The 56608-nt window shown below is 72.3% G+C and carries 49 protein-coding genes and 2 pseudogenes (1 of these 51 running past the window's edge); 26 read left to right on the top strand and 25 right to left on the bottom strand.

The features are described from left to right. Together ABT245_RS05260 and ABT245_RS05255 are read right to left on the bottom strand one after the other, a co-directional pair. Positions 1-651: the 5' portion of a hypothetical protein gene (locus tag ABT245_RS05260; RefSeq protein ID WP_351728777.1), read on the bottom strand. The gene continues 162 nt to the left of window position 1, outside the view; 651 of the gene's 813 nt are visible here — the first part of the coding sequence; it begins with the start codon at positions 649-651; its stop codon lies beyond the left edge, outside the window. Next, entirely contained in the window at positions 648-1001 is a 354-nt protein-coding gene (locus tag ABT245_RS05255; protein ID WP_351728774.1) for a hypothetical protein, read from the bottom strand. The genes ABT245_RS05260 and ABT245_RS05255 overlap by 4 nt, the downstream gene beginning before the upstream one ends. Before the next feature lie 141 nt (positions 1002-1142). Between ABT245_RS05255 and ABT245_RS05250 the strand changes: the two genes are divergently transcribed. After that, positions 1143-1508, top strand: coding sequence for a hypothetical protein (locus ABT245_RS05250; protein ID WP_351729006.1), 366 nt, complete (start codon positions 1143-1145; stop codon positions 1506-1508). 83 nt (positions 1509-1591) lie between these two features. Here ABT245_RS05250 and ABT245_RS05245 read toward each other — a convergent pair. Beyond that, a pseudogene (locus ABT245_RS05245) lies at positions 1592-1861 on the bottom strand (MFS transporter); the annotation flags it as partial. A 457-nt stretch (positions 1862-2318) separates the two neighbouring features. Between ABT245_RS05245 and ABT245_RS05240 the strand changes: the two are divergent. After that, positions 2319-4373: a bifunctional glycosyltransferase 87/phosphatase PAP2 family protein gene (locus tag ABT245_RS05240; RefSeq protein ID WP_351728772.1), complete on the top strand. Its 2055-nt coding sequence runs from the start codon at positions 2319-2321 to the stop codon at positions 4371-4373. A gap of 2 nt (positions 4374-4375) precedes the next feature. After that, positions 4376-6007 (top strand): glycosyltransferase family 39 protein, encoded by a 1632-nt coding sequence (locus tag ABT245_RS05235; protein WP_351728770.1) that lies wholly within the window; start codon positions 4376-4378, stop codon positions 6005-6007. 18 nt (positions 6008-6025) lie between these two features. Here the strand turns inward: ABT245_RS05235 and ABT245_RS05230 are convergent, their stop codons facing one another. Continuing rightward, positions 6026-6418 carry an ATP-binding protein gene (locus ABT245_RS05230; RefSeq protein WP_351728767.1) on the bottom strand — a complete coding sequence of 131 codons (393 nt, stop codon included), beginning with the start codon at positions 6416-6418 and terminating at the stop codon, positions 6026-6028. Positions 6419-6511: 93 nt separating this feature from the next. On the opposite strand from ABT245_RS05230, the gene ABT245_RS05225 reads away from it, so the two are divergent. The 4 genes from ABT245_RS05225 (at position 6512) to ABT245_RS05210 (ending at position 9180) form a co-directional block, all read left to right on the top strand. Continuing rightward, a complete protein-coding gene (locus ABT245_RS05225; protein ID WP_351728765.1) occupies positions 6512-7339 on the top strand; it encodes a helix-turn-helix domain-containing protein in 828 nt (275 codons plus the stop codon). Next, positions 7320-7577 (top strand): DUF397 domain-containing protein, encoded by a 258-nt coding sequence (locus ABT245_RS05220; protein ID WP_351728762.1) that lies wholly within the window; start codon positions 7320-7322, stop codon positions 7575-7577. The genes ABT245_RS05225 and ABT245_RS05220 overlap by 20 nt, the downstream gene beginning before the upstream one ends. Positions 7578-7706: 129 nt before the next feature. Further along, complete coding sequence (locus ABT245_RS05215) at positions 7707-7964, top strand: DUF397 domain-containing protein (RefSeq protein ID WP_351728759.1); 258 nt, start codon at positions 7707-7709, stop codon at positions 7962-7964. Between the two features lie 373 nt (positions 7965-8337). After that, positions 8338-9180 carry a class I SAM-dependent methyltransferase gene (locus ABT245_RS05210; RefSeq protein ID WP_351728757.1) on the top strand — a complete coding sequence of 281 codons (843 nt, stop codon included), beginning with the start codon at positions 8338-8340 and terminating at the stop codon, positions 9178-9180. A gap of 125 nt (positions 9181-9305) precedes the next feature. Here the strand turns inward: ABT245_RS05210 and ABT245_RS05205 are convergent, their stop codons facing one another. Continuing rightward, the gene (locus ABT245_RS05205; RefSeq protein ID WP_351728754.1) at positions 9306-9803 is read right to left on the bottom strand and encodes a hypothetical protein; all 498 of its coding nucleotides are present in this window, start codon (positions 9801-9803) and stop codon (positions 9306-9308) included. A gap of 205 nt (positions 9804-10008) precedes the next feature. Further along, positions 10009-11178, bottom strand: coding sequence for a steroid 3-ketoacyl-CoA thiolase (locus tag ABT245_RS05200; RefSeq protein WP_351728751.1), 1170 nt, complete (start codon positions 11176-11178; stop codon positions 10009-10011). 239 nt (positions 11179-11417) lie between these two features. Here ABT245_RS05200 and ABT245_RS05195 point away from each other — a divergent pair, with 239 nt between their 5' ends. Beyond that, positions 11418-12653, top strand: coding sequence for a cytochrome P450 (locus tag ABT245_RS05195; protein ID WP_351728749.1), 1236 nt, complete (start codon positions 11418-11420; stop codon positions 12651-12653). Positions 12654-12994: 341 nt separating this feature from the next. Here ABT245_RS05195 and ABT245_RS05190 read toward each other — a convergent pair whose 3' ends face one another. Then, positions 12995-14002 (bottom strand): tetratricopeptide repeat protein, encoded by a 1008-nt coding sequence (locus tag ABT245_RS05190; protein ID WP_351728746.1) that lies wholly within the window; start codon positions 14000-14002, stop codon positions 12995-12997. Between the two features lie 388 nt (positions 14003-14390). On the opposite strand from ABT245_RS05190, the gene ABT245_RS05185 reads away from it, so the two are divergent. From ABT245_RS05185 to ABT245_RS05175, 3 genes are all read left to right on the top strand, one after another. After that, entirely contained in the window at positions 14391-15629 is a 1239-nt protein-coding gene (locus ABT245_RS05185; RefSeq protein WP_502982068.1) for a putative T7SS-secreted protein, read from the top strand. Positions 15630-15772: 143 nt separating this feature from the next. Next, a complete protein-coding gene (locus tag ABT245_RS05180; RefSeq protein ID WP_351728744.1) occupies positions 15773-16354 on the top strand; it encodes a hypothetical protein in 582 nt (193 codons plus the stop codon). A 2-nt stretch (positions 16355-16356) separates the two neighbouring features. After that, positions 16357-17259, top strand: a complete 903-nt coding sequence (locus tag ABT245_RS05175) for a hypothetical protein (protein ID WP_351728743.1) — start codon at positions 16357-16359, stop codon at positions 17257-17259. Between the two features lie 233 nt (positions 17260-17492). Here ABT245_RS05175 and ABT245_RS05170 read toward each other — a convergent pair whose 3' ends face one another. The 7 genes from ABT245_RS05170 to ABT245_RS05140 all read right to left on the bottom strand — a co-directional run bounded on the left by ABT245_RS05170 (position 17493) and on the right by ABT245_RS05140 (position 26260). Continuing rightward, positions 17493-17903, bottom strand: coding sequence for an aggregation-promoting factor C-terminal-like domain-containing protein (locus tag ABT245_RS05170; protein ID WP_351728740.1), 411 nt, complete (start codon positions 17901-17903; stop codon positions 17493-17495). A gap of 350 nt (positions 17904-18253) precedes the next feature. Continuing rightward, positions 18254-19081 (bottom strand): ECF transporter S component, encoded by an 828-nt coding sequence (locus ABT245_RS05165; RefSeq protein ID WP_351728738.1) that lies wholly within the window; start codon positions 19079-19081, stop codon positions 18254-18256. Continuing rightward, the gene (locus tag ABT245_RS05160) at positions 19078-21240 is read right to left on the bottom strand and encodes an ABC transporter ATP-binding protein (protein WP_351728735.1); all 2163 of its coding nucleotides are present in this window, start codon (positions 21238-21240) and stop codon (positions 19078-19080) included. Before ABT245_RS05160 ends, ABT245_RS05165 begins: the two co-directional genes overlap by 4 nt. Next, positions 21237-22454 (bottom strand): CbiQ family ECF transporter T component, encoded by a 1218-nt coding sequence (locus ABT245_RS05155; protein ID WP_351728732.1) that lies wholly within the window; start codon positions 22452-22454, stop codon positions 21237-21239. The genes ABT245_RS05160 and ABT245_RS05155 overlap by 4 nt, the downstream gene beginning before the upstream one ends. A gap of 301 nt (positions 22455-22755) precedes the next feature. Further along, complete coding sequence (locus ABT245_RS05150) at positions 22756-23406, bottom strand: SCO2322 family protein (RefSeq protein WP_351728730.1); 651 nt, start codon at positions 23404-23406, stop codon at positions 22756-22758. After that, positions 23403-24704 (bottom strand): SCO2321 family membrane protein, encoded by a 1302-nt coding sequence (locus tag ABT245_RS05145; RefSeq protein ID WP_351728727.1) that lies wholly within the window; start codon positions 24702-24704, stop codon positions 23403-23405. The genes ABT245_RS05150 and ABT245_RS05145 overlap by 4 nt, the downstream gene beginning before the upstream one ends. A gap of 533 nt (positions 24705-25237) precedes the next feature. Then, the gene (locus tag ABT245_RS05140; protein ID WP_351728725.1) at positions 25238-26260 is read right to left on the bottom strand and encodes a Strvi_7410 family MBL fold metallo-hydrolase; all 1023 of its coding nucleotides are present in this window, start codon (positions 26258-26260) and stop codon (positions 25238-25240) included. Positions 26261-26463: 203 nt separating this feature from the next. On the opposite strand from ABT245_RS05140, the gene ABT245_RS05135 reads away from it, so the two are divergent. Both ABT245_RS05135 and ABT245_RS05130 read left to right on the top strand, forming a co-directional pair. Beyond that, positions 26464-27921: an aldehyde dehydrogenase gene (locus ABT245_RS05135; RefSeq protein ID WP_351728723.1), complete on the top strand. Its 1458-nt coding sequence runs from the start codon at positions 26464-26466 to the stop codon at positions 27919-27921. A gap of 3 nt (positions 27922-27924) precedes the next feature. Beyond that, positions 27925-28158, top strand: coding sequence for a ferredoxin (locus ABT245_RS05130; protein ID WP_351728720.1), 234 nt, complete (start codon positions 27925-27927; stop codon positions 28156-28158). Positions 28159-28391: 233 nt separating this feature from the next. Here the strand turns inward: ABT245_RS05130 and ABT245_RS05125 are convergent, their stop codons facing one another. Further along, positions 28392-29075 (bottom strand): TetR family transcriptional regulator, encoded by a 684-nt coding sequence (locus ABT245_RS05125; RefSeq protein WP_351728718.1) that lies wholly within the window; start codon positions 29073-29075, stop codon positions 28392-28394. Positions 29076-29280: 205 nt separating this feature from the next. Here ABT245_RS05125 and ABT245_RS05120 point away from each other — a divergent pair, with 205 nt between their 5' ends. From ABT245_RS05120 to ABT245_RS05110, 3 genes are read left to right on the top strand one after another with little or no spacing between them, the layout of a single operon-like run. Next, complete coding sequence (locus tag ABT245_RS05120; RefSeq protein ID WP_351728717.1) at positions 29281-31476, top strand: glycosyltransferase family 4 protein; 2196 nt, start codon at positions 29281-29283, stop codon at positions 31474-31476. Then, complete coding sequence (locus ABT245_RS05115) at positions 31470-32237, top strand: class I SAM-dependent methyltransferase (protein ID WP_351728714.1); 768 nt, start codon at positions 31470-31472, stop codon at positions 32235-32237. Before ABT245_RS05120 ends, ABT245_RS05115 begins: the two co-directional genes overlap by 7 nt. After that, the gene (locus tag ABT245_RS05110; RefSeq protein ID WP_351728712.1) at positions 32234-33304 is read left to right on the top strand and encodes a prenyltransferase/squalene oxidase repeat-containing protein; all 1071 of its coding nucleotides are present in this window, start codon (positions 32234-32236) and stop codon (positions 33302-33304) included. Before ABT245_RS05115 ends, ABT245_RS05110 begins: the two co-directional genes overlap by 4 nt. 42 nt (positions 33305-33346) lie before the next feature. Here ABT245_RS05110 and ABT245_RS05105 read toward each other — a convergent pair whose 3' ends face one another. Continuing rightward, positions 33347-33640: a hypothetical protein gene (locus tag ABT245_RS05105; RefSeq protein WP_351728709.1), complete on the bottom strand. Its 294-nt coding sequence runs from the start codon at positions 33638-33640 to the stop codon at positions 33347-33349. A gap of 238 nt (positions 33641-33878) precedes the next feature. On the opposite strand from ABT245_RS05105, the gene ABT245_RS05100 reads away from it, so the two are divergent. Then, positions 33879-34457: a hypothetical protein gene (locus ABT245_RS05100; protein WP_351728707.1), complete on the top strand. Its 579-nt coding sequence runs from the start codon at positions 33879-33881 to the stop codon at positions 34455-34457. 71 nt (positions 34458-34528) lie between these two features. Here the strand turns inward: ABT245_RS05100 and ABT245_RS05095 are convergent, their stop codons facing one another. From ABT245_RS05095 to ABT245_RS05075, 5 genes are all read right to left on the bottom strand, one after another. Further along, the gene (locus ABT245_RS05095; RefSeq protein WP_351728704.1) at positions 34529-35539 is read right to left on the bottom strand and encodes an LLM class F420-dependent oxidoreductase; all 1011 of its coding nucleotides are present in this window, start codon (positions 35537-35539) and stop codon (positions 34529-34531) included. Between the two features lie 105 nt (positions 35540-35644). Further along, positions 35645-36484 (bottom strand): DUF5336 domain-containing protein, encoded by an 840-nt coding sequence (locus ABT245_RS05090; protein ID WP_351728703.1) that lies wholly within the window; start codon positions 36482-36484, stop codon positions 35645-35647. A gap of 158 nt (positions 36485-36642) precedes the next feature. Continuing rightward, complete coding sequence (locus ABT245_RS05085) at positions 36643-37620, bottom strand: N-acetylmuramoyl-L-alanine amidase (RefSeq protein ID WP_351728700.1); 978 nt, start codon at positions 37618-37620, stop codon at positions 36643-36645. Positions 37621-37642: 22 nt separating this feature from the next. Continuing rightward, a complete protein-coding gene (locus ABT245_RS05080) occupies positions 37643-38293 on the bottom strand; it encodes a class I SAM-dependent methyltransferase (RefSeq protein WP_351728698.1) in 651 nt (216 codons plus the stop codon). A 544-nt stretch (positions 38294-38837) separates the two neighbouring features. Continuing rightward, entirely contained in the window at positions 38838-40568 is a 1731-nt protein-coding gene (locus tag ABT245_RS05075; RefSeq protein WP_351728695.1) for an MFS transporter, read from the bottom strand. 269 nt (positions 40569-40837) lie between these two features. Between ABT245_RS05075 and ABT245_RS05070 the strand changes: the two genes are divergently transcribed. Together ABT245_RS05070 and ABT245_RS05065 are read left to right on the top strand one after the other, a co-directional pair. Then, positions 40838-42265: an MFS transporter gene (locus tag ABT245_RS05070; protein WP_351728693.1), complete on the top strand. Its 1428-nt coding sequence runs from the start codon at positions 40838-40840 to the stop codon at positions 42263-42265. A gap of 144 nt (positions 42266-42409) precedes the next feature. After that, a complete protein-coding gene (locus tag ABT245_RS05065) occupies positions 42410-42877 on the top strand; it encodes a nuclear transport factor 2 family protein (protein WP_351728690.1) in 468 nt (155 codons plus the stop codon). Positions 42878-43070: 193 nt separating this feature from the next. Here ABT245_RS05065 and ABT245_RS05060 read toward each other — a convergent pair whose 3' ends face one another. Beyond that, the gene (locus ABT245_RS05060) at positions 43071-43703 is read right to left on the bottom strand and encodes a response regulator (RefSeq protein ID WP_351729001.1); all 633 of its coding nucleotides are present in this window, start codon (positions 43701-43703) and stop codon (positions 43071-43073) included. Between the two features lie 165 nt (positions 43704-43868). Between ABT245_RS05060 and ABT245_RS45995 the strand changes: the two genes are divergently transcribed. Then, positions 43869-44060 (top strand): SbtR family transcriptional regulator, encoded by a 192-nt coding sequence (locus ABT245_RS45995; RefSeq protein WP_502982067.1) that lies wholly within the window; start codon positions 43869-43871, stop codon positions 44058-44060. Positions 44061-44095: 35 nt separating this feature from the next. Here the strand turns inward: ABT245_RS45995 and ABT245_RS05055 are convergent, their stop codons facing one another. Continuing rightward, positions 44096-45394, bottom strand: coding sequence for a sensor histidine kinase (locus tag ABT245_RS05055; RefSeq protein ID WP_351728998.1), 1299 nt, complete (start codon positions 45392-45394; stop codon positions 44096-44098). 809 nt (positions 45395-46203) lie between these two features. On the opposite strand from ABT245_RS05055, the gene chsH3 reads away from it, so the two are divergent. Genes chsH3 through ABT245_RS05040 form a run of 3 tightly spaced genes read left to right on the top strand, consistent with a single transcriptional unit; the run spans position 46204 to position 49166 of the window. Next, entirely contained in the window at positions 46204-47064 is an 861-nt protein-coding gene (chsH3, locus tag ABT245_RS05050) for an enoyl-CoA hydratase ChsH3 (protein WP_351728688.1), read from the top strand. A 29-nt stretch (positions 47065-47093) separates the two neighbouring features. Beyond that, positions 47094-48170 carry a Zn-dependent alcohol dehydrogenase gene (locus tag ABT245_RS05045; protein ID WP_351728685.1) on the top strand — a complete coding sequence of 359 codons (1077 nt, stop codon included), beginning with the start codon at positions 47094-47096 and terminating at the stop codon, positions 48168-48170. Positions 48171-48188: 18 nt separating this feature from the next. Continuing rightward, positions 48189-49166, top strand: a complete 978-nt coding sequence (locus tag ABT245_RS05040; RefSeq protein ID WP_351728683.1) for a 3-oxoacyl-ACP reductase — start codon at positions 48189-48191, stop codon at positions 49164-49166. Positions 49167-49953: 787 nt separating this feature from the next. On the opposite strand, the gene ABT245_RS05035 is transcribed toward ABT245_RS05040, so the two are convergent. Further along, complete coding sequence (locus ABT245_RS05035) at positions 49954-50097, bottom strand: hypothetical protein (RefSeq protein ID WP_351728681.1); 144 nt, start codon at positions 50095-50097, stop codon at positions 49954-49956. Between the two features lie 986 nt (positions 50098-51083). Next, a pseudogene (locus tag ABT245_RS05030) lies at positions 51084-52103 on the bottom strand (hypothetical protein); the annotation flags it as partial. 257 nt (positions 52104-52360) lie between these two features. On the opposite strand from ABT245_RS05030, the gene ABT245_RS05025 reads away from it, so the two are divergent. From ABT245_RS05025 to ABT245_RS05015, 3 genes are read left to right on the top strand one after another with little or no spacing between them, the layout of a single operon-like run. Continuing rightward, positions 52361-53290 carry a Nif3-like dinuclear metal center hexameric protein gene (locus tag ABT245_RS05025; RefSeq protein WP_351728678.1) on the top strand — a complete coding sequence of 310 codons (930 nt, stop codon included), beginning with the start codon at positions 52361-52363 and terminating at the stop codon, positions 53288-53290. Further along, positions 53287-54030: a zinc ribbon domain-containing protein gene (locus ABT245_RS05020; RefSeq protein WP_351728996.1), complete on the top strand. Its 744-nt coding sequence runs from the start codon at positions 53287-53289 to the stop codon at positions 54028-54030. Before ABT245_RS05025 ends, ABT245_RS05020 begins: the two co-directional genes overlap by 4 nt. A 12-nt stretch (positions 54031-54042) precedes the next feature. Further along, positions 54043-55494, top strand: a complete 1452-nt coding sequence (locus ABT245_RS05015) for a bifunctional RNase H/acid phosphatase (RefSeq protein ID WP_351728675.1) — start codon at positions 54043-54045, stop codon at positions 55492-55494. Positions 55495-56608 lie beyond the last annotated feature (1114 nt).

Here is a 56608-nt window from a genome sequence, read left to right as displayed (position 1 = left end):
GCGCAGGTGGGAGAGGTCGAGCATGACGGCGTACGTGCCGCGGCCCAGGGCGAAGGCGATGTCGCGGGGAGTGCGACGGCCGTTGACGGCTTCCAGGAGGGCCGTGTGTCTGGGGAGAAGACGGGCCGGGGAGGTGGTGGCCGTACGGATGCGGGTGCGGGCCAACTCCGTTGCCGATCCCCAGAGTTCGGTGATGGTGGCGAGGCGGCGGGTGGTCTCGGCGGTGACGAGGTGCGGGGCGAAGGCGCGGGCCGTGACGACAGGCAGGGACGGCCCGCGTACCTCCCACTCGGCGGCGGAGCCGAGGGCGAGGGCGAAGGCGCCGTCGAACAGCGCCGCTGTACAGACGATCTCGAACTCTTCCGGGGTCAACAGGCCGCGTCGACCAAGTTCGTCGCGCAGGGTGTTCCCGCCGGAGCCGCTTGCCGCGCAGGCCATCGCCCAGGCGCTGTCCTCGACTCGCCCTGATTTCAGGAGAGTCGACTCCGCGCTGGGGGCGCCGGGGGTGTCCACTGCCACGATCCTGCCCTGGCGCAGGTGGATGGTGCCGCCCGGGGTGCCGCCGACAGTGACCGCCGCGTCGCGCTCGTCCTCATGGAGGGCGGCGAGGAGGGCGGGGAGGTTACGCGGGGCGGCGTCCGCGGCCTTCACGCGATCACCTCGGCGGCATAGAGGCCCAAGTGGTGCAGGACCAGGGCCAGGTTGGCCTGGCCGCGCTCCAGCACCGCGGTCAGCAGCAGAGGATCGCCCTGCCGGGGCACGGTGGCGATGACGAGCAGTCGGTTGGTTCCCGTGATGACGATGCTCTCCAACTCGCCTTGCGTACCAGCCGCGTTCAGTCCATCGCCGATGAGAGCCGTGAGGCGGCTGCACTCGATGGGATCGGAGCCGTTCGTTCCAGCGTCGCCGTACGTCAGTCCCGTGACCGCGTCAATGAGCGTGACACCCGTGACGCCTGGCAGTTCCAGCAGGCAGCCCAGGGAGGCTTCGACTGATGACAACGGGGACTCACCTTCACCCATGCTTCACACGGCAACAGAAGGCACAGTACTTTAATCCGAAACGTTCAGGACAGGGCTCAAGGCGCTCATGTTCTGAACTTTCTGCCACGTCGCACCACCGCACGAGTGAAGGGCATGACCATGAACATCGAGACCGCGCTCAAGGAAGCCATGGCCATCGAGGGCGCCCTCGGCGTCGCCCTGGTCGACTACGAAAGCGGCATGTCGCTCGGGGTCCTCGGCGGTGGCCAGGGGTTGGACCTGGAGGTGGCCGCCGCGGGCAACACCGAGGTGGTCCGCGCCAAGACCCGTACGCTCGGACTGCTCGGGATGGAGGACTCGATCGAGGACGTCCTCATCACGCTCGGCGCGCAGTACCACATCATCCGCCCGTTGGGCAGCAGCGGCGGGAGCCTCTTCCTCTACCTCGCGTTGGACCGTTCACGCGGCAATCTGGCGCTGGCCCGGCACGCGCTCAAGCGCATAGAGGGCGAGCTGGAGATCTGAGCGGGGGTCTCGAGCCGAAGCCCCCACACTTCGGTGACGAGACGGACCTTCCGGGCCGAGATCCCCGGGATGCCGAGACCTGACTACGGTCTCGGCAACGGTTCTACCGCGGGTGGGGAGCCGGGCAAGGGGCGGCCTGCAGATTCCGGCATGTGCCAGGCCGCCACGGCGCCGATCACCGCCGCCGCCATCATGTAGTACGCGGGCATCATCATGTTGCCGGTCGTGCCGATCAGGGCGGTGACCACCAGCGGGGTCGTGCCGCCGAACAGGGAGACCGAGATGTTGAAGCCGATCGACAGGGAGCCGTAGCGGACCCGTGTCGGGAACAGGGCGGGCAGCGCCGACGGCAGCCCACCCGCCCGGTCAGCCGAACCCCCGGAAACCCCGGACGGCTCCGGGGGGTCGGGCGGGGTGATGGCTGGGGCGGCTGACAAGGCTGCGCTCGCCTACCTCTCGACGGGGACAGGGACGGGCCCACCGCAGCAGGCCGAAATTCGACCATAGGCAGACGTACGTCCCTTACGTGCCGTACGCACCCCACCGCACACCGCAGCCAAACACCCCCCAAGCAGGCACGCAGACCCGCCCCGCCGCGCCCCCGCGCCCCGCCCGCTGTGATCCATCTCGCTCCCCGCGAGCGCAACCCCACCCCCCGCGCACTAACGTCTTCCGGACAAAAGGCGAGCGGACGTCAGGTGAAGCAGAGATTTCCCGCGTCACACTCCAGGGGGCAGCGCATCTTCATAGGGTGCGCGAAGGGATCCCGCACGGGCGTGCGGGTCGGACGGGGCGGGAGGCCGACGAGGCGTGTCGAACGTGGAACACAGGGGGAGACCGGGGGAAGCCTTCGCGGGAGCGCAGGCCAGAGACCGTCTGAAGGCGGCCAGGCTGGCCCTGTGGGCGGTGGCCGCGATGCTCGCGGTACGCCAGTTGACCGCGGTCCTCGGCTCGCCCCGCGGGGAGCGGCTGACGGACCTGGAGACCTGGGTCGGCCCAGCAGGCGTCCTGCATGTCACCGGCTCCCTGTACGACTCGACCCGCTTCACCGGCACCCCCTTCGCCGGCCTGGTACTCAAGCCCCTCACCAGCGCCGCCGAGCAGGCACTCGGCTGGGGCTGGACCTTCGGCACCCTGCTGCTGGTCGTCGCCCTCGGCCTGGTCGCGGCCCGAGCGCTGCCCCCGCCGGTCAGCCGCCGCACCGCGCTGCTGGCCGCGCCGGTCGCGATCAGCCTGCTGATGCTGTCCCTGCCCGTCCGCAACACACTGTGGCTCGGCCAGACCAGCGTCATACCCGTGCTGCTCGTCCTGCTCGGCTGCTTCGTCGTGCGCGGGCAGCGGGCCGGCGGCCTGTGCATAGGCGTCGCCGCCGCGCTCCAGCCGACCGTGCTGCTGTTCGCCCCGCTGCTGTGGTTCACCGGCCGCGGCCGCGCCGCCGTCTCCGCCGCCGGTACGTTCGCCGCGGCCACCGCGCTCGCCTGGGCCGCGATGCCGCACGACTCCTACACCTACTGGGTGCACCACATGGCGGGCGTCGGCCTCGGCGGCAAGGCCGACGCCCTCGCCAACCAGTCCCTGCACGGCGCCCTGCTCCGCCTGGATCTGACCGGCCCGCTGGAGATAGCCGTCTTCCTGGTGCTCGGCGCGGTCGTCGCCACCCTCGCCCTGCGCCGCGCCGTCCACTACGCCCGCGACGGCCAGCTGCTGCTCGCCGTCGCGATCACCGGCTGCGCGGCCGTCGCCGTGTCGCCGACCACCTGGCAACACCAGCTGCTGTGGGTGCTGCTCGCGGTGGTCGGCCGGGTCGGCAGCCGCGCCTCGGGCCGCTACGTCTGGCCGGTCGCCGTGGTCCTGGTGACCACCCTCCCGGCCAAGATGATGTTGCCGAACATGCCGGCGGTGTACCCGCTGCGGGACAACATCGTGCTGCTCGCGGCCGTCGCCGCCGCCACCGCGGTGCCGTTCCTGTCGCGCGCCTCGCCGTACTACGCGAGCCCGGTCCCGGCGGAGTACGCGAAGCCGGTCCCCGCCCGTTTCCGGCACGTCCCCCTGCTGCCGTTCCTCCGCCGGGTCCTCACCCGCCCCAACCTGCTTCTCGAACTGCTCCTGATACGCGTCACGTACGCCGTCTACCAGCAGGTCCGGCTCGCGGCGACCGGCGGCAACAACGCCGAGGCCCGGGCCACCGCCGAACACCACGGCCGGCTGATCCTCGACGTCGAGCAGTTCCTGCGCATCGACATCGAGCACGCGGTCAACCACGCCGTCGTCACCATCGACTGGCTGCGGAACTTCTTCGACTTCTACTACGAGTCGTTCCACTTCGTCGTCCCGCTCGGCGTGCTCGCCGTCCTGTACTGGCGCCGCCCCGTCGACTACCGCTGGGCCCGTACCTCCCTCGGCTTCGCCACCCTGCTCGCGCTGCTCGGCTTCTGGCTGTTCCCGCTGGCCCCGCCCCGCCTGATGCCGGGGCTGGGCTTCATCGACACCGTGCACGGCGTCCAGGACTTCTCCAAGCCGGACTACGGCACCCTGACCGCCCTCACCAACCAGTACGCGGCGATGCCCTCGCTGCACTTCGGCTGGTCCCTGTGGTGCGGGGTGGCCATCGCGGTCATCGCCCCGAGGTGGTGGATGAAGGCGCTGGGCCTGCTGCACCCGCTGTTCACCGTGTCGGCCATCGTCGCGACGGGCAACCACTGGGTGCTGGACGCGGCGGGCGGGGCGGCGGTGGTGGGTGCCGGTTTCGCCCTGACGTATCTCCTGACGGGACCGCGCGGAGCGGACCGGGCAGCCGAACCCCCTCCCGGTGCCGGGGCGGATACGGAGCTGCTGGGGGACCGCTCGCTCAGCCGGGGTGCATGACGGTGACGGTGTACCGATCCAAGGACCTCGACGCCGTACCGGCCCCCGCCGTCGACGACCGCGCCCCGGCGACGACGACGGCGACGGCAGCCCCGGCGGCGACGGCGGCCCCGGCGGCGACCGTGCCGACAGCCGCGGCGAAGAGGGGAGCCGGCGAGCGATGCCGGGCAGCGGCCCCCCTGGCCGTACCGGCCGCGCTGGCGCTCGCCCTGGGCCTGTGGGGCATCACCCGCCAGGACAGCATGTGGCGTGACGAGTCGGTCACCTATCAGGTGGCCCATCGCTCCCTCGGTGACCTGGCGGGCCTGCTCGGTCACATCGACGCCGTGCACGGGCTGTACTACGTCCTCATGCACGCCGTCTTCTCCCTGTGGGACGGCGGCCTCGTCGCCCTGCGCCTGCCCTCCACCCTGGCCACCGCCGTCGCGGCCGCCGGAGTGGGCGCGATCGGCACCCGTCTGGCGGGGCGCCGGTCCGGAGTGTGCGCGGGGCTCGTCTTCGCCCTGCTCCCCCTCACTCAGCAGTACGCGCAGGAGGGCCGTTCGTACGCCGTCGTCACCGCAGGCGTCACCTGGGCCACCTATCTCTTCCTGCGCGGACTCCGGTCCCCGCGGGCCGGGTGGTGGGCGGCGTACGCCGTTGTCCTGGGCCTCGGCTGCTGGTTCCACGAGTTCGCCGCGCTGGCCCTGGTCGCCCATGCGCTGACCCTGTGGCGGCTGCGCGTACCGGGCCGGACATGGCGCCGCTGGGCTGCCGCGGCGGCCTGCGTGCTGGCGGGCGTCCTGCCGCTCGCGGTACTGAGCGCCGGTCAGGCCGACCGGCAGCTGGGCTGGCTGGGGCGGCCCAGCCTCGCCATGTGGCTCCAGTTCCTGGCCGTCTCGGCCCTGGGCGCGCTGCTGTGCCGGTTCCTGGTGCGCGGTGGGCCGGACCCGGAGGCCCGCACGGGTACGGCGGTGGCGACGCTCGCCCTGCCCCTGCTGATCGCCCCGCCCGCCCTGCTGATGACCGTCTCCCTGGTCAAGCCCTGGTACGTCGACCGGTATGTCCTCTACAGCATGGTGGGGTTGGCGCTGCCCGCCGGTGCCGTCCTGGACCGGCTTTTGGCGCGCCGACGGCGACTCGTACCCGTCCTGCGGGTGCCCGTCGCCTGTCTTCTGTGTCTGCTGGCGGTGGGCGTGGCCGCCGTGTGGCTGCCCGCCGCGCAGCAACTCCGTTCGCCGGACAGCCGGAAGGACGACGTGAACGCCGTCGCGCGTACCGTCGAGCGGTTCGCGCGCCCCGGTGACGGCGTCCTGTTCCTGCCGGCCAGGCGTCGTGAATGGCTGCTGTCCCATCCGTCCGTCTACCAGCGGCTCGACGACCTGGCCCTCGCCAAGTCGCCGGTCGCCTCGTCCTCCTTGGAGGGCACGGAGCTTTCCGCCGATGCGATCCGCCGCCGCATCCTGGCCGCGGACCGGATCATCGCGTTGGCCGATCCGGTGGGGCAGCCCCTAGACCCCTTCGCGGAAGAGGTGGTCAAACGGCGCACGCTGAAGACGTACTTCAAGGTCTGTGAGCGTGCTCAGGTGCGGGGCGCCCAGGTCATCGTGTACGTCAGGGCGGGCCACGGCGACTGTACGGACCCCGGCGCATAGTGCCGCACCCGTTCCGGGTCAGCCGGCACCGCACTCGAACCACACGGTCTTGCCGCCCCCGGGTGCCGGTGACACGCCCCACTTGTCGGCGACCGCGTCGACCAGGAGGAGTCCGCGTCCGCCCTCCCCGTCCAGCGGCGGGTGGAGGGTGATCAGCGGCAGGTCGGGTGACCCGTCGGTCACCTCGATCCGTACGACCGACTTGCGCCGCTGCACCAGCAGCACACAGCGGCGGTCGGGTACATGGCGTACGACGTTGCTGACCAGCTCGCTCACGCCGAGTTCCACGGCGTCCGTCAGATCGGCCAGCCCCCAGTCACGGAGCAGCGAGCGCACGATGTTGCGCATGTGCCGCACGGAGTGCTCGCCGACGGCGAGACTCATGCGGTAGTGGGGAATGTGCAAGTTCACGCCACGAGGCTGACCTGCCGCGACTACGCTCGGCTATGGAACGGATACAACAGGTCCCGACGTGGACCGAGTTGCGCGAGAGGGGAACCGTCCGTGACCCACATCAACGTACTCGACCCGGGGGCGTCGCCGCTCGACTTCTACGGCTTCGAGTTGCGCCGACATCGAGAGGCGGCGGGACTGACCCAGCGGCAACTCGGCGACATCCTCAACTACACGGGCTCGCTTGTCGGCCAGATCGAAACGGCCCGCAAGTTGCCGACGCAGGAGTTCAGCGAACGGGCGGACGCGGCACTGGAGACGGGCGGGCTGCTTTCGCGGCTCATTGCGCTGGTGATGCGCAGCCAGCTTCCGGCTTGGTTCCGGGAGGTGGCGGAGCTGGAGGCACGGGCCACGGAGATCTCCACCTTCCAAATGGGCATGGTCCATGGGCTGTTGCAGACGCCTGGGTATGTACGTGCCGTGCTCGGTGCGCTGGATCACAGCGACCTCGACGACCGCACCGCGGTACGACTGGCCCGCCAGCGCATCTTCGAAAGGGCCGAGCGGCTGGTCTTCTGGATGGTCCTCAGCGAGGCCGCTCTGCACCAGGAGATCGGCGACCCGGAGACCATGCGTGGCCAACTGGCACACCTGGCCTCGTTTGAGAAGAACCCGCGGATCAATGTCCAGGTACTGCCGTTCTCGGCCGGTGCGCATGCGGGCTCGCAAGGCTCGTTCAACGTCTACCGTTTCACGAACGACCCGTCCATCGTGTACACGGAGGGATACGGCATCGGGCATCCGACCGCCGACCCGGACACCATCAAGGACTGCTCGCTCCGTTACGATCATCTTCAGGCCGCCGCGCTGTCCCTCAAGGACTCGGCGGAGTTGATCCGGCGTGTGATGGAGGACCGCTATGGAGAGCAAGTGGCGTAAGTCCAGCTACAGCGGTGACCAGGGCGGCGATTGCGTCGAGTGCGCCACGCTCGGCGCCCTCGCCTGGCGCAAGTCGACGTACAGCGGCGACGAGGGCGGCAACTGCATAGAGGTCGCCGAAGCCCCTTGCGCCACCGTTGCCGTAAGAGACTCCAAGAACCCCGCAGGCCCGCAACTCGCTTTCGAGCCCGCGGTGTTCACGTCGTTCCTGGAGTGGGCCGGCGCGAAGCGCGTCTGAAGCCCGCTCCGGAGAGAGGCAAGTAGCCGGGCCGCCCGGGGGTGAGACGCCCTCCGGGCGACCCGACTGTGAGAACGCTGTCCCTGAAGGACTCGGCGGAGTTGATCCGGCGTGTGATGGAGGACCGCTATGGAGAGCAAGTGGCGTAAGTCCAGCTACAGCAGTGACCAGGGCGGACAGTGTGTCGAGTGCGCCACGCTCGGCGCCCTGGCCTGGCGCAAGTCGACGTACAGCGGTGACGAGGGCGGCAGCTGCGTAGAGATCGCCGAAGCCCCCTGCGCCACCGTTGCCGTAAGAGATTCCAAGAACCCCACGGGCCCGCAACTCGCGTTCGAGCCCTCGGTGTTCACGTCGTTCCTGGAGTGGGCTACCGCGAAGCGCAGCTGAACACCGCTCCGCAGACAGACAAACAGCCGGGTCGCCCGAGGGCAAGCCGCCCCCGGGCGACCCGGTCATTGTCCGGTCCGATGAGATCAGCCGTACGAGGCCGACCACCTGCCGCGCGTGAAGGTACAACCTCGATGATGTTCGCCCGGGTGCGTTCGTAGCTGCGCCTGACCAACATCGCCGCCCGCCTGCCCTCGATCCCCGACAGACCGGCCGCCGCCGAACTCGGCGACCGCATCGCCGCCCGCGCGTGAGGCGCCCACCGACCTGCCCGGCGTCGACGGCGCCTCGGCCTTCCCAGCGCGGCTGCTCTTGCGGAGCTGCCGTTAAACCGGTGGCGTTCCCGTGGACGGGCCGCATAGCTTGTGCGCTTGTGACAGATGATCCGAAGACGCGCCCGAATCGACCTGACCTCGGCCGGGTGTTCAACGAGGTGCCGGAACTCTACGACCGGGTCCGGCCGGGATACCCCGACGAACTGTTCGCGGACCTCGTCACCGTCACCGGCATCGACGAAAGATCGTCGGTGCTGGAGGTGGGCTGCGGTACCGGCCAGGCGACGCGATCGCTGGCGGCGCTCGGATGCGCGGTGACCGCCGTGGAGCCGGGTGAGGAAATGGCCGCACTCGCCCGCCGGCGGATCGCCGCCTTCGGCGACGTCGAAGTCGAGACGTCGACGTTCGAGGAGTGGGACGACCGTGGCCGACGCTTCGATGCTCTCGTGGCCGCGCAGTCGTGGCACTGGGTCGATCCGTCGATCGGCTGGCAGCGAGCGCACGACGTGCTCCATCCCGCAGGCTGGATGGCGCTGCTCGGCCACGTCGTCGTCCGCCGGCCGGGAGAGCCGGAGGTGTACGCCGAGACCGCCGATCTCCTCGAGCGGTTCTGCCCCGGCAACCCCGACTGGGGTCATCCTCCCCTGGAGGACGACGTGCGCACCACCGACGCGGGCTGGGGCCTGGCCGACGGCTCCGGAGGATTGTTCGGCCCGACGATCGTGCGCTGGTACCCGACCGTTCAGTGGTTCGACGGGGACGGCTTTGCCGATCACCTTCGCTCGTTGTCGCTGTACCGCAGGCTCGACCGCGACGTCCGTGAGCCCCTGCTCGACGCCATCGCCGAGCGCATCCGTACGCGGATGGGCGACCGAGCGGCACGCCGTTACCTGAGCGTCCTCCGCGTCGGACAGCGCGCCGAGGCGCCTCAGTCACGCTGAACCCACGGCCGACCGGCCGTTGACGAGCGGCGCATCAGGTGACAAGTGACCCGGAGCAGCTTGCAGACCGAAGAGGACCCCCTCGCCGGGACGTGGTGAGGGGGCCGAGGGGCGGGTGCTGAGGACTACACGCTGTGGGTCCCGCGTTCCTGCTCCGCGCCGGGGGCCAGCAGCCGGCGGATGCGCTCGTACTCAGCGGCCATCTCCGGTGTGGCGAGGAAGTCGTCCAGGTCGGCGGAGACCTCGTGGTCGACCTCCTCGATGGAACGGATGGCGAGTTCGTACAGCTCGCCGCGCCGGTTCTGCTCCAAGTAGCTGTGCCAATGCGCCAACGCGCTGATGGCGGTGAGGACTCCCGGGTCCAGATCGTCCTCGACCAGGATGCCGTCATAGATCGTCGCAAGCTTGTCGTGCAGCTCGGCGGCGCTGATCGTCAGGACGTCTGCGCAGGCGGTGGTCAGTGCCGCCCGGGCCTCTGCGGTGAGTTCGTCCTCGGCCGCACCGTCGAGCAGTTCCGGCCGCACCAGACGAGTGACCGTCTCTTCTCCGAAGGCACGAACGTCACCCTCGGTGGCCGCGACGATCAACCGGAGTATGTCCGCCTCAAGTTCGCTGTAATTCACGCCCGTAGCTTAAAGCCGGCGCAGACAGGCATGGGGCGCCTGTCTACGCGAGCGCCAAGTCGAGCCTGAGTCGGCAACGCCGACAACTGCGGCTCCCGGGTGCCCGGTTCACACGTCGAAGGGCCGGTAGTGCACAAGGGCGTAACCGTCGTTCTCATGTCGCACCGTCAATTCCACAGCGACGGCTGTCCACGAGGCGAGGGTGTCAGAGGCGTTGGATGATTGTTCCGGTGGCCAGGCCGCCGCCCGCGCACATCGTGATGAGCGCGAACTCCTTTTCCGTGCGCTCCAGTTCATGGAGCGCCGTGGTGATGAGGCGGGCCCCGGTCGACCCCACCGGATGCCCGAGGGCGATCGCACCGCCGTTGACGTTGACCTTCGCCAGGTCCTGGTCGAAGACCTGCGCCCAGCTCAACACCACCGAGGCGAACGCCTCGTTGATCTCGACCAGGTCGATGTCCTTCAGGGCCATCCCGGCCTTGCCCAGCACCGCCCTCGTCGCGTCGATCGGCCCGTCCAGGTGGAAGTGCGGGTCGGCGCCCACCAGGGCCTGCGCGACGATCCGCGCCCGCGGCCGCAGCTTCAGTGCCCGCGCCATCCGCTTGGACGCCCACATGAGGGCCGCCGAACCGTCGGAGATCTGCGAGGAGTTACCCGCGGTGTGCACGGCCGTCGGCATGATCGGCTTCAGCCGGGCCAGCGCCTCCATGGATGTGTCGCGCAGCCCCTCGTCCTTGTCGACCAGCCGCCACATGCCCTGCCCGGCGTGCTGCTCCTCCTCGGTGGTGGGGACCTGCACGGCGAAGGTCTCGCGCTTGAAGCGTTCCTCGGCCCAGGCGTTGGCGGCCCGCTCCTGGGAGAGCAGGCCCAGCGCGTCCACGTTCTCCCGGGTGATGCCGCGGTGGCGGGCGATGCGCTCCGCCGCCTCGAACTGGTTGGGCAGGTCCACGTTCCACTCGTCGGGGAACGGCTTGCCCGGACCGTACTTGGAGCCCGAGCCGAGCGGCACCCGCGACATGGCCTCGACCCCGCAGCTGATCCCGACGTCGATGACCCCGGCCGCGATCATGTTGGCCACCATGTGCGCGGCCTGCTGCGAGGAGCCGCACTGGCAGTCCACGGTCGTCGCCGCCGTCTCGTACGGCAGGCCCATCGTCAGCCAGGCCGTGCGCGCGGGGTTCATGGACTGCTCGCCGGCATGGGTCACCGTGCCGCCGACGATCTGCTCCACGCAGTCGGCGGGGATGCCGGTGCGGCCCAGCAGTTCACGGTAGGTCTCGCCCAGGAGATAGGCGGGATGGAGGTTGGCGAGCGCGCCGCCGCGCTTGCCGATCGGGGTGCGTACCGCCTCGACGATCACGGGTTCCGCGGCCATGGGGGAAACGTCCTCTCCTCGGTCACCCGCGCGGCGCGGGGCGTCCCGGCCCGGCCCGCCACGCAGAACTAGAACGCGTACCAGTTCTGTGTGCAGTTTGCTGACAGCCCGTCCATCATCGCAAGAGGTCGCGCGCAATTGGGGTCGCTCTGCCCCTTGCGGCTTGTAGAACCCGTTACTACGGTCGCGACGACCGGGATTTCCTGATGGTCCGTCAGAATGGTGGGAGTGAGCCGCTCATGCCCTGTCCCGCGCTGTCCGACGGGTTCGACTTCACCGACCCCGATCTGCTGCACCGCCGCGTGCCGCTGCCGGAGTTCGCCGAGCTGCGCCGGGCCGAGCCGGTGCGCTGGATACCACAGCCGCACGGCCTGGCCGGATTCGCCGACGACGGCTACTGGGCCGTGACCCGGCACGAGGACGTACGGTACGTCTCCACCCACCCGGAGATCTTCTCCTCCTCTCTGAACACCGCGATCATCCGCTTCAACGAGCACATCGAACGGGACGCCATCGACGCCCAGCGGCTGATCCTGCTCAACATGGACCCGCCCGAGCACACCCGGGTCCGGCAGATCGTGCAGCGCGGCTTCACCCCGCGTGCCATCCGCGCGCTGGAGGACCGGCTGCGGGCCCGCGCGCACGCGATCGTCCAGGGCGCGCTCGCCCGCTCCGGGCCCTTCGACTTCGTCACCGAGGTCGCCTGCGAACTGCCCCTCCAGGCCATCGCGGAGCTGATCGGCGTGGCCCAGGAGGACCGGTCCAGGATCTTCGACTGGTCCAACAAGATGATCGCGTACGACGATCCGGAGTACGCGATCACCGAGGAGGTCGGCACGGAGGCGGCCACCGAGATCATCGCGTACGCCATGAACATGGCCGCCGACCGCAAGCAGTGCCCGGCCAAGGACATCGTCAGCACGCTGGTCGCCGCCGAGGACGAGGGCAACCTCAACTCGGACGAGTTCGGCTTCTTCGTGCTGATGCTGGCGGTCGCGGGCAACGAGACCACCCGCAACGCCATCACCCACGGCATGCACGCCTTCCTCACTTACCCCGACCAGTGGGACCGCTACAAGCGCGAGCGGCCGCAGACCGCGGCGGAGGAGATTGTCCGCTGGGCGACCCCCGTCAACGCCTTCCAGCGCACCGCCACGCAGGACACCGAGCTGGGCGGCCGGCAGATCAAGAAGGGCGACCGGGTCGGCCTGTTCTACGCCTCCGCCAACCACGACCCCGACGTCTTCACGGACCCGGACGCCTTCGACATCACCCGTGACCCCAACCCGCACCTCGGTTTCGGCGGCGGCGGCCCGCACTACTGCCTCGGCAAGTCCCTGGCGGTGCTGGAGATCGACCTGATCTTCCAGGCCGTCGCGGACGCCATGCCCCACCTGAAACTGGTCGAAGCCCCCCGCAGACTCCGCTCGGCCTGGATCAACGGCGTCAAACAACTCCAGGTCACCACCGGCTGACCGGCCCGGCAGGGGGGCGCGGGGAACTGCGCGAGCGGCCCCGACGGTGGCGCGGCCGGGGGTGGTGTGGTGGTGGGGTTGGTGTGGCGTAGGCATAGCCGAGCGGCGTCGGGGCTCGCGCCCTGAAGGGGCGCGGGGAACTGCGCGAGCGGCCACGACGGCGCCGCGGACGAGGTTGGTGTGGCGGTGGGGTTGGTGTGGCGCAGGCGCAGCCGAGCGGTGTCGAAGCCAGCGCCGCGGGTCCGCGGGGGACTGCGCGAGCGGCCACGACGGCGCCGGGGCCGGGCGTCCGTCTGCGCGGGCGGCGCTCAGCGGGTGGCGGGTCCGTCTGCGGGCGGCGCTCAGCGGGCCGCGCGCCGTAGCTTGCGGGCCTGGGAGGCGGCCTGCTTGATCGCGCGTGGGCCGGTCTTCTGGGCGATGGCGAGGTGCTGCTCGGCCTGGACGGGGTCCGCGAGGCAGGAGCCGAGGTGAAGATGGGCGAGGGCGGCGATCGCCGGGTCGGGCGACGTGGTGCCGACGGTGAGCAGTTCCACCACGCCGTCGGTCCGGTCCGCCTCCAGGCGGCCGACCGCGAGGTCCACCGCGGCCTTGGGCGCGTAGTCGGGATGGCCGGTGGCGTGGACGCGTTCGAGCAGGTCGCGTGACTCCTCGGCCGCTTCGGGGTCGCCGCCGTCCCTGAGCAGCCCGGCGAGGTTGAACGCCGCGTGCAGCGCGACGTTGGTGTGCGGGCCGCGCATCGCCGCGCGGTAACGCTCGACCGCGGCGTCGCGCCGGCCGTTGCGGTCGAGTATCAGGGCGAGTTCGAGCTGGGCAGCCGCGGTGACCACGGGGTCGCCGCAGCTGGTCGCGGCGACGAAGTTCTGCGCCGCCTCCTCGTCCTCGCCGTAACCCGCCCGCAGGAAGCCGAGGTGGATGGCGGCAAGGCCCGAGGTGGCGCCGTTGCGGAGCATCATCGCCAACTGGTAATTGGCGTCGGCGTCCGCCCACTTGCGGCGGGTGTGCTGCGCCATCCCGCGCACGAGGAAGACCTCGGCGGCGATGTCCGGGTCCGAGGACTCGCCCAGCCGCTGGATGCTCTTCAGCGCGTCCTTCGGCTTCTTCCCGGCGAGCTGAACCAGGGCGGTGACGAGTACGCCGGCCGCGCGCAGCTTCGAGTTGTCGGAGGCGGCGGTGCGCGCCGCGAGGGCGGCGGCCTGCTGTACCCCGTCGACGTCGATGAAGGCACGCGCGAGTGCGAGGACGCCCGCGAAGTCGAGCAGGTCGAGGCTCTCGTCGTTGAGCAGCTCGCCCGGATCGGGCAGCCTCAGCGGCCCCGGAAGACCGCCGCCCCCACCTTGTGCGCCACTCACCACGCCACCTCCCGCGTCTTGACCGGCGCCCGACCGGGGCTCACCACCGCAGTGCCGCCCCGCCCGCCCGTCACCGGTCCACCGTCTGCCTACCGCCCGCAACCGTACCCGGCACAACCGTGAGGGGGGTCGACGCCTCCTCAGAACTCGTAGTTGGTGATCATGGCGTTGCCGAAGACGTCGTACACAGACGCACGCCCCTGGTCCGAGTCCTTCCAGTCGGCGAAGGCTCTGACGATCGCGGTGGCAGCCGCCTGCGGGTCTTCTACCTGGGTCTTCCCACCGTTGATATCGGTGGAGATGTAGGCGTTGCCCCGAAGCGAAACTGGAGGACTTCCCGGGCCTGGGTTTTGTCCCCTGTCCCGGCGATGCCACGACGGCCGACGACATGGCCAAGACGGTCCGCAGGACGGCGAAGGCGCTCGACGAGATCTGCCAGGTGCTGCACGGCACCGGCGCCGGTGACTGGAAGGGGAAGGCGGCGGAAGCCTTCCGGGAGAAGTTCGACGACGAGTTCAGACCGCGGATGGACGACGCTCGCGATTCGTTCAAGGATGCCGCCACCGCCCTGGAGGACTGGGCGGCGTACATGGAGCGCAAGCAGAAGGACGCCGAGAAGCTGGAGGCCCAGGCAACCGAGGTCAACGACCAACTGGGCACCGCATACGACAAGGCCAACAAGCTGAACCGCGCCGACCAGAACACGAAGGACAGCAAGGACCACCAGGGCAAGGTCCAGGATGCGAACCGCGCGGTGAACTCCAAAGAGCTTGAGCTGGACGAACTGCGCCGCAAGGGCCGCAGGATGGCCAAGAGCTATCAGGAGTACGGCAAGGGCATAGCCGATCGCCTGAAGACCGCCATGGACAGCGCGCCGAACGAGCCCGGCATGTGGGACAAGCTCGGGCACGCCATCGCAGACCTCGGTGAGGCCCTGGCCGATCTGCCGGGCCAGGTGGGCGACCTTCTGGCCGACGTCGGCGACTGGATCAAAGCCCACGCGGACTGGATCACCGTCGCCGCCTCCGTCGTCGGCGTCATCGCCATCTTCTGCCCGGCGCTGGCCCCGCTGGCCATCGGGCTGAGCGCGATCGCGTTCCTGGCGCACGCGTCCGCCTACGGCGTGAGCGGCCTGTTCCCGCCCACCGGTGAACGCATCGGCAACTGGCTCACGCTGGGCGGTGACGCGCTCGGCATGGTGCCGGGTGTCGGTGCCGCGAAGTCGGGAATCATGGCGGGATTCAAGGCGGGACGGGCGACTGAAGGCGTCGTCGCGGGCACCAGGGTCGGCATCAAGACGGCCGGTACGGTGACGAAGAACATCATCAAGAATGTCGACCCGGTCGCCGCGGTGATCGACAAGCCGGTGATGGCCGTTGCGACCAGGTTGGGGCTCTCGCGCGGTGCCGCCCTGACCGCCACCGAGGGAGTCCAGGCCGCCGCCATGCTCACCTGGACTGCACCGACCGCGCTCAACGCCTACGCGACGAGCACCGGCCGGTACGACGCCGCCACCTGGGGCACCGGCGTGGCCAACATCGCCACAGGCACCGGCGGCGGCAAGTTCGGCGGGCTCGTCGCCATCGGCAGCGCCATCGGTCTGGGTACCTGGGAACTGACGGACTGATGGCCTCCGCCGACACACGGATAACGCCTGCGACTCCCGCGTCCGCGGTCGCACTCGCCGACGGCCCTGACCTCTGGTTCGAACTTCCTCCAGGTTTCACAGAGTTCGACCTCGCCGAGGATGCCGAGACGCGCATGTTGAGGATGGCGGACGCGACCGACGCACTGTTCACCACCGCCACGCCGGAGCAGAAGTTCAGCCTCGTCGTGTCGGGCGAGTACGTCATCCAGACGATGATTGCGGCGGGCGCCGCGCACATCTCCAGCTGTTTCCTTCGAATGAGTGACGGGGAGCTGTCTCAGGGCACGCTGTGCGTGCTCGTCGAGAGGCCGGACACCGGGCTTCAGAGCCAGGACCGGCAGGGATCCGCCAAGCGCACGGCCGCGCAGTGGCACGAGCTGTATCCGGACGCCGAGATCGGGCTGGTCATGCTGCCGTACGGCATCGCCGCCCTGTGTATATGTGATCGGGAGTTGCAGATACCCGGCGCACTGTTCGGCCTGGACGTCTCAGCCCCTGCCAGGGTCCGGCAGTTGCAGTTGTGCGTGCCGCTGAAGACCGGACCCGGGTCGGCCCTCTTCGTCTTCACGACCGGGGACATCGCACACTGGTCCGAGTACCTCGACGTGCTCAGCAACATCATGAGGTCGGTCTCGACGGACGAACCGCAGGGGGATGACGGGCCGGGACCGGACGGTCCGGCTGTTGGAGGAACGGAGAGATGAGCATGAGCGGCGTTGCCGAGGATGAGGTGCGGAAGAGGCGTACTCGCTACCCCGTTCCGCTCGCGGTCGGCATCGGCTGCTACGTCCTCGCCGCGATCGCGGGGCTGTTCCTCCTGGCGGACGACTTCGGTCCTGCCCTGCTGGTGCCCCTGTGGATCGTGCACGGGGTGCTGCTCATCCTGTTGATCCGAAAGCTCGGTGCCAAGGAGTCCAGCACGTACGCGACGCTGTTCATCGTGGCCACCTCGCTGATGTCCGTGTACGTCGCCGCCATGGCCCGCGACGACCTCACACTGCAGCAGCGTGGGGAGAAGGTCACGGCCATCGTCGTGAAGAAGTGGCGTGACCCGGCCGAGGGGCGCAAGAACCGCGACTACAACTACGCACTGGAGCACCAGAACGGCACCAAGGTGCCGGGACCCGCCATGAAGACGTCGTCCGACCTCTACGACGTCGGCCAGAAAGTGACCGTGATCGAGGACCCCCAGGGCGAACTCCGCCCCCAGACGCCCGGCCAGGCGGACGCGACGGGCGAGGAACTCGGATCGGGGGCGTCGGCGCTGGCCGCACTCGGCGCCGTCGGCTGGATGACCTGGCGTGGGTCCAACGCCGCGAGGCGCCGGGACGACGCAAAGCCGTCGGCCGGCCTGCGCAAGGTGTACAACGCCGTCACCGGGAACCACACCACGCAGGAAGAGCAGGAGGAAAAACTCCGCGAGGCCCTGCGCACGTACCCCGCTGACCGCCGCGGCTACATCAAGGTGCAGCCCGAGGACTTCCCCGACCTGACACAGCACCGAGCCGCCCGGATCGCCTGGGAGACGGGCCTGCGCGCGGAGGGGGCGGGCAACCGGGGCTCGTGGCGCTTCAAGGAAACCGTGATCGAGGAAGTCCCGCACGACTGAGCGGCACGCGAGAGGCAATAAGCCACGTACTGCCGGTCTCGGATCTCGAACCGGAGGAGGGGCATCGTCGGACTCGACGTCGTGGACGCTGAACACGGATCAGGCTCCGCCGGTACGGCCACGACGTGAGCGACTTCGTGGCATCCGTCGATGTGCACACAGCACCTCGTCCGTGCGCGCCACGCCCCCGCGCTGTGAAGGCGCGAGGGCGTGGAGGCTGCGTGGGGGGCGGCTCAGTACCAGCCGTGGGTCTGCCAGAAGTTCCAGGCGGCGGTGGGGCTGCCGTAGCGGGAGTTCATGTAGTTCAGGCCCCACTTGATCTGGGTGGCCGGGTTGGTCTTCCAGTCGGAGCCGGCGGACGCCATCTTGTGGGCGGGCAGCGCCTGGACCAGACCGTAGGCGCCGGAGGAGCTGTTGGTGGCGTTGACGTTCCAGCCGCTCTCGCGCTCGACGATCTTGCTGAACGCGGTGTACTGCGCGGCGTCCGGAATCATCTGCTTCGCGATCGTCCGGGCCGAGGAGTCCGCGGCGGGCGCGGCCTGGGCGGGCGACGAGGTCAGCACCATGCCGGTGGCGGCGGCCACGGCGGCGACGGCGAGGGCCTTCTTGGGGGCGGCGAAGCGGTGGACGAACGAGACGGACACGGAGAACCTCTTGCGTCGGGGACGGGGAGTCGCCCGGTACGCGTCACCTCCGCATTGCGTGCGGTGGGCGTACATCGGCGCCGCGACCCGGGTGGGTGCGTCGGCGCCTGGCGACGGGATCCAGAGAAACAGGCCGGGAACTTGTCCGCAATGACCTCTTTTACTAGTTGTGACCGAATCAAGGGGAAAGGTCGCTTGTGTGATCTGGCTCGCAAAGTGCAGGTCGGCGAGGGCGTGCTAGCGGACATATCGGACAAGGTGGGCTGCTATCCGGCTTCGTAGGTGACCTGGGTCATGTGGGGCGGCTCACCGCACCGCCGACCGCCCGCGCATGAACGCTCACCCAGAGGTCAACGGTCAGGGGCGTCGAATGTGACCGCGGTCTCGAACGCGGCCCGCCGGGTCGCCCGGCGCAGCGCCCGCAGCAGCGCCGGACCGAGGACGAGGGTCAGCAGCACCGTGCAGACGGCCCGGCCCAGGTCCCAACCGAGCGAGGTCGCCAGGCAGTAGGCGACGAACCGGGCCAGGTTGGCGGGCACCGCGGCCTGCGGGTCGAAGGCGATGTTCGAGGCCAGGGCGCCCATGAAGGGCCAGCCCGCGAGGTTCATGACGGTGCCGTAGGCGAACGCGGCGAAGAAGCCGTACGCCGCCAGCAGCGCGAGTTCGACTCGCCCGCGCAACCGGTCCGGGCCCGGCAGCAGGCCCGCGCCCATCGCGAACCAGCCCATCGCCAGCATCTGGAACGGCAGCCACGGCCCCACCCCGCCGGTCAGCAACGCGGACGCGAACATCGTGACCGAGCCGAGCACAAAGCCGAAGCCGGGGCCCAGGACGCGTCCGCTCAGCACCATCAGGAAGAACATGGGCTCGATCCCCGCCGTACCCGCGCCGATCGGCCGCAGCGCCGCGCCGGTCGCGGCCAGCACGCCCAGCATCGCCACCGCCTTCGGACCAAGACCCGACTCGGAGATCGCCGCCGCGACGACCGCGAGCAGCAGCACCAGCAGGCCGGCGAACAGCCACGGCGCGTCCTGCGCATGAGCACTGATCCCCGACCCGGGCGAGGCGAGAAAGGGCCACCCGAAGGCGACCACCCCGACGGCCCCGACGAGCCCGAGCGAGGCAGCGGAACGGGGCCCGATCCGGACGGCCCTGGCCTGACGGATCTCCGCCGTCATGCCAGCGCCTCCCGTATCTGGGTCACCGTGAGCCATTCCTGCGGGGCGAGGATCTTGGTGACCTGAGGCGCGAAGGAGGGGGAGGAGACCACGATGTCGGCGGTCGGACCGTCGGCGATCACCTCACCGTCGGCGAGCAGCACCACCCGGTGCGCCAGTTCGGCGGCCAGCTCTACGTCGTGGGTGGCCAGGACGACGGCGTGGCCCTCGGCGGCGAGGCCGCGCAGCAGCGCGACCAGGCGGGCCTTGGCCGCGTAGTCCAGGCCGCGGGTCGGCTCGTCCAGCAGGAGCAGCGGCGGGCGGGCGGCCAGCACCACGGCGAGCGCGAGCGCCAGCCGCTGGCCCTCGGACAGGTCACGCGGATGCGTGTCGTCGGTGATGCCGGGCAGCAGTTCCGACACCAGCGCACGGCAGGTACCGGGCTCGGCACCCGCGTCCCGGTCGGCGGCGGCACACTCGGCGCCCACGGTGTCGGCGTACAGCAGATCCCGGGGCTCCTGCGGAACCAGCCCCACCCGCCGCACCAGTTCGCGCGGCGGGGTGCGGTGCGGGACGGCTCCGCCGACCCGGACACTGCCTGCGCTCGGCTCAACCAACCCGACGAGTGAGTTCAACAGGGTTGACTTACCGGCCCCGTTACGCCCCATCAGAGCGACGATCTCCCCGCGACCGACTTGGAGATCAACCCCCCGCAACGCCTCAACCCGCCCCCGCCACACCACCAGCCCCCGCACCGCGCCTGTTTCGGCCGACGGTTGGTCAGCGCCCTGTAGGGGCGCGGGGAACTGCGCGAGCAACGACGACGGCGCAGCGGCCGGGGGGCGGCCGGTGAAGAACGTCGGGTCCGCCTCCGCCCCGGCCCCGTCGCCTGTTGCGGCCGACGGTTGGTCAGCGCCCTGTAGGGGCGCGGGGAACTGCGCGCCCGGCCGCGACGGTGCCGCGGTCGGGGGGCGGCCGGTCATGGTCGTCGGGTCCGCCTTCGCCCCGGCTCGGTCGCCTGTTTCGGCCGACGGTTGGTCAGCGCCTTGTAGGGGCGCGGGGAACTGCGCACCCGGCCCAGACGGCGCCGCAGCCGAACGACGCCGTATGAGTCGAGGCCAGCGCAGGGGCGCCGCGGGGAACTGCGCGCCCGGCCCAGACGGCGCCGCAGCCGAACGACGCCGTGTGAGCCCAGGCCAGCGCAGCGGCGCCGCGGGGAACTGCGCGAGAGGCCACGACGCAGCCGCAGCCAGACGACGCCTCATGAGCCCAGGCCAGCGCAGCGGGACCGTGGGGAACTGCGCGAGAGGCCCCGACGGCGCCGCGGTCGAGCGGCGGCCGGTCACGGGCGGCGGGACCGCGACGTCGGCCAGGCGCAGCCGAAGCCCCCCAGCCCGGCGGCGCGCCTCGCGGACAGTGAGCGGCAACGGCGACCACCCCGCCAGCCGCCCCAGATCCACCACCGGCGGAAACACCGGAGACACCGCCATCACCTCAGCGGGAGCGCCCAGCACAGGCGCACCCCCCACCGAGGGCAGCAACAGCACCTGGTCGGCGTACTGAACCACCCGCTCCAGCCGATGCTCGGCCATCAGCACCGTCGTCCCCAGGTCATGCACCAGCCGCTGAAGCACCGCCAGCACCTCTTCCGCGGCGGCCGGATCCAACGCCGACGTCGGTTCGTCGAGGACCAGCACCCGGGGGTGCGGGGTGAGCACGGACCCGATGGCGACCCGCTGCCGCTGCCCACCGGACAGCGTGCCGATGGCCCGGTCCCGCAGCTCCGCCAGCCCGAGCAGGTCCAGGGTCTCCTCGACGCGCCGCCGCATCACCGCCGGCGCCAGCCCCAACGACTCCATGCCGTAAGCGAGTTCGTCCTCCACGGTGTCCGTCACGAAGTGTGCGAGCGGATCCTGCCCCACCGTGCCGACGACATCGGCGAGTTCACGCGGCTTGTGGGTGCGGGTGTCGCGTCCCGCTACGGTGACCCGGCCGCGCAGGGTGCCCCCGGTGAAGTGCGGGACGAGCCCGCCGACCGCGCCCAGCACCGTGGACTTGCCGACCCCGGACGGCCCGACGAGCAGCACCAGTTCACCCTCGGGCACCTCGAAGTCCAGCCCCCGGACGGTGGGTTCGACGGCACCGTCGTACGTCACGCTGACGTCCTCGAAGCGGATCACGACGACTCCTTGGGGACCACGACTGCGGGAACGAGGGCGAGGAGTACGGCCGCCGCGGGCCACAGCGGCAGCGTGGGCGCGGTGAGCGGGACGACCCCGGGGTGCAGCGCCGCCGGGTTCCGGGCCGCGGCCAGGGCGAGCAGCGCGGCGACCGCGGCACCGGACGCGGCGACCAGCCAGGCGCGCACGTTCCACGGGTCGGGCCGGTACCGGGTGCGGGTCGAGCGCCGGCCGCCGAGGCGCAGCCCGGCGAGGGCCGCGCCCACCCCGGCGAGCAGCACCGGCAGCCCGTAGGTGCCGCCCTCTGCGGTGAGCAGCCCGTACGTGCCGGCGCAGACGCCGAGCAGGCCGCCCAGGGTGAGCGCGGCGGTCGTACGGCGGACGGCGACGGGGACGTCGGCGCTGCGGCCGTACCCGCGGGCGTCCATCGCGGCGGCCAGCGCCACGGAGCGTTCCAGGGCGCCCTCCAGCACGGGGAGGCCGACCTGGAGCAGGCCGCGCACGCCCCGGTCCGGGCGGCCCCGCAGCCGGCGCGCGGCCCGCAGCCGCTGTACGTCCGCGATCAGGTTCGGCGCGAAGGTGAGCGCGACGACCACGGCCACGCCGATCTCGTAGAGGGCGCCCGGCAGGGACTTGAGGAGACGGGCCGGGTTGGCGAGGGCGTTCGCCGCGCCGACGCAGATCAGCAGCGTGGCCAGCTTCAGGCCGTCGTACAGCGCGAACAGCAGTGACTCGGCGGTGACCCGGCCGCCGAGCCGGATGCCCTGCGCCCAGTGCGGCAGCGGGACTTCGGGAAGGGTGACGAGGACGTGCGTGCCGGGGATCGGGGAGCCGAGGACCACCGCGAAGACCAGGCGTACGACGAGGACGGCGAGCGCCAGCTTGGCGAACGCCGTGTAGGACCGGGCCCAGGGGGCGGAACTGCGATGGATGGCCACCACATAGCCCGCCGCCGCGACGAGCAGCCCGAGCAGCAGCGGATTGGTCGTCCGGCTCGCCCCCACCCCGAGCCCGACCGCCCACACCCACCAGGCCCCGGCATGCACGACACTCCGCTGCCGCTGCCGCTGCCGCTGCCGCTGCCGCTGCCGCTGCCGCTGCCGCTGCCGCTGCCGCTGCCGCTGCTGCTGCCGCTGCCGCTGCCGGGATGCGGGCACCCCGCCCGGAGCCGACCGGCCGTCGAGACGCTGGGCCGCGCCGCCCTTGCGGCCCATGCGCGTACTGCTTGTGCCATCGGTGCGGTGCGGCGGCTCCCGGCGCAGACCGCCAGGCGCGTCCGCGCTGCCGGCCCCACCCCGGTGATCGGCGCCGCCCGTCCCACCAGTCCGCTCGGTCTCACCAGGTCGGTCTGTGTTGCCGGGGCGGTCCGTCTTACCAGGTCGGTCTGTGTTGCCGGGGCGGTCCGTCTTACCAGGTCGGTCTGTGTTGCCGGGGCGGTCCGAGCCGCCAGGCTGGTCCGTCTCAGCATGTCGGTCTGGGCGGGGTGTGGCGTGTGGTGGCCGGGGGGCGGGGCGGTTACGCATTCCGGCGCCGGCGGGCCTGCCAGACGGCTGCCGTGCCGAGCAGCACGACCGCTGCCGCGCCCGCCCACCAACCGATCGACGGGCCGCCGCCCTCGGTGGCCGCGGGCCGCTTCGCGGCGGCCGTCGGCTTGTCACCGGCGGACGCCACCTGCTCGCCGCAGCCCTTGCGCGGGTATCCGGCGATCGCGCACAGCAGGGCGTTGGCGTCGTAGCGCAACGGCCCCGCGACCGCCGCCAGCGCCTGAGCGGTCGTCCCGTCGGGCCCGACGACCGCGCAGGCGGTCCGCGCCTTCGGCGGCGTCTCGCCCTCGGCCGCGTCCGCCGCCGTACCGAAGTCAAGGACCAGCGCCACCCGCTTGCGGCCCTCCCGCTCCGGCGTCTGCGCGCAGATCGTGTCGAAGCCCGCCGTACCGCGCGGGCGCGTGGCGTCGCCGGAGTCCTCGCTCACCGCGAACCGGAAACCCTGCACGGCACCGTCGGCGGGGCGGGCCGTCGACGGGCCTTCGGTGGCGTACGTCCACCGGTCGCCCGCGCGCTCCCAGAAGGACCAGTAGCGGTAGCCGGCGGCCTGCGCCTGGCCCGCGGCACCCCAGACCAGGAGCGCGGCCAGCAGCAGGAGCGCGCCGCGCCGCACGCCGGTCACAGCTGCTGCTGCTTTCTGCGGCCGCTGAGCAGGAAGCCGATGCCGGCGCCGGCGGCCAGACCGGCGCCGACCATCCACCACAGGCCGGCGCCCGAGCCGCCGTCGTCCTTCTTCTCACCGGACGCGTCGGCCGTCTTCGTCGCCTTCGTCGCCTCGTCGGTCTGCGGTGCCGGGCCGGTCGCGTTGAGCGCCCGCACCAGGTCCGTACCGCCGAAGTCCCGCGGATCCGCGCCGGCGGCGTGCGCCGCGAAGATCAACTGGGCGTACCCGGCCGGCCCGCTCTGCTTCGCCCAGGCCACCGCGTTCTTCTCCAGCCACGCCAACGGCTTCGCCGCCCGCTGCGCACCGCCCTGCGCGGCGAGCGCGACGACCGCGTCGGCCGTGTTGCCGTAGTCGGGCTGCTCGGGGGCGCCGGCCAGCGCGGAGGTGAGGTGGCCGTCCTCGGCGACGGCGCGGGCCAGATACGACGCGCCGTTGGCCGCGGCCCGTTCGGGAGTGAGCCGGTCCGAGTCCACGCACCCCGTACCGGATTCCTTGCCGGACTCCGTGCCGGACTCTTTCCCGGACTCCGTGCCGGACGTCTGGTCCGGCTTGCCCGCTTTCGCGTCGAGGCCCGCGCCGAGCACGCCCACCACGGCCGCCGCGGTGGCGTCCGCGTTGGCGGCCAACGCGCCCTTCTTGTCCGGCTGGTAGGCGAAGGCGCCCGCGCCGTCGCCCGTGCCTGCGCGTGTGCAGGGCAGGGCCAGCTTCAGCAGCGCGTCGTACGGCGACCTGCCGCCCTTGGCGACCTCCGCGGGCCGCTCACCGGCCGCCGCGAGCGCGCCGATGACCACGGCCGTGGAGTTCGCGTCGCTCGCGCCACCCGGTGCGTAGCCCCAGCCGCCGTCCTTGTTCTGCACCGACTTCAGCCAGGTCACCGCCTTGCCGGTGGCGTCCTCGTGCCCGCCGACCGCCACCAGCGCCTGGACGGCGGCGGCCGTGCTGTTGGTGTCGGTCATCACCTTGGCGTCGCAGGCCCCTGCGGGCTCGGCGCGGAAGGCGGCGAACGCGCCGCTCGCGCACTGCTGCCCGGTCAGCCAGTCGACCGCCTTCGCGGCGGGCGTCACGGACACCGTGCGCTGCGCGAGCAGCGCCAGCGACTGCCGCCAGACGCCGTCGTACTTCGGATCCGAGTCGCCGTACAGCCCGGACGGGAGTACCGCCGACGGGGACGGCGACGGGCTCGCGGCCAGGGCAGGCGCCGCGGCGGCGAGCACGCCGGCGGTGGCCAGGGCCGCTGCGCTGCGGCGGACGTTCATGGTCGGCGGGTGCCTCTCTTCGCGGGTCGGTTCGCGAGGAAGCCGGGCAGCACGGGACACCCCGGGCGGCTCGGGCCCCGTAAACCTCGACGGTGCCGTGCGCGGCGGGTGCCGACGCACGTGAGCCGGTCAACGTACCGCCCGGGGCAGTCCGGCTCACCGGCCGCGGACGGCCGGTTCACGGTTGCGGGTCAGCGCCGGATTCGCACCGGCTTCCCCCCGAACGGATGAGATGACGACCCACCCACTCTACCGACCCGCCCCGGCGCCTCAGAGGGGGCGGCTCCGGCAGCGCCCCCAAAGGGGCGCGGGGAACGGCGCGCCAGCCACGATGCTGCCGCAGCCAAGCAACGGCGGCTCGCCCCCCAAAGGGGCGCGGGGAACGGCGCGCTCAGCCACACCGCACCCGCACTCGCCCGACGGCAATCCGAGGCACCCCGGGAGGCGCGCTCAGCCACACCGCACCCGCACTCGCCCGACGGCAATCCGAGGCACCCCGGGAGGCGCGCCCAGCGAGCAGCGAGGCGAGCTGTTCACCCGGTCCGTACGTAAGCCACCGGCCAGGTATCCGGGACCGGTTCCGCCCGCCCCTGCTTGACCAGGCGCCGCACATGCGCCTCGGCCTCCGAGACGGCGATGGTGCGGGACGCGGCCGGGATCTTTGGCCAGGGCCGGTTCCACTCCATCCGCTCGGCCAGCTGCCACGGCGTGAGCGGTACGGCGAGCAGCGCCAGCAGACCGCCCAGCCGTTCCTCATGATGCGCAAGCAACTCCCGTACCCGGCCGGCCGCATCGGTGAACGCGTGCTGGTGGGCCGGCAGCACCTCGGCGGGGGCGAGCCGGCCGACCCGCTCCAGCGAGTCGAGATAGTCCCCGAGCGGATCGGTCACGGTCGCGTCGTCGGGGTCCTCGTACAGCCCGATGTGCGGGGTGATCTCCGGAAGCAGATGGTCGCCGGAGAACAGGCGGCCCTGGCCGGGCAGTCCGGAGGGGTGCGCCTCCTCCAGGTGCAGACAGACATGGCCGGGCGTGTGCCCCGGCGTCCAGACGGCCCGCAGCCGGCGGCCGGGCAGGTCGAGAAGGTCGCCGGGGACGATCTCGCGGTCGGGCAGTGCGGGGGACAGCCGCGGCACGGAGCGGGGGGAGCGCAGCGGCGCGAGGTGCTCCTCGGGGGCGCCGGCCGCCGCGAGCTTGGCGCTCATATAGCCGAACCAGCGCTCGGGACGGGACTCTCGGGTGCGGCGTACCACCGCGGTGTCGGCCGCGTGCATCGCCACCCACGCGCCGGACGCCTCCCGTACCCGCCCGGACAGGCCGTGGTGGTCGGGGTGGTGATGGGTGATGACGACCCCGTGCACCTCCCGCACGGACGTGCCGCAGGCGATCAGCCCCGCGACCAGCGTGTCCCACGACTCCGGGTCGTCCCATCCGGTGTCGACCAGCACGGGCCCGCGGTCGGTGTCCACGACGTACACAAGCGTGTGCCCGAGCGGATTGTCCGGAATGGGCACGGCCACGGCCCGCACACCCCCACCGTGATCGAACGTCTCAGCCATCAGACCTCCCCACCCCACTATAACTAGAACCCGTTCCAGTAGCAGATCAAGTCACCTGGATCCCCCAGGTGTTGGCTCGGTCGATAGGGGACCGAAGCGACTGCGGGTCCGGGCGGGTGGTGTCTCGGCGTGGACTAGTTCAAGTAGAACTGGTATCAGTTCTGAAACGGCGTCAGAAGATGTGCCGCAGGAGGCAGTCGGCCATGACGAAGCTCGTGGAACACGGACAGCTGTTCATCGGTGGGGAGTTGACCGATCCCCTGGGCGAGGGCGTCATCGAGGTGGTCTCGCCGCACACCGAGGAGGTCATCGGCCGGGTGCCGCACGCGTCCGCGGCCGATGTGGACCGGGCGGTGGCCGCCGCGCGGACCGCGTTCGACGAGGGGCCCTGGCCGCGCACGGCGCTCGACGAGCGGATCGCGGTCGTCACCCGCATCAAGGACGGCATCGCCGCCCGGCACGAGGAGATCGCCCGCGTGATCTCCGCCGAGAACGGATCACCGTACTCGTGGAGCGTCCTCGCCCAGGCGCTCGGCGCGATGATGGTGTGGGACGCGGCGATCACCGTCGCCCGCAGCCACACGTACGAGGAGACGCGCGACGGGGCGCTCGGGAAGATCATGGTGCGGCGCGAGCCGGTCGGCGTGGTCGCCGCCGTCGTCCCGTGGAACGTCCCGCAGTTCGTCGCCGCCGCCAAGCTCGCGCCCGCCCTGCTCGCCGGCTGCACGGTGGTCCTCAAGCCGTCCCCGGAGTCCCCGCTGGACGCCTACATCCTCGGCGAGATCGCCCGCGAGGCCGGGCTGCCCGACGGCGTGCTGTCGATCCTGCCCGCCGACCGCGAGGTCAGCGAGTACCTGGTGGGGCACCCGGGCATCGACAAGGTCGCCTTCACCGGCTCGGTGGCCGCGGGCCGGCGGGTCATGGAGGTGGCCGCCCGCAACCTCACCCGCGTCACCCTGGAACTCGGCGGCAAGTCGGCGGCCGTCGTGCTGCCGGACGCGGACCTCGAGACCGCGGTCGCGGGCATCGTCCCGGCGGCCTGGATGAACAACGGGCAGGCGTGCGTGGCGCAGACCCGCATCCTGCTGCCCCGCTCCCGCTACGACGAGTTCGCGGACGCCTTCGCGCGGGCCGCGAGCGCGCTCACGGTCGGCGACCCGCTGGACCCGGCCACCCGGGTCGGCCCGCTGGTCACCCGGCGCCAGCAGCAGCGCAACCTCGACTACATCCGCATCGGCCAGGAGGAGGGCGCCAAGATCCTCATCGGCGGCGGCCGGCCGGCGGGCCTTGAGCGCGGCTGGTACGTCGAGCCGACGCTCTTCGGCGACGTCGACAACTCCATGCGGATCGCCCGCGAGGAGATCTTCGGACCGGTCATCTGCCTGCTGCCGTACGGCGACGAGTCCGAGGCGTTGAAGATCGCCGACGACTCCGAGTACGGGCTGTCCGGCAGCGTGTGGACGGCCGACACCGCGCACGGCATCGAGGTCGCCCGGCAGGTGCGCACAGGAACGTACTCGGTCAACACCTTCAGCCTGGACATGCTCGGCCCGTTCGGCGGCTACAAGAACTCCGGTCTGGGGCGGGAGTTCGGACCCGAGGGCTACGACGCCTACCTGGAGCACAAGATGATCCACCTGCCGGCGGGCTGGGAGGCGTAGGCGATGGGCGACCGCTGGCACATCGAGGTCGACCGCTCCGTCTGCATCGGCTCCGCCCAGTGCGTCCACCACGCCCCCGACGGCTTCCGTCTCGACAGCGCGCGCCAGTCCCGGCCGGTCGAGGCGGACACCGACGCCGACGAGCAGGTGCTGGCGGCGGCGGAGAGCTGCCCCGTGGAGGCCATCGTGATCACGCTGTCGGCGGGCGGGGAGCCGGTGTTCCCGCCCGAAGAGTAAATTTTCCCTTTCGGGGGGTTCCATCTTGTATGTGCGGTTTTATGCTGGAAGAGGCCTACGAGGCGAGTGAGGGAGTTCGACCGGAGTAGCCGACTCGGGCGCGACGCGCAAGCATCCGCCGGGGCCGACGTCGACGGTCGGGCTGAGAGGCCGGAAGGCAGTGGTTGGGCCGGAAGGCGACCTCCATCACCTGATCCGGACAATACCGGCGAAGGGAACCCGTCTCGTAGGTCCTACTTCTGCCCCGGGCGTGCCGTGGACCGGCCCTCGCGTGCCGTGGGCCGTCCCTCGGGGGCCGTCAGGTCGATCAGCCGGCACACCGTCTCGATGTCGATCTTGACCTGGGCGATGGAGGCGCGGCCCGACAGCCAGGTGATCAGCGCCGAGTGCCAGGTGTGCCCGATGACACGGACCGCCGACAACTGCTCCGGGGTGGGATTCTCCAGCCCCATCGCGTCCAGCACGATCGCCGTGGTCTGCCGGGACACCTGGTCCACCTCGGGGCTCACACTGCGGTCCGCGAAGGTCAGGGCGCGCACCATCGCGTCCGCCAGATGCGGCTCGCGCTGAAGGGCACGGAAGGCCCGCATCAGCGTCTCCGCGACCCGCTCGGCCGCCGTGTCGCCCGTCGGGGGCTTACGGCCCAGCGTGCCGTGCAGATGCTCCAACTGGGCCTGCATCGTGGCGACCAGCAGATGCACCTTGGAGGGGAAGTAGCGGTAGAGCGTGCCGAGCGCCACCTGGGAGGACTCGGCGACCTCCCGCATCTGCACCGCGTCGAAGCCGCCCCGGCTTGCCAGTTGCGCGCTCGCGTGCAGGATCCGGCGGCGGCGGGCCTCCTGCCGCTCCGTGAGGGGCGACGAGGCGGGCTGTCTCGATGGGGCGGCGCTGGCGTCCCCCTTGGCTTGCGCAGGCATGGGTCCCGCTCCGTGACTGTCGGTGAAGGCTGCTGATCGCACAGCATGGTAGGCGGGTCGTGGCGTGAATCACCCGAAGCGGTGCTCACGGCACCCCTACCTGCCGGTAGATTCAGAGCTCCTTGAACGATCAAGTCTGAAACTTGTTCTAGATTAGCGTCCCGGCGTAATCTCGCGGGACACCGCAGGGAGAAGGGGGCCCAGAGTGACCGCTGAGGCCAGGGATGCGGGTGCTGAAGAGGACCCTGCAAACGACGGCGAGCGACCGCTCCACATCGCGCTTCTCACCTACAAAGGGAACCCGTTCTGCGGCGGACAGGGCGTCTATGTACGGCACCTCTCCCGCGAGCTGGCCCGCCTCGGGCACCGCGTCGAGGTCATCGGCTCCCAGCCCTACCCCGTCCTCGACGAGGGACTGCCCGGACTCACCCTGACCGAGCTGCCCAGCCTCGACCTCTACCGCCATCCCGACCCCTTCCGCACCCCCCGGCGGGACGAGTACCGCGACTGGATCGACGCCCTCGAAGTCGGCACGATGTGGACCGGCGGCTTCCCCGAACCGCTCACCTTCTCGCTCCGCGCCCGCCGTCATCTGCGCGCCCGGCGCGGCGCGTTCGACGTCGTGCACGACAACCAGACGCTCGGTTACGGGCTGTTGGGTGACATCGGGGCGCCCCTGGTCACCACTGTGCACCACCCCATCACCGTGGACCGGCAGTTGGAGCTGGACGCCGCCGAGGGTCTGCGCCGCCGCCTGTCGGTGCGCCGCTGGTACGGCTTCGCCCGCATGCAGAAACGCGTCGCCCGCCGCCTGCCGTCGATCCTCACCGTCTCCGGCACCTCACGCCAGGAGATCGTCGATCACCTCGGCGTCCGCGACGACCGGGTGCACGTCGTCCACATCGGCGCCGACACCGACCTGTTCGCGCCCGATCCGTCCGTGCCCGTCGTGCCCGGCCGGATCGTGACCACGTCCAGCGCCGACGTGCCGCTCAAGGGGCTCGTCTTTCTCGTGGAGGCGCTGGCGAAGGTGCGCACCGAGCACCCGGCCGCGCATCTCGTCGTCGTCGGCAAGCGAGCCGAGGCCGGGCCGGTCGCCCAGGCCATCGAACGGTACGGCCTGACGGGCGCCGTCGAGTTCGTCAAGGGCATCACGGACGCCGAACTGGTCGACCTGGTCCGCTCCGCGCAGGCGGCCTGCGTGCCGTCGCTGTACGAGGGCTTCTCGCTGCCCGCCGCGGAGGCCATGGCCACCGGCACCCCGCTGGTCGCCACCACCGGCGGCGCGATCCCCGAGGTGGCCGGGCGCGACGGCGAGACCTGCCTGGCGGTGCCGCCCGGCGACGCGGGGGCGCTGGCCGCTGGGCTGAGCCGGCTCCTCGGCGACCCCGGCCTGTGCGCCCGCCTCGGCTCGGCGGGCCGCACCCGGATCCTCCAGCACTTCACCTGGACCCAAGCGGCCAAGGGCACGGCAGCCCACTACCGAGAGGCCATCGCCCGCGCCTCGGCTCCGCCGGGGGCCGGTTCACCCGGTGGTGGTTCTGCCAGGGGCGGGGCGGCTGCGTCCAGGGGCGCCCGGACCGCTCGGGCGGCGGTTCCCCGGGCCGGCGCTCCTGCCGCCGGCGCGGCGGCCTCACCGGCTGCCGGTTCGGCCGCTCATGGGGCGGCTTCGGCCGGTGGTTCTGCTGATGTTGGCGGGGCGGTCGAGTCCGGGGCCGGTTCTCCCGCCGGCGCGGCGGTTTCGCGGTGCGAGGGTCCTGGCACGCTCCCGGGTGCCTCGCCGGGTGGCGGTTCGGTCGCTCGCGAGGCGGCTTCGCCCCCCGTCGGCCCCTCCGCTCGCGATGCGGCGACCTCGCCGGGTGGCGGTGGTGTTCCTTCCGTCAGCGCTGCGGCCCAGCCGGATGTCGCTGAAGCCCGTGCCGTGGTTGTGGGTGAGTTGGGGGCCGGGGCCGGTGCCAGCGTGGTGGGCCCGGCGGCGCCCGCTGTCGCCGGTCGCGGGGCGGGTTCGTCGGGTGGCGTCCCTTCCGTCAGCGATGCGGCCCAGCCGGGTGGCGTCCCTTCCGTCAGCGATGCGGCCCAGCCGGGTGGCGTTGGTGCCGGTGCTGCGGTTGCGTCCGGCGCTGTTGTCGCCGGGGCCGTCTCCTCGGACGGTTCCGCAACCCGTGGGGCGGTTGTGTCGGGTGGCGCTCGGTCTGTGGGTGAGTTGGGGGCCGGGGCCGGTGCCGGGGCCGGTGCCGGGGCGGTGGGCCCGGCGGGGCCCGCTGCCGCCGGTCGTGGGGTGGGTTCGTCTCCCGTTGTTCCTTCCGTTCGCGATGTGGCGTGGTCGGGTGAAGACGTTGTTCAAGGTGGTGCCGGTGTCGCCGATGCCGACCTCGATCGTGAAAGCAGGGCTACGTGCTGACCGTTGACTTCAGTCGGTTTCCGGTTGCCTTGGGGGACCGGGTTCTGGATCTTGGCTGTGGGGCCGGGCGGCATGCCTTCGAGTGTTATCGGCGGGGCGCTCGGGTCGTCGCGCTGGACCGCAACGGCGAGGAGATCCGCGAGGTCGCCAAGTGGTTCGCGGCCATGCGGGAGGCGGGCGAGGCCCCGGCGGGCGCCACCGCCACGGCCATGGAGGGCGACGCCCTCGCGCTGCCCTTCCCCGACGACTCCTTCGATGTCGTCATCATCTCCGAGGTGATGGAGCACATCCCCGATGACAAGGGCGTACTCGCCGAGATGGTGCGGGTGCTGAAACCGGGCGGCCGCATCGCGATCACCGTCCCGCGCTACGGCCCCGAGAAGGTCTGCTGGGCGCTGTCCGACGCCTACCACGAGGTCGAGGGCGGCCACATCCGCATCTACCGCGCCGACGAACTGCTCGCCAAGATCCGCGGAGCGGGCCTGCGGCCGTACGGCACCCACCACGCCCACGCCCTGCACTCCCCGTACTGGTGGCTGAAGTGCGCCTTCGGCGTCGACAACGACAAGGCGCTGCCGGTGCAGGCGTACCACAAGCTGCTGGTCTGGGACATCATGAAGAAACCGCTCGCCACCCGGCTCGCCGACCGCGCGCTGAACCCGCTGATCGGCAAGAGCTTCGTGGCCTACGCGACCAAGCCCCACCTGCCCCCGCTGCCGCGGAGCACACCGGCCGAGGGCACCGAGGCGGCAGCCCGGTGACCACACCCCGGACAGAACACCTCGTCCTGCCCGGGGTCCTCACCGCCGAGCAGGCCGCCGCGACCGTGCGCGGCATCCTCGGCGTACAGCGGGAGGACGGCGCGATCCCCTGGTTCCGCGGGCACCATCTCGACCCGTGGGACCACACCGAGGCCGCCATGGCCCTCGACGCGGCCGGCGAACACGACGCGGCGGAGCGGGCCTACACCTGGCTGGCCCGGCACCAGAACGACGACGGCTCCTGGTACGCCGCCTACGCGGACGGCGCGCACGACGACGTCACCGACCGGGCCCGCGAGTCCAACTTCGTCGCGTACATAGCCGTCGGGGTCTGGCACCACTACCTCGCCACCGGCGACGACGCCTTCCTCGACCGCATGTGGCCGACCGTTCGCGCGGCACTGGAATGGGTGCTGCTGCTGCAACGGCCCGGCGGCCAGATCGGCTGGCGGCGCGAGCACGACGGCACCGCGACCGCCGACGCGCTGCTCACCGGCAGCTCCTCCATCCACCATGCCCTGCGCTGCGCGCTCGCCATCGCCGAACAGCGCGAAGAGCCCCAGCCTGACTGGGAGTTGGCTTTGGGCGCGGTGCGCCACGCGATCCGCAGGCACCCCGAGCGCTTCCTCGACAAGAGCCGTTACTCGATGGACTGGTACTACCCGATCCTGGGCGGCGCGCTGCCCGCCGAGGAGGCCAAGTCCCGTATGGAGGAGGGCTGGGACCGCTTTGTGGTGCCGGGCCTCGGCGTCCGCTGCGTGGTGCCCAACCCCTGGGTCACCGGCGGGGAGTCCGCCGAACTCGCCCTGGCCCTGTGGGTGATGGGCGAGTCCGACCGCGCGCTGGACGTACTCCAGTCCATCCAGCATCTGCGCGACCCGGCCACCGGCCTGTACTGGACCGGTTACGTCTTCGACGACGACACCGTCTGGCCCCGCGAACTCACCACGTGGACGGCCGGGTCGCTGCTGCTCGCGGTGGCCGCGCTCGGCGGCCACGAGGCCACCTGCGCCGTGTTCGGCGGGGCCCGGCTGCCGCACGGCCTGGCCCCCGACTGCTGCGCCTAAGCACACCACGCCTGCCCGCGGCGGGGCGGGCCGGGCGGGCGGTCAGTGCCGGTGCAGACGGTTGGCGACGGCGTGGCCGACGAACAGATAGACCACGGCGGCCAGGCCGTACCCGGCCACCACGCGGGCCCAGGCCGCGTCGAAGGTGAACAGGTCGTGCGACCAGCCGGCCAGCCAGGCGGCGGTGTCGTGCACGAACTGCACGAGGTCGTTGCCGCGGTTCGCGTCCAGCAGGTACATCAGGATCCACAGGCCCAGGATGAAGGCCATGACATCGGCGACCACGGCGATGACCGTGCCCGCCCGGACGGTTCCGTTCCGGTGTCGAGGGGACATGACATCCGCATTGCCGGTCGTTCCACGGCGAAACACAGAAGTCGTTCCAGCGCGTGACACAGAAGTCGTTCCAGCGCGAGACACAGAAGTCGATCCACGGCGAAACACAGAAGGTGAAAACTGAACGGTCGCCCCCCGAGTGGCGTAGTCGGCGCCGGGGGGTGAGGCTGCCGGGAGAGACCTTTTTCCGGTCGGGAGAGAACCGTCTGCTCGGGGAGAACATCCCGGAGGAAAACCCGTGACTGTACCGATGCGGCGCCTTGTCGTCGCACTCACCGTGTGCTGCGCCCTGCTGGCCGGCGCCACCGCCTGCGGGAGCGGCCAGACCGCCACCCGGGGCACGCGCGCGGCGGTGGTCGTCGCCGCGACGCCCAGTCCCAGCACGTCCGCGGAACGGCAGAAGTTCGCCAAGACCCGGTTCGTGGTGAACGCCGGACTCGCGGCCGGGGCGACGTACCAGTGGATCGTGAAGCCCGCCAGGGAGGGCAAGTTCAAGAAGGGCGCGCCGGGCCGCAAGAGAGCGCTGATCAAGGCGGGGCTCGCGGGCGCGTTCTCGTACAACCGGCTGAAGGCGGCCGTGCGCAACGCCAAGGGCGATCCCGCGCTCGCCAAGGCCCTCGCCCCGCTCAGCGCGGGCATCGCCGGGCTCAAGGACCTGCCGGCCAAGCTGCGCAAGGGCGGCGGCTCCAGCGACCAGGCGGCCGACTCCTACAACCACGTCATCAACCAGGTGAAGGACGCCGGCCGCAGCCAGGGCGCCGTGGTGCACAACAAGGTACCGACGAACTCCCAACTGGTCACCGGCGCCAAGAGCTGAGCGAGCGCGGGGGGATCCGGCGGCCAGGCTGTCGTCCGTCGGCTCCGGCCGCCCGGTTCCCCGCGCCGCAGCTAGGAGTTGAGGTCCGCCAGGGTGCGCAGGGTGTGGGGGTCCGAGGTCAGGGCCAGGAGGTCGGTCACCGGGCCCTTGCGCCAGGACTCCAGGCGTTCGGCGATCCGTTCGCGGGGGCCGACCAGGGAGATCTCGTCGGCGAAAGCGTCGGGGACGGCCCGTACGGCCTCCTCGCGGCGGCCGGAAAGGAACAGGTCCTGGATCCGCCGGGCCTCGTCCGCGTACCCCATGCGCGCCATCAGGTCGGCGTGGAAGTTGCGGGCCGCGTGCCCCATGCCGCCGATGTAGAAGCCGAGCATGGCCTTGACGGGGAGCAGCCCCTCGGCGACATCGGCGCACACCCTGACCTGCGCCATGGGTGCGACCAGGAAACCCTCGGGCAGGTCGTGGACGGCGGGTCCGTACACGTCGGGCCGGCTGGGCGCCCAGTACAGCGGCAGCCAGCCGTCCGCGATCCGGGTCGTCTGGGCGACGTTCTTCGGGCCCTCCGCGCCGAGCAGCACCGGCAGGTCCGGGCGCAGCGGGTGGGTGATCGGCTTGAGCGGCTTACCGAGGCCGGTGGCGTCCGGGCCGCGGTAGGGCAGCGGGTGGAAGCGGCCGTCCGCGGCCACCGGCGCCGCCCGGCGCAGCACCTGCCGTACGACATCGACGTACTCCCGGGTCGCGGTCAGCGGCGAGCGCGGGAACGGGCGGCCGTACCAGCCCTCCACCACCTGCGGTCCGGACAGCCCGAGGCCCAGCAGCATCCGCCCGCCGGACAGATGGTCCAGGGTGAGGGCGTGCATCGCGGTGGTGGTGGGGGAGCGGGCGGCCATCTGGGCGACCGCCGTACCCAGCCGGATCCGTGAGGTGTGCGCGGCGATCCAGGTCAGCGGGGTGAACGCGTCGGAACCCCAGGACTCCGCGGTCCACACCGAGTCGTAGCCGAGCCGTTCCGCCTGCTGGGCCAGCGGCACATGGTCCGTGGAGGGGCCGCGCCCCCAGTAGCCGAGTGCCAGACCGAGCCGCATGTCCGCCTCCTGACGGTACGTCAGACAATGGGGCGACTGTACGGCAACGGCCCCCCGCCCGGAAGGGCGGGGGGCCGGATGCGACGGCCGTGGACCGGCGGCGGGTCAGCCGCGCTGGATGCCGGAGGTGTCCTGGAGCACGCCCCGGCGGCCGTCCTGGGTCTGCGCGACCAGCTGCGCCCCGCGCTGCTCGACCGCCAAGTACCAGGTGCCCGGCGCCAGTTCGGCGATCGGGGTCGGCGAGCCGTCCTCCGCGAACAGCGGCCGCGGCACCGGCACGGCGAACCAGAACGGCGAGAACTCCGCGGTCTGGGCCGGCTGTTGCGGGGCCTGCTGCTGCGGGGCCGGCGGCTGCTGGGCGAACGGCTGGCCCTGCTGCGGGTGGCCCGGCTGCGGCTGGCCGCCGTACGGCTGCTGCGCGGCGCCCGGGTAGCCGTAACCGCCCTGGGGCTGCACGCCGTAGGGCTGCGGCGCGGCCGGCTTGGGGGCCGGGACCAGACCGGCCTGGAGGGCGGGCACCAGCGGGGCGGCGATGGCCGCCGCCGCCATCACCAGGGTGGCGATGAGGGCGAGTACGAGACCGATGCCGGCGCTCGGGCCCTTGAAGGTGCCGCCCATGTTGTCCCCGGCGCCCGCCGGGTCGAAGACGTTGCCGAGCGCGCTCCACGCGGCGAAGACCGTGAAGGCCACACCGAGCGGACCGAGGTCGAGGCCGACCACCTTGGGGGGCTGCGGCAGCAGCCGGGTGAGGACGAGGAGCGCGGCGCCGATGATTCCCGCGAGAACGACACTGAACAGGACCGGACCGCTCGCCCACAGGCTCGGCAGGTCGATGTTGTTCGGTACCCCGTCGTACGAGTAGTTGTCGAGGAACGACGCGATGAACAGCAACACCGCTGCTCCGATCACCACGCCGTCGCCCCTAGTGAGGGAGCGGATGTTCACTTCAGGTCCTTCGTAGGTCGTCTCGTCGTCAGTGGAGGCGTCGCCGTCACCGTGTCGCCCTCAGGGCCCGGTGTGAAGCGCGGGGGGTGGCCCTCGTCGTAGGGCCGACCTTATCGTCCGTACGATCACGGTGTCCGCCCGGTGGGGCCCGCGCGGCCCTACCCGCGCAGGAAACTCACGATTCCCTCAGAGATCCCCTCCGCCGCCTTCTGTCGCCAGGCGCCGCTGGTCAACAATGCCGCGTCCTTGCTATCGCGCATGTTGCCGCACTCGATGAAGACCTTCGGAACCGTTGACAGATTGAGACCGCCCAGGTCCTCGCGTGTGACGAGACCGGTGCCGCCGCCCAGGTAGTTGGACGGCGCGCTGCCCGTGGCGTGCACGAAGTTGCCGGCGATCCGCTCGCCGAGGTCACGGGAGGGGCCGACGATCGGACGGGTGTCCGCGCCGCCCGCGTGCACCGGGCCCGGCAGGATCACATGGAACCCGCGGTTGCCCGCCGCCGAGCCGTCCGCGTGGATCGAGACGGCCGCGTCCGCGTGCGCGGCGTTGCCGATCCGCGCCCGCTCGTCCACGCACGGCCCCCACGGGGGCTCGTCCCGGTCGTGGGTCAGCTTCACCGTGGCGCCCTGCTGCTCCAGCAGCGTGCGCAGCCGGTGGGACACGTCCAGGGTGAACTCCGCCTCCGGATAGCCGTCGTTGGTGGCCGTGCCGGTCGTGTCACACTCCTTCCGGCTCGTACCGATATCCACCGTGCGGTTGATTTCGGTCGTATGCCGGAAGTTGCCCGGATTGTGCCCGGGGTCGATGACGACCACCTTGCCCGCGAGCGGACCGGAGCCGGCGGGGCCCGTCGCCGCGGGCGTCGGCTTGGCGTCGTCGCGCGGGGAGGACCGGGCGGGCGCGGGATCGGGCGAGCCCGTCGACGGCGCCGAGCGCCCGGCGGACGCCGATGGGCTGACCGCGGGGGACGTGGACGCGCCGCCCGCGGCGGCGGAGCCGCCCGAGCCGCCCACCGTCTGGTACACGAGCCAGCCGAGCAGTGCGGCAGCGACCAGGGCGGCCAGCGCCACCGTGAGCGGGCGCCGGGAGCGAGGCGGCTGCGGGGGTTCGAAGTCGGGGCCTACGTACGACACGGGTGCGACTCTAACGTCGTGCTCAGATTCCCGTCCCCGTTCGCCGCAGTACGCGCAGCGAACCGTGCGCCGTCACCTCGGTGAACGCGCCGGACTCCACGGCCCTGAGCCAGATCCGGTACGGGGCCTGGCCGGTGAACTCGTCCACCGGGTCCGGGAACACGTCGTGGATGGCGAGCAGGCCGCCGCCGGCCACCCACGGGGCCCAGCCCTCGTAGTCGGCGGTGGCGTGCTCGTCGGTGTGGCCGCCGTCGACGAAGACGAGCCCGAGCGGGGAGTTCCACAGCGCGGCGATCCGCGGCGAGCGGCCGACCAGGGCGACCACATGCTCCTCCAGGCCCGCCCGGTGCAGCGTCCTGCGGAAGGCGGGCAGGGTGTCCATCAGGCCGGTCTCGGGGTCGACCGTCTCCGGGTCGTGGTACTCCCAGCCCGGCTGCTGCTCCTCGCTGCCGCGGTGGTGGTCCACGGTGAGCGCGCTGACCCCGCACTGCCGGGCGGCGTCCGCGAGCAGGACCGTCGAGCGCCCGCAGTAGGTGCCGACCTCCAGCAGCGGCAGGCCCAGCCGCCCGGCCTCGACGGCCGCCGCGTACAGCGCGAGCCCCTCGTCCGGGGGCATGAACCCCTTCGCCGCCTCGAACGCGGCCAGGATCTCGGGCTTCGGCGCCGCGCGCATGGGAGTCCTCTCGATCGGGCGACCTGCGTACGACCGCCCATGCTGCCGCATGGCTGCCGTCGGCTTGACGGGGGGCCTGGCGTGGGGTGTGGGGCTTGTGCGGCTTTGTTGTGGTTGGGTGCGCGGTTCCTCGCGCCCCTGCGGGGTGCTTGGCCTGTCGGGCTTGTGCGGCTGCGCCGTGGCCGAGCGCGCAGTTCCCCGTGGCCCTGCGGGGCGTCTGGTCCGCCGGGGGTGGGTGGTGTTCGGGGTGTCCGTTCTGCCGGTGCGTGCCCGTTGTTTCCCCGCTTGGGCGGCACCGGCGGGCAGGGGCTGGCGTCGGGTTGTGGGGTTTGTGCGGCGCCGTCGTGGCCGAGCGCGTAGTTCCCCGCGCCCCTTCAGGATGCCTGCGCCTCCGTGGCCGGTTCGGCACCGCAGTTCCCCGTGGCCCTTCGGGGTGCCTGCGGTGCCAGGGCCGGTTCGGCATCGTGGTTTCCCGTGGCCCTTCGGGGTGCCTGTGGTGCCGTGGGCGGGTTCGCATCGCAGTTCCCTGTGGACCTGTGGGGGGTCAGGCGTTCACGGTGTCGCCCGGTAGGGACAGGTCCAGGGCGATGGGTCGTTCGTCGCCGGTGTGGGTCGCGGACGAGGCGTGCGGGCCGTGGCCCGCGGCCCGCGCCGCCACCACGTAGGAGCCCCCGGCGGGCACGGCCAGGGCGTAGCTGCCGTCCTCCGCGGAGAGGGTGGCGCCCGCCTGCCGGCCCCTGCGGTCGATCAGGGTGACCTTGGCGCGGGCGACCGGGGCGCCGTCGGCGTCCAGGACCCGGCCGCTGAAGCCGCGCAGCGCCCGCTCGGCGCGCTCCAGGTTGGCCTCCTCCTCGCTGCTCGCCCGCAACTGCGGGGCGCGGTCGGGCTTCGGCAGGAACAGGGCCAGCACGAGGCCCACCGCCACCGCGGCCGTCGCGATCAGGAAGGAGACCCGGAAGCCGTGCATGGTCGGGACCGCGATGCCGCCCACGGTGTGCGCCGTGTTGGCGAGCACCATGCCGATCACGGCGCTCGACACGGACGTACCGATGGAGCGCATCAGGGTGTTGAGGCCGTTGGCCGCGCCCGTCTCCGACGCCGGGACCGCGCCGATGATCAGCGCGGGCAGCGAGGAGTACGCGAGGCCGATGCCCGCGCCGAGGATCACCGCGATGACCAGGCTCTGCCAGGGGGCGCTCATCAGGCCCAGGCCGGCACCGTAGCCGATCGCGATGATCAGCATGCCGAGGATCAGGGTCACCTTGGGGCCGTACTTGGCGGACAGCCGGGCGTAGACGGGCGCCGTGAACATCATCGTCAGGCCGAGCGGCGCGACGAGCAGGCCCGCGGCGACCATCGACTGGCCGAGGCCGTATCCGGTGGACTTAGGCAGCTGGAGCAGCTGGGGCAGGACGAGCGAGACGACGTAGAAGGAGACGCCGACCATGATCGAGGCGAGATTGGTCAGCAGGACCTCGCGGCGGGCGGTGGTGCGCAGGTCCACGAGGGGCGCCTTGACGCGCAGCTCCAGCAGACCCCACAGCACGAGCACGACGACGGCCGCGCCGAACAGGCCGAGCGTGGTGCCGGACGACCAGCCCCAGTCGCTGCCCTTGGTGACCGGCAGAAGCAGCAGGACCAGACCCGCGGACAGACCGAGTGCGCCGGGCAGGTCGAAGGAGCCGGGGGCGCGCATCGGGGACTCGGGGACGATGAACAGGGTGAGGGCGATGGCGAGCGCACCGAGCGCGGCGGCGCCGTAGAACAGGGCGTGCCAGTTCGTGTGCTGGGCGACCAGCGCCGCGGCGGGCAGCGCGAGGCCACCGCCGACGCCGATCGAGGAACTCATCAGGGCCATCGCCGAGCCGAGCCGTTCGCGCGGCAGCATGTCGCGCATCAGGCCGATGCCGAGCGGGATCGCGCCCATCGCGAAGCCCTGGAGCGCGCGGCCCACGATCATCGTGAGCAGCTGGCTGGTGACCGCGCTGATCAGCGCCCCGGCCACCATCACCGCGAGGCTGGATATGAGCATGCGCCGTTTGCCGTACAGGTCGCCGAGGCGGCCCATGATCGGGGTGGCCACGGCGCCGGACAGGAGCGTCGAGGTGAGGACCCAGGTGGCATTGCTGGGCGAGGTGGCCAGCAGTTGCGGCAGGTCCTTGATGACGGGGACGAGCAGGGTCTGCATCACCGCGACCACGATGCCCGCGAAGGCGAGCACCGGGACCACGGTCCCGCTCGCGCTCCGGGTGGGCTGGTCGTTCGTGTGCGTCATGGACTGAGGCCTCCGGGCCGGAAGGGACGAGGTGGTCGGTGCACCGCGCGGGATGGGTGTTCGGGGAACCTCGTATGCACGGGCAACTATTCCGTCGCTTCGCGGCCCCGACAAATCCTTGACCCACTCATGGTGATGTGATGCGACGTCAGCAAGTCGACGGTCCAGCTCCGACGGCCGTACGGTGGACGATGCAGGTCGGCCGGCCCGGCACACGTGGGCCGAAATCCCGATGCAGGGACCGTGACCGGCTTGAGAACATGACAGCCATGCTCGAAGCCGCCGACACCGCCCCGATACGCAGCCGGACCGCGCCCCCCACCTGGCTGGTGGTCGCCCTCGCCTGCGCCGGACAGTTCCTCGTCGTGCTGGACGTGTCCGTGGTCAACGTGGCCTTGCCGTCCATGCGCACCGACCTCGGGCTGAGCGGAGCGGGACTCCAATGGGTCGTGAACGCGTACGCGATCGCCTTCGCCGGGTTCATGCTGCTCGGCGGGCGGGCCGGCGACCTGTACGGGCGCAAGCGGATGTTCCTCGTCGGGCTCGGACTGTTCACGCTGGCCTCACTGGGCGGCGGGCTCGCCCAGGAAGGCCCGCAACTGCTGCTCGCGCGCGCCGTGCAGGGACTGGGCGCGGCCGTTCTCGCGCCCTCGACGCTGACCCTGCTGACCGCGGCCGTCCCGGAAGGCCCCGCCCGGGCCCGGGCCGTCGCCACCTGGACCGCGGTGGGCGCAGGCGGCGGCGCCGCGGGCGGCCTGGTCGGCGGGGTGCTGGTCGACGCGCTGTCCTGGCGCTGGGTGCTGCTCATCAACGTGCCCGTCGGCGCCGTCGTACTGGCGGGCTCCGTGGCCTGGCTGGCGGAGAGCCGGGCGGGGGAGCGGCGGCGGCTCGACCTGCCGGGCGCCCTGCTGGTCACGGCGGGCCTCGCGACGCTCGCGTACGGCATCGTGCAGACCGAGGCCGAGGGCTGGACGGCCGCGGCCACGCTGCTGCCGCTGGCCGCCGGGCTCGCGCTGCTCGGGCTGTTCCTGCTGGTCGAGGCCAGGGCGGTCGCCCCGCTCATGCCGCTGCGGCTGCTGCGGCAGCGGCCCGTGGCAGCGGCGAACGCGGCGATGCTCGTGTCCGGTTCGGCGATGTTCTCCATGTGGTACTTCATGACCCTGTACGCGCAGAACGTGCTCGGTTACTCGCCGCTGGAGGCCGGGCTGGCGCTGGTGCCCAGCTCGCTGGCCGTGGTGGCCGGCTCGAAGCTCGCGCCGCGCTTCATGCCCGTGCTCGGGCCGCGGAACGTGGCGGTGGTGGGAACGCTGGTGGCCGCGGCCGGATTCGGCTGGCAGTCGACGATGACCCCGCACGGGGCGTATCCCACGGAGATCATGCTGCCCGGCGTCCTGATGATGCTCGGCGCCGGGCTGGCCGCGACCCCGCTCGCCTCGCTGGCCACCTCGGGGGCGGCACCGGGCGAGGCCGGACTGGTCTCCGGCCTGGTCAACACCTCACGCACGATGGGCGGTTCGCTGGGGCTCGCCGTCATGTCGACCATCGCGGCGGCCCGCACCGCAGGCACCCCGACCCCGGCGGCCCTCACCGACGGCTACGCCCTGGCCTTCCGGGTGAGCGCGGTGATGCTGCTCGCGGGCGCGGCCCTGATGCTGCTCTGGCTCCCCCGAGGAAGCACGACGCAGACCGCGCGCTGACCCGATCGGCAGGGGGCTGTTGCGATCAGCGGGTGGCCGGTATGGAATGAACGGCGGAACGCACCGGGCCGGTACGGGGGTGTCCGGCAGCCGGACCGACCTCGGCGGACACGGATGCCGAAACGTGACGCGCTGGGAGAAACCATGGCCGCGAAGCCGCCCGTGCCCCCCTTCACCCGGGAGAGCGCGACCGAGAAGGTCCGCCTGGCCGAGGACGCGTGGAACACCCGGGACCCCGAGCGGGTCGCCCTCGCCTACACGGCCGACAGCCGCTGGCGCAATCGCGGCGAGTTCGTCAACGGCCGCGAGGAGATCGTCGCCTTCCTCACCCGGAAATGGACCAGGGAGCAGGACTACCGGCTCATCAAGGAACTGTGGGCGTTCGACGGCAACCGCATCGCCGTGCGCTTCGCCTACGAGTGCCACGACGACTCGGGCAACTGGTACCGCTCCTACGGCAACGAGAACTGGGAGTTCGACGACGAGGGCCTGATGCGGGTCCGCCTGGCCTCCATCAACGACATCCCCATCAGGGAGAAGGACCGCAAGTACCACTGGCCGCAAGGCCGCCGCCCCGACAACCACCCGGGCCTGACCGACCTGGGCCTGTAGCTCCGACCGCGCCCGAAAGAAATAAGGGGCGCGGGGAACTGCGCGCCTAGCCATGATGGCGCGGTGGTCGTGTGACGGGGTGGTGCGGCCGTTCTTGGGGAGTGCCGCGCGGGGAGGTGTGCGCCTAGCCATGATGGCGCGGTGGTCGGGTGACGGGGTGGTGCGGCCGTTCTTGGGGAGTGCCGCGCGGGGGTTACAGCCAGCCCTGGCGGCGGGCCTCGCGTACCGCCTCCATGCGGTTGCGGGTGCCCGTCTTGCCGATGGCCGCGGAGAGGTAGTTGCGGACCGTCGACTCCGACAGATGGAGCTTCGCCGCGATGTCGGCGACCGTCGCACCGTCCACCGCCGCCTTCAGGACGTCGCACTCCCGTCCGGTCAGCGGATTCGGCCCGGCGCTCAGCGCGGCGGCGGCCAGCACCGGGTCCACCACCGTCTCCCCGGTGAGCACCCGCCGGATCGCCACCGCCAGCTCCTCCACCGGCCCGTCCTTGACGAGGAACCCGGCCGCCCCGGCCTCCATGGCCCGGCGCAGATAGCCGGGCCGGCCGAACGTGGTCAGGATCAGCACCCGGCAGTCGGGCGCCTGCGCACGCAGCTCGGCCGCCGCGTCCAGCCCGCTCATGCCCGGCAGCTCGATGTCCAGCAGCGCCACGTCCGGCCGGTGCAGCAGTACGGCGTCCACGATCGCGTCGCCCGCCGAGACCTGGGCCACCACCTCGATGTCGTCCTCCATGCCGAGCAGCAGGGCCAGAGCGCCCCGCATCATGCCCTGGTCCTCGGCGAGCAGAACTCTTGTGCACTTCACCGGGCGGTGCTCCCGCGGCATCTCGTTCACAGGGAACAGGCTAGGGCGGGGTGCTTGCCGGGGTGCGCCCGGCGACCGGTCCATGGCAGCCGATGACGCCACCGAGCCCGCTCATTCGGCGGTCGCCAGGGCCCGGGGGACAGCCAAGGCGATCTTTCCCTGCCGTGGTCCCCGTGCGGCGAACGTATGCGCTCGGGCGGCCCGTGCCATGGGTGTGACCGCGGCCTCAACGAAGCGCTGCTCGGCTCGCACATGGCGGGAGCGGCGTTCACCGGACAGCGCCGCGCACACGCTCACGGGTTCGCGCGGCTGGTGGAACGCGCACGACAGGACGGCGCCGTCCGCCCAGGGGTGTCGGGGACGCACGCGGCGCCCTGAGGGCCATCACAGCGCGGGCGACGTCAGCGGGGCGGTCAGTGTGCACTGGGCGCCGTGACCAGCTCGGTCGCCGCCAACTCCGTTGAGTCCTGCGGGAGTTCGGCGGTGACCGTGAAGCCGCCGCGCGGCGACGGGCCGGCCCGCAGCGAGCCGCCCGCCGCCGCCAGGCGCTCGGTCAGCCCCGTCAGACCGGTACCGCCTACACCCTCCCGGCTCGCGCCGACATCGGTGCCGACATCGGTGGGGGTGCTGGTGCTGGTGTCGGCCGTCGTGCCGGTGCCGTTGTCCGTGACCGTGAGCCGTACCCGCTCCGCCGCGGAGTCGACGGCGATCTCACAGCGGTTCGCGCCGCTGTGCCGTACGACGTTGGTGACCGCCTCGCGCACCACCCAGCCCAGCAGGGCCTCCGTCTGCGGGGCGAGCGGCGTACCGGACTGCCGGACCACCGGGTCCACCCCCGCCGCGGACAGCGCCGAGCGGGCCCGGGACAGCTCGGCGGCCAGGCTGCCCTCCCGGTAGCCGGTCACCGCCTCACGGATCTCCGTCAGCGCCTGCCGGCCCACGGACTCGATGTCGCCGACCTGCGCGAGCGCCGCGTCCAGATCACGCGGCGCCAGCCTGCGGGCCGCCTCCGACTTCACCACGATCACCGACAGCGTGTGCCCGAGCAGATCGTGCAGATCGCGGGAGAAGCGCAGCCGCTCCTTCTCCACGGCGCGGCGGGCCAACTCCTCCCGTGCGGCGCGCAGTTCCCGCACCGCCTCGGACAGGGAGAGGATCGCGGCCGTCACCATCGTCGACAGGAACGTGCCGTAGGCGATGGTCACCGCGTCCGACCCGCCGCGCAGCCAGGACACCACGCCCGCGTACCCGGACAGCAGCAGCCCCGTCCGGCCCAGCCACGGACCGCGCAGGGCCGCGCCCGTCGCGAGGCCGAGCAACGGGAAGAACATCAGCCAGCTGCCCCCGTAACCGATGGCCAGGGCGCTGGTCACCACGGCCATCAGCCCCAGGGCGACCCGGGTGGCCGTCTCCTGCCGCTTCGCCCGGTCGAAGGAGCGGAAGGACACGTAGACGTACAGGGAGTTGAAGGCGAGCAGGCCCAGGCCGCCGATCCACGGGTTGGGGGTCCGCCCCTGCAACAGGTTCGACAGGGAGCCCATCCCCATCAGCAGCCAGGGCAGCAGGGCGAAGCCGGTGGGCGGCGGGCCCGGATGCCCCTCCCCGCGGGCCGTCTGCGGTCCGCCCTGGAAACGACCCATGTCCGCCCGCCACTGGGCGCGCGCCGCCCGCCAGGCGCCCACCTGGCACGCCACGCCCCGCCACCACCTCATGTCCTCGCTGCGGTACACCGTCCCCGCCCCCGATCCGCTGTCCCCGTCCGTCCACATCACCCCCACGACGCTACGGCCCCGACCCCGCACCCGACAGAGCCGCTTGTACAGACCCGACCAGGACAAATGTCCCACCCCACCGACGCCACCACGGGGGGTGTCAGACCACGGGAGCGGTCACGCCCGCTGTTTGTGCCGGGAGCGGGCTGCCATGTCACGACGGCTATCCCCGTCCCCACGGCTGTCCCCGTCCCCACGGCTGTCCCCGTCCCCACGGCTGTCCCCGTCCCCACGGCTGTCCCCGTCCCCACGGCTGTCCCCGTCACGGCGGCTGCCATGCCGCGGTGGCTGGTGCGTCGCGTGGGCCGGCGCGCTGTGGGGGCTGTCCCCGCGTCGGTTGGTGGCCGCGGGGGCCGGTGGGCGGTGTCGGTTGTGGAGCCAAGGTGATCGTTTGGCGCGGCGGGCTGACGGGGGGTCAGGAGGGTTCACAAGTATCGTGGGCTCGGCTATACAAGGGGCGCCGGACTGGAACGCGTTCTAGGTCGGCCCGTGACGACCTCGGTGCGGCCGGCGGTGCGGACGGCCGCGCCGGGGTCTTGAGACCGCGGAGAGCCGCGGTGCCCCGCTCGCCCGACCGCCCCGCTCGCCCGACCACCCCGCTCGCCCGACCGCCCCGCTCGCGCGACCACCCCGCTCGCCCGACCGCCCCGGCCGCCCCCGCTCGCCCGACCACCCCGCTCGCCCGACCGCCCCGGCCGCCCCCGCTCGCCCGGCCGCTCCCGCCGGCCGCCGCCCGTGTCAGGAGCCGTATGCCCATCGACGCAGCCAAGGCCCTCGCCGCCGAACCCCGCTCCCGGAACATCGCCTGGGACCACAAGGACGTCCAGCTCTACCACCTCGGCATCGGCGCCGGCCGCCCCGCCACCGACCCCGACGAACTCCGCTACACCCTGGAGTCCCGGCTGCACGTCCTGCCCGGCTTCGCCACCGTCGCGGGCAGCGGCTCACCCGGCGTGATCAGCGGCCTGTCCATGCCCGGCGTCGAGGTCGACCTCGCCCGCGTCCTGCACGGCGGCCAGTCCCTCACCCTGCACCGGCCCATCCCGGTCGAGGGCACCGCCACCGCCACCGGCCGGATCGCCGCCGTATACGACAAGGCCAAGGCCGCCATCCTCGTCATGCGCACCGAAGTCGCCGACGCCGACGGCCCGTTGTGGACCAGCGACGCGCAGATCTTCGTACGCGGCGAGGGCGGCTGGGGCGGCGACCGCGGCCCCTCCACCGCCCTGGAACCGCCCGCCGGCGATCCTGACCTGACCGTGGAGCGCCCCACCCGCGAGGACCAGGCCCTGCTCTACCGGCTCTCCGGCGACTGGAACCCGCTGCACGCCGACCCCGATTTCGCCAAGTCGGCCGGGTTCGACCGGCCCATCCTGCACGGACTGTGCACCTACGGCATGACGCTCAAGGCCGTTGTCGACACGCTGCTCGACGGCGATGTGACCCGGGTCCGCGCCTACAGCACGCGCTTTGCCGGAGTGGTGTATCCCGGCGAGACGCTGCGCATCCGCATGTGGCGGCGGCCGGGCGCGGTCCGGGTCGCCGTGAGCGCCGTACGGGAACCGGACGAGGCACCCGTCCTCACCGAGACGATCGTCCAACACTCCTGAACCAGACCGCTGTTGAGGGGAGCCGCACCATGCGCGCAGCCGTACTGCACGAGATCGGCCAGGACAAGCTGGAGGTCCTCGACGACATCGAGACGACGGGGTTCGGCCCCGGCAAGGTGAGGATTCGGGTGCGCGCCACGGGGCTGTGCCACTCCGACCTGTCCGCCATGAGCGGGGTGCTGCCGCAGCCGGCGCCGTTCGTGCCCGGTCATGAGGGCGCGGGCGAGATCCTGGAGGTGGGCGAGCACGTCACCGCACTGAAGCCCGGCGACCGGGTGGTGATCTGCTGGCTGCCCGCCTGCGGAGCCTGTCCCGCCTGCGGGCGCGGCCAGAGCGAGCTGTGCCTGGCCGGATTCATGAACGCGGGCACCCCCAACTTCAAGCGCTCCGGCGCTGACCTCTTCGGCTTCGCGGGCACCGGCACCTTCGCCGAGGAGGTCGTCGTGGACGCGGGCTGCGCCGTGCCGATCCCGGACGACGTGCCCTTCGACATCGCCGCGCTCATCGGCTGCGGTGTGACCACCGGACTGGGCGCAGCCCTCAACACCGCGGATGTCGAGGCCGGTTCGTCGGTCGCCGTCATCGGCTGCGGTGGCGTCGGCATCTCGGCCGTCCAGGGCGCCCGCCTCAAGGGCGCCGCGGAGATCGTCGCCGTCGACCCGGTCGCCTCGCGCCGCGAGTCCGCGCTGCGCTTCGGCGCCACCCGGGCCGTCCCGCCCGAGGCACTGGCCGACGCCAAGCAGCAGGTCACCGGCGGCGAGGGCTTCGACTACGTCTTCGAGGTCGTCGGCCGCTCGGCCACCGCACGCACCGCCTACGAGAACACCCGGCGCGGCGGCACACTCGTCGTGGTCGGCGCGGGCGCCATGGACGACTTCCTCAAGCTCAACATGTTCGAGCTGTTCTTCGACGAGAAACGGATCCTGCCGTCCATGTACGGCGGCGGCGATGTGCTGCGTTCCTACACCCGCACCATCGCCCTGTGGCGGGCCGGCCGCGTCGACCTGGAGGGCCTGATCACCCACCGGGTGCCGCTGGCCGAGATCAACGAGGCGCTGGACCAGATGCGTACGGGGACGGCCCTGCGCACCTGCATCGAGATCTGACGGGGGAGCCGAAGCCGTATGCCACTGCCACTCGAAGGCCGGTCCGCCATCGTCACCGGCGCCGGACGCGGACTGGGCCGGGCCGAGGCGCTGGAACTCGCCCGGCTCGGCGCGGCCGTCGTCGTCAACGACTATGGGCGGCCCGGGCCATGGGGGTCCACCCTGCCCGAGCGAAACCGAGGGCTCGGGGGAGGCTCGGGGGCCGCCCCCGCCGCGCCCGCCGAACAGGTCGCCGCGGAGATCCGGGCGGCCGGGGGCCGGGCCGTCGCGCACACCGGGGACGTCGCCGACTTCGCCCAGGCCCGGGAACTGGTCGCGCTCGCGGTCGACGCGTTCGGGAGCCTGGACGTGCTGGTCAACAACGCCGGCATCCTGCGTGACCGCATGGTCTTCTCCATGTCCGAGGACGACTGGGACTCGGTGATCCGGGTCCATCTCAAGGGCCACTTCAACACCACCCGCTTCGCCGCCGCGCACTGGCGGGAGCGGTCCAAGGCGTCCGGGGGGCCGGTCTACGGGCGGATCGTGAACACCTCTTCGGAGGCGTTCCTGGCCGGTTCGGCGGGCCAGCCCAACTATGCCGCGGCCAAGGGCGGAATCGTCGGCCTCACCACGTCCACGGCGCTGGCCCTCGCCAAGTACGGTGTGACCGCCAACGTGATCTGCCCGCGCGCCCGGACCCGGATGACCGAGGACGTCTTCGCCGGCATCGCCGCCCCCGACGAGGGCCTTGACCCGCTTTCGCCCGAGCATGTGGCTCCGCTGGTCGGCTATCTCGCCGGGCCCGCTGCCGCGCGGGTCAACGGGCAGTTGTTCGTGGTCCACGGCGGCATGGTCGCGATCGTCGAACGACCGCGCGTCCAGGCCAAGTTCGACAGCGAGCGGGACGCCTTCAGCTACGCCGAACTCGACGCACTCCTCACCCCGCACTACGCGTCCCGCCCACCGGGGGAGACATTCGCGGCCACAGAAGTACTCACCCTCAAACACGACTGACGCGGTTGCACGTGCGTTGGCGTCGGCGACGCGAAGGGGCTCTGCCCCTTCAACGCCCGGCCGTGCGGCCCCGCTCGCGGGTCATCTGGCGGGGCTGGCCGCGCCGCGGGTCATGGGCGGCTGCTTCGTGCGTCGGCGGCGTCGGCGGTGGTGGCTGGTGGCGACGTGGAAGGGCCCGGCAGTCGTTTTCGCTGCTTTCGCCGTCTTTGACGTGGAGGTGTTTTGATCCCCTGGCGTCCGGGCGGGTTGTTCCGCTCGTGGGTCGTTCGGCGGGGCTGGCCGCGGCGCGGGTCGTCGGCGGTTGCTTCGTGCGTCGGCGGCGGCGGCGGTGGTGGTTGATGGCGACGTGGAAGGGCCCGGCGGTCGTTTTCGCTGCTTTCGCCGTCTTTGTCGCGCATGGGTTTTGCTTCCCCGACATCGGGGCGTGTGGCCCCGCGTGGGTCATTGGGCGGGGCTGGCCGCGCCGCGGGTCGTGGGTAGCTGCTTCATGTGTTGGCGGCGTCGGCGATGGTTGGTGGCGACGTGTCGGGGTCGGCGGTTGTTTTCGCTGGTTTCGCCGTCTTTGTCTTTGGCGCGGAGGTGTTTTGATCCCCTGGCGTCCGGGCGGGTTGTTCCGCTCGTGGGTCGTTCGGCGGGGCTGGCCGCGGCGCGGGTCGTCGGCGGTTGCTTCGTGCGCTGCCGGCGTTGGCGGCGTCGGCGTGGAGGTCGTACGCGGGTGACGGCGTCGGAGGGGGCCGGGTGTCGGTTGACGGTCGGCCCCCTCCCGCCGTGAGTACCGTCAGGCCGCCTACTCGGTCGGCTCCGGCTTGCGGTGACGGCCGCTCGGGGCCGTCTCGCCGTCCTGGGCCGAGACCGGCCCCCGGTGCTTGCCGTGTCCGTCGGTTTCCTGAGAGTCGGCAGACAGCGGCTGCGTGGTGCTGGTGTCGATCATCGGAAGGTTCACCCCGTTAACTTCATCTTTCGTACAGCCGAGCGAGTTTAACCGGCACGCCTCGGCCCTGTTCCAGGCGGGCACGCCAACTGGCACTACTTCGTTACAAGACGTCCCAGAGGAGCCTGTTGCAGGGGCACGGGACGCAGTGCAACCGGTCGCGGAGGCTCCGATTCCACCGCCCTCGGGACGGCCACGGACCCCTCTGCCACCGCCGAACCGTGTGCCCCGTCCAAGCCCCCATACACCCCCCAGTCCCCATGCACCCCCCAGTCCTCGGGCGCCCCCCACCCACGCACCGCCAACCCCCCGGCCGCCGCAGAGCCATCGCGAACCGCCAACTCCCTGGGCGCTGCGAAGCCGTCGGGCGCTGTCGCGGCGCTGGGCGTGGCCGCGTTGCCGACCGCCGCCCAGCCCTGGGGTGCCGCCGGCCCACCGGGCGCCGTCGCCCAGCCGTCGGGTGCCGTCGGCCCCCCGGCCGCCGCCGGGTCGTCGCGGACCGCCAACTCCATGGGCGCTGCGAAGCCGTCGAGCGCCATCGCGTCGTCGGGTGTCCTCGTGTGGACGGGCGCTGCCCAGCCGCCGGCTGCCGCCCGGTGAGGTGCCGTCGGTCGGCCGGGCGCCGTCGCCCAGCCGTCGGGTGTCGTCGGCCGTCCGGGCGCCCCCGGGTCTTCGCGGACCGCCAACTCCTCGCGCGCCCCCGAGCCGTCGAGCGCCGTCGCGTCGCCGGGCGTTCGCGCGTCGTCGGCCGCCGCCCATCCGCCGGCCGCCGCCGGGTCTTCGCGGACCGCCAACTCCATGGGCGCTGCGAAGCCGTCGAGCGCTGTCGCGGCGCCCAGCGCCCTCGCGTTGCCAGGCGCCGCCCAGCCCGGTGTTGCCGAGCCGGCAGGTGTCGCCGAGGTTCTGGGTGTCGTCAGGCTGGTGGGTGTTGGTGGGCTGGCGGGTGTTGGGCGGGGGGTGGTTGGGGAGGTGGGCGGGGTGGTTGTGGGGGGTGTCAGGTGGGCCAGGCCGCAGGGGGTCTCCGGGGTGGCGTACGGGAGCAGCAGTACGCCGTCCTCGGTCCACCGTCCCGTGCCCGCCAACCACCCGGCGGGCGCCGGGAGATGGGACAGCTGTCGGTCCGCGGGCCGCCACACGCCGATCCAGCGGCCCAGCGGGCCGTCCACGCGCAGCGCCACCGCGCAGCGCTCCGGCGTCAGCGCCTGCCCCGGCTGGATCGCGAACGGCGTCATCACGCAGTCCGGCATCCGCAGGCTGTCCGGGAAGCGCACCGGCAGCGTGCTGCCCAGCACGCCCCAGCCCAGCCGCTCCCGGCCCGGCGAGGCCGCGTCCGAGGCGATGAGCAGCAGCCCGCTGTCCGAGTCGGCGAGCAGCAGCCGGTCGTCGCTGTCGGCCGCGATCTGCAGCAGCGGCGACACCTCGCCGCCCCGCTCCAGATCCACCACGATCGCCTTGGTACGCCCGCCGGCCTCCCGGTCCAGGGCCAGCAGCCGCCCCGTGCCGTCCAGCCAGACCCCGCCCGCGCAGCGCCCCGGCACCTCGGCCAGCCGCTCGGGCCCGAAGGCGCCGCCCGCCACCAGCCACACCGCCGTGGAGCGCCGGCCGACGGCGAGGGCGTACGCGTACATCCCGCCCGGGGCCGGCGGCAGCAGCCGCAACCGGGTGCCCGGGTCCGCGCACTCCACCGCGCCCAACGGCAGTTCCCCGGTGCCCGGCCCGGTCGGGTACAGCAGCGAGAACACATGCCGCCCCGCCACCGGCCGGTGGATCAGCACCCGCCCGTCGCCCATCGGCTGCACCTCGGTGCCGGGCTCCTCCGGCTGGTTGCCGGGCAGCGGCACGGCGTACGGCTCGGGGCCGTCCAGCGTCCAGCGCTCCGGGTAGCGGGAGCCGCCGGCCAGCGCGAGCCGGGCGGCGTAGGCGCCGTCCGCCGTGATGCTGCAGCCGGCCTCCGGCACGCCGTCGTCCGCGCCGGCCGCCGAGGGTTCGATCGCACACGCCGTCATCGTTCGCTCACCTCCGGCGACGAACGTAGTTTTCGCACGCACAGCCGTGACACCGCCGAGCGGCCTCTTCACACATAAGGGTGGCCGCGTAGCGGTTCTCCTGAGGAAACAGGGATCCATGTGCTCCGCGGGCACCCCGCCCCCGCGGCCGATACGCCCTCGCCCCCGCGGCCGGTACGGCCCCGCCCCCGCGGCCGGTACATCCCCGCCCCCGCGGCCGGTACGCCCCCGGGGAACAGGCAGGTAGCCTTTCTCCCGTGCCCCGTCTGTCTGAAGTCATCGCCGCGCTGGAGAACCTGTGGCCCGCCGAGCGGGCCGAGTCCTGGGACGCGGTCGGCACGGTCGTGGGCGACCCCGACCAGGACGTACGCCGGGTGCTGTTCGCGGTCGACCCGGTACGGGACGTCGTCGCGGAGGCGGTGCGGCTCGGCGCCGACCTGCTCGTCACCCACCACCCGCTGTATCTGCGCGGTACGACGACGGTCTCGGCCGGCACCTTCAAGGGCCGGGTCGTGCACACGCTGATCAAGAACGACATCGCCCTGCACGTCGCCCACACCAACGCCGACACCGCCGACCCGGGCGTCTCCGACGCGCTCGCCGGGGCGCTGGACCTGCGCGTCGTACGCCCCCTCGTGCCGGACCCCACCGACCCGGCGGGCCGCCGCGGCCTCGGCCGGGTCTGCGAACTCGACCACCCCCTCACCGTGCGGGAACTCGCCGCCCGCGCCGCCGAGCGGCTGCCCGCCACCGCGCAGGGCATCCGGGTGGCCGGCGACCCCGAGGCGGTCGTCCGCACGGTCGCGGTCAGCGGCGGTTCCGGCGACAGCCTGTTCGACCAGGTCAGGGCGGCCGAAGTGGACGCCTTCCTCACCGCGGACCTGCGCCACCACCCGGCCTCCGAGGCCGTCGCACAGACCCCGCTCGCCCTGCTCGACGCGGCACACTGGGCCACCGAGTGGCCCTGGTGCGAGCTGGCCGCGGCCCAGCTCGACGAGATCTCCGACCGGCACGGATGGGACCTGCGCGTCCACGTCTCCAAGACGGTCACCGACCCCTGGACCGCCCACGCGGCGTCCGCCACCGCTCTTCCCCCGGGCGCCACCGCCCCTCCGTCGTCCGCCACCGCCCTTCCACCTGGCGCCACGCGCGCCTCCTCTTCTCACGCACCGGGAGCCCCCAACTGAACGCCGCCCCCGCCGACCAGATCCGACTCCTCGACGTCCAGGCCCTCGACGTACGCCTCCAGCAGCTGGCGCACCGGCGGAAGTCGCTGCCCGAGCACGCCGAGATCGACTCGCTGACCAAGGACCACACCCAGCTGCGTGACCTGCTCGTGGCCGCGCAGACCGAGGAGAGCGACTGCGCCCGCGAGCAGACCAAGGCCGAGCAGGACGTGGACCAGGTGCGCCAGCGCGCCGCCCGCGACCAGCAGCGCCTCGACTCCGGCGCGGTCACCTCCCCGAAGGACCTGGAGAACCTCCAGAAGGAGATCGCCTCCCTCGCCAAGCGGCAGGGCGACCTGGAGGACGTCGTCCTCGAGGTCATGGAGCGGCGCGAGGGAGCGCAGGAGCGGGTGGGCGAGCTGACCGAGCGGGTGGCCTCCGTACAGGCGAAGATCGACGACGCGCACGGCCGCCGGGACGCCGCGTTCGAGGAGATCGACGGCGAGGTGGCGACGGTGACCAAGGAGCGCGAGGTCATCGCCGGTTCCGTACCCGCCGACCTGCTCAAGCTGTACGACAAGCTGCGCGCGCAGCAGGGTGGCATCGGCGCGGCCAAGCTGTACCAGCGCACCTGCCAGGGCTGCCGCCAGGAGCTGGCCATCACCGAGCTGAGCGAGATCCGAAGCGCCGCGCCGGACACGGTCGTACGCTGCGAGAACTGCCGCCGCATCCTGGTGCGTACGGCCGAGTCGGGTCTGTAAGGGGCCCCGGGCGTGCGGGAGTTCATCGTAGAGGCAGATGGCGGATCGCGCGGCAATCCGGGCCCGGCGGGCTACGGCGCCGTCCTGCTCGACGCCGTGACCGGCCAGCCGCTGCTGGAGGCCGCCGAGTACATCGGCATCGCCACCAACAACGTCGCCGAGTACCGCGGGCTGCTGGCCGGGCTGCGGGCCGCGCGTGACCTCGATCCCGGCGCCGCCGTCCATGTCCGCATGGACTCCAAGCTGGTGGTCGAGCAGATGTCGGGCCGCTGGAAGATCAAACACCCCGACCTGAAGCCGCTCGCCGCGGAGGCGGCCCTGGTCCTGCCGTCCGACCGCGTCACCTACGAGTGGATCCCCCGGGAGCGCAACAAGCACGCCGACCGGCTGGCCAACGAGGCGATGGACGCGGGCCGCCGAGGCGAACAGTGGTCCCCGGCGGACTCGACGGCGGCCCTGGACACGACCGTGATCCAGACCCGGGCCGGGGCCGATGACACCGCCGGGGCCGATGACACCGCCGGGGCCGGCGATACGACCGGGGCCGGCGATACGACCGGGGCTGGCGGTACCGCCGGGGCTGGCGGTACCGCTGGGGCCGGTGACACGGCCGGGCCCCTGGGTACCGGGGCGGTCCCGTCGGCCCCCTCGGTCCCGGGCGGCGGCACGGGTGCGGTCCTGGAACCCCCGGTCGCCGGGCCCCAGGCCACCGGACCCCAGGTCTCCGGACCCCAGGTCACCGGCCTTCAGGCCAGTGGCGGCGCGGCCAAGGCGGACGCCGATGTGCGGGCGGCGCGGGCCGTGGCGGCGCCGAGCGCCGGCTGGGCGCCCGCGGATCTCGGGGCCCCGGCCACCTTCGTACTGCTGCGGCACGGGGAGACCCCGCTCACCCCGCAGAAGCGGTTCTCCGGGAGCGGCGGCAGCGATCCGTCCCTGTCGGACGTCGGCCGGGATCAGGCCCAGCGGGTCGCCGCGGCCCTCGCCCGGCGCGGCACCGTCCAGGCGATCGTGTCGTCACCGCTGGCCCGTACCCGGGAGACCGCCGCGATCGTCGCCGCCCGGCTCGGACTTGAGGTGGCCGTCGCGGACGGGCTGCGTGAGACGGACTTCGGCGCCTGGGAAGGGCTCACCTTCGGCGAGGTCCGCGAGCGCCACCCGGACGATCTGAACGCCTGGCTGACCGACCCCGGGGCCCGCCCGACCGGCGGCGGCGAGAGCTTCGCGGCGACCGCCGAGCGGATCGCCGCCACCCGCGACGAACTGGTCACCGCGTACGCCCGCCGCACCGTGCTGCTGGTCACCCACGTGACCCCGATCAAGACCTTCGTACGCCTGGCCCTGGGCGCCCCGGCCGAGTCCCTGTTCCGCATGGAACTCTCGGCGGCGTCCCTGTCGGCGGTGGCGTACTACACGGACGGCAACGCCAGCGTCCGCCTGTTCAACGACACGTCCCACCTGCGGTGAGCTTCGCAGGCCGGGGTGTGTCGAGCCCTGTCGAGCAACACGGGCCGGACAGGCTCCTGCCTCAAGTCGAGGGCCAGACGGTCGGCCGCAGCCCTGCCGCGCCGTGCGTCACACGGCTGGGGCGCGTCGAGTCGCGCGGGCCAGGCGGACTCCTACGCCAACCCAAGCGCCCTGCCACCGGCCGCAGCCCCGCGCCAAGTTGAACGCCCCGCCACCGGCGGGCGCCCCGTGCCAAGTTGAGCGTCCTGCCGCCGGTCGGAGCCCCGTGCTGCGGCGGGCGTACGAGACCGAGCGGGAGCCTCGCGCTGCGTTGAGGGGCGGGCGTTGGCCAGCGCCCTGCGCCGCGGTAGGTGTCATGTAGGCGAGCCGGGGTTCTGCGCGGAGTTGTGGGTCACATCGCCGTGCTGGAGTGCTGCGCTGCGTTGAGGGGCGGGCGGTCGGTCGGAGACCTGCGCCGCGCTGAGCGTCATACGGCTGGGGCGCGTTGAGGGGCACGCCACCGGGCCGAGTTCCGCGCCCAGTTGAGGGCCATGCCGTCGGCCGGAGCCCCGTGCTGCGGCGGGCGTACGAGACCGAGCGGGAGCCTCGCGCTGCGTTGAGGGGCGGGCGTTGGCCAGCGCCCTGCGCCGCGGTAGGTGTCATGTAGGCGAGCCGGGGTTCTGTGCCGAGTTGTGGGTCACATCGCCGTGCTGGAGTGCTGCGCTGCGTTGAGGGGCGGGCGGTCGGTCGGAGACCTGCGCCGCGCTGAGCGTCATACGGCTGGGGCGCGTTGAGGGGCACGCGACCGGGCCGAGTTCCGCGCCGAGTTGAGGGCCATGCCGCCGGCCGGGTGCCGTGCCGCGGGTGTCAGATCTGCGAGTTGGAGCGTTGCGCCCCGTTGGGTGTCTTGCCGCCGGCCGGAGCCCCGCGCCGCGGGTGTCACATGTGCGAGTTGGAGCCTTGCGTCACGCTGGGCGTCCTGCCACTGGCCCGAGCCCCGCGCCGCAGGTAGGCGGTGCATGGCCGAGTCGGCTTCCAAGCCGAGTTGAGGGCCATGCCGCCGGCCGGGTGCCGTGCCGCGGGTGTCAGATCTGCGAGTTGGAGCGTTGCGCCCCGTTGGGTGTCTTGCCGCCGG

Source organism: Streptomyces sp. NPDC001508 (genome assembly GCF_040298665.1).
In the GTDB taxonomy this organism is placed as follows: Bacteria; Actinomycetota; Actinomycetes; order Streptomycetales; family Streptomycetaceae; genus Streptomyces.
Note: the sequence above shows the minus strand (reverse complement) of the source record. Positions and strands in the feature narration are given on the sequence as shown.

What these genes read in the sequence shown, in the direction of transcription:
- ABT245_RS05250 (WP_351729006.1), top strand. Translation starts at nt 1,143, where the DNA reads ATGAACATCGAGACCGCGCTCAAGGAAGCCATGGCCATCGAGGGCGCC.
- ABT245_RS05220 (WP_351728762.1), top strand. Translation starts at nt 7,320, where the DNA reads ATGGAGAGCAAGTGGCGTAAGTCCAGCTACAGCGGTGACCAGGGCGGC.
- ABT245_RS05215 (WP_351728759.1), top strand. Translation starts at nt 7,707, where the DNA reads ATGGAGAGCAAGTGGCGTAAGTCCAGCTACAGCAGTGACCAGGGCGGA.
- ABT245_RS05200 (WP_351728751.1), bottom strand. Translation starts at nt 11,178, where the DNA reads ATGGCCGCGGAACCCGTGATCGTCGAGGCGGTACGCACCCCGATCGGC.
- ABT245_RS05195 (WP_351728749.1), top strand. Translation starts at nt 11,418, where the DNA reads ATGCCCTGTCCCGCGCTGTCCGACGGGTTCGACTTCACCGACCCCGAT.
- ABT245_RS05185 (WP_502982068.1), top strand. Translation starts at nt 14,391, where the DNA reads ATGGCCAAGACGGTCCGCAGGACGGCGAAGGCGCTCGACGAGATCTGC.
- ABT245_RS05180 (WP_351728744.1), top strand. Translation starts at nt 15,773, where the DNA reads ATGGCGGACGCGACCGACGCACTGTTCACCACCGCCACGCCGGAGCAG.
- ABT245_RS05175 (WP_351728743.1), top strand. Translation starts at nt 16,357, where the DNA reads ATGAGCGGCGTTGCCGAGGATGAGGTGCGGAAGAGGCGTACTCGCTAC.
- ABT245_RS05165 (WP_351728738.1), bottom strand. Translation starts at nt 19,081, where the DNA reads ATGACGGCGGAGATCCGTCAGGCCAGGGCCGTCCGGATCGGGCCCCGT.
- ABT245_RS05155 (WP_351728732.1), bottom strand. Translation starts at nt 22,454, where the DNA reads ATGGGCCGCAAGGGCGGCGCGGCCCAGCGTCTCGACGGCCGGTCGGCT.
- ABT245_RS05145 (WP_351728727.1), bottom strand. Translation starts at nt 24,704, where the DNA reads ATGAACGTCCGCCGCAGCGCAGCGGCCCTGGCCACCGCCGGCGTGCTC.
- ABT245_RS05140 (WP_351728725.1), bottom strand. Translation starts at nt 26,260, where the DNA reads ATGGCTGAGACGTTCGATCACGGTGGGGGTGTGCGGGCCGTGGCCGTG.
- ABT245_RS05135 (WP_351728723.1), top strand. Translation starts at nt 26,464, where the DNA reads ATGACGAAGCTCGTGGAACACGGACAGCTGTTCATCGGTGGGGAGTTG.
- ABT245_RS05130 (WP_351728720.1), top strand. Translation starts at nt 27,925, where the DNA reads ATGGGCGACCGCTGGCACATCGAGGTCGACCGCTCCGTCTGCATCGGC.
- ABT245_RS05125 (WP_351728718.1), bottom strand. Translation starts at nt 29,075, where the DNA reads ATGCCTGCGCAAGCCAAGGGGGACGCCAGCGCCGCCCCATCGAGACAG.
- ABT245_RS05105 (WP_351728709.1), bottom strand. Translation starts at nt 33,640, where the DNA reads ATGTCCCCTCGACACCGGAACGGAACCGTCCGGGCGGGCACGGTCATC.
- ABT245_RS05095 (WP_351728704.1), bottom strand. Translation starts at nt 35,539, where the DNA reads ATGCGGCTCGGTCTGGCACTCGGCTACTGGGGGCGCGGCCCCTCCACG.
- ABT245_RS05080 (WP_351728698.1), bottom strand. Translation starts at nt 38,293, where the DNA reads ATGCGCGCGGCGCCGAAGCCCGAGATCCTGGCCGCGTTCGAGGCGGCG.
- ABT245_RS05075 (WP_351728695.1), bottom strand. Translation starts at nt 40,568, where the DNA reads ATGACGCACACGAACGACCAGCCCACCCGGAGCGCGAGCGGGACCGTG.
- ABT245_RS05070 (WP_351728693.1), top strand. Translation starts at nt 40,838, where the DNA reads ATGCTCGAAGCCGCCGACACCGCCCCGATACGCAGCCGGACCGCGCCC.
- ABT245_RS05065 (WP_351728690.1), top strand. Translation starts at nt 42,410, where the DNA reads ATGGCCGCGAAGCCGCCCGTGCCCCCCTTCACCCGGGAGAGCGCGACC.
- ABT245_RS05060 (WP_351729001.1), bottom strand. Translation starts at nt 43,703, where the DNA reads ATGCCGCGGGAGCACCGCCCGGTGAAGTGCACAAGAGTTCTGCTCGCC.
- ABT245_RS45995 (WP_502982067.1), top strand. Translation starts at nt 43,869, where the DNA reads ATGCGCTCGGGCGGCCCGTGCCATGGGTGTGACCGCGGCCTCAACGAA.
- ABT245_RS05055 (WP_351728998.1), bottom strand. Translation starts at nt 45,394, where the DNA reads ATGAGGTGGTGGCGGGGCGTGGCGTGCCAGGTGGGCGCCTGGCGGGCG.
- chsH3 (WP_351728688.1), top strand. Translation starts at nt 46,204, where the DNA reads ATGCCCATCGACGCAGCCAAGGCCCTCGCCGCCGAACCCCGCTCCCGG.
- ABT245_RS05045 (WP_351728685.1), top strand. Translation starts at nt 47,094, where the DNA reads ATGCGCGCAGCCGTACTGCACGAGATCGGCCAGGACAAGCTGGAGGTC.
- ABT245_RS05040 (WP_351728683.1), top strand. Translation starts at nt 48,189, where the DNA reads ATGCCACTGCCACTCGAAGGCCGGTCCGCCATCGTCACCGGCGCCGGA.
- ABT245_RS05035 (WP_351728681.1), bottom strand. Translation starts at nt 50,097, where the DNA reads ATGATCGACACCAGCACCACGCAGCCGCTGTCTGCCGACTCTCAGGAA.